General features: G+C 68.2%; 51 protein-coding genes. 22 read left to right on the top strand and 29 right to left on the bottom strand.

Translation table 11 applies throughout. The features are described from left to right. Positions 1–98: 98 nt before the first annotated feature. Positions 99–1001 carry an MBL fold metallo-hydrolase gene (locus tag QH195_RS17960; protein ID WP_280436252.1) on the top strand — a complete coding sequence of 301 codons (903 nt, stop codon included), beginning with the start codon at positions 99–101 and terminating at the stop codon, positions 999–1001. A gap of 61 nt (positions 1002–1062) precedes the next feature. Next, positions 1063–2478 (top strand): carboxylesterase/lipase family protein, encoded by a 1416-nt coding sequence (locus QH195_RS17955; RefSeq protein WP_280436251.1) that lies wholly within the window; start codon positions 1063–1065, stop codon positions 2476–2478. 65 nt (positions 2479–2543) lie between these two features. Here the strand turns inward: QH195_RS17955 and QH195_RS17950 are convergent, their stop codons facing one another. The 4 genes from QH195_RS17950 to QH195_RS17935 all read right to left on the bottom strand — a co-directional run bounded on the left by QH195_RS17950 (position 2544) and on the right by QH195_RS17935 (position 5447). Then, positions 2544–2879, bottom strand: a complete 336-nt coding sequence (locus QH195_RS17950) for an antibiotic biosynthesis monooxygenase family protein (RefSeq protein WP_280436250.1) — start codon at positions 2877–2879, stop codon at positions 2544–2546. Positions 2880–2947: 68 nt separating this feature from the next. Beyond that, complete coding sequence (locus QH195_RS17945; RefSeq protein WP_280436249.1) at positions 2948–3592, bottom strand: HD domain-containing protein; 645 nt, start codon at positions 3590–3592, stop codon at positions 2948–2950. A gap of 106 nt (positions 3593–3698) precedes the next feature. Next, positions 3699–4679, bottom strand: coding sequence for a GlxA family transcriptional regulator (locus QH195_RS17940; protein ID WP_280436248.1), 981 nt, complete (start codon positions 4677–4679; stop codon positions 3699–3701). A 120-nt stretch (positions 4680–4799) separates the two neighbouring features. Next, positions 4800–5447, bottom strand: a complete 648-nt coding sequence (locus QH195_RS17935) for a DUF4272 domain-containing protein (protein WP_280436247.1) — start codon at positions 5445–5447, stop codon at positions 4800–4802. 517 nt (positions 5448–5964) lie between these two features. Between QH195_RS17935 and QH195_RS17930 the strand changes: the two genes are divergently transcribed. Beyond that, complete coding sequence (locus QH195_RS17930; protein ID WP_280436246.1) at positions 5965–6735, top strand: dienelactone hydrolase family protein; 771 nt, start codon at positions 5965–5967, stop codon at positions 6733–6735. Between the two features lie 33 nt (positions 6736–6768). Here QH195_RS17930 and QH195_RS17925 read toward each other — a convergent pair whose 3' ends face one another. Next, positions 6769–7947, bottom strand: coding sequence for a macrolide family glycosyltransferase (locus QH195_RS17925; protein ID WP_280436245.1), 1179 nt, complete (start codon positions 7945–7947; stop codon positions 6769–6771). Positions 7948–8247: 300 nt separating this feature from the next. Here QH195_RS17925 and QH195_RS17920 point away from each other — a divergent pair, with 300 nt between their 5' ends. Continuing rightward, a complete protein-coding gene (locus QH195_RS17920; RefSeq protein ID WP_280425635.1) occupies positions 8248–8706 on the top strand; it encodes a CBS domain-containing protein in 459 nt (152 codons plus the stop codon). A gap of 98 nt (positions 8707–8804) precedes the next feature. Further along, complete coding sequence (locus tag QH195_RS17915) at positions 8805–9599, top strand: SDR family NAD(P)-dependent oxidoreductase (RefSeq protein WP_280436244.1); 795 nt, start codon at positions 8805–8807, stop codon at positions 9597–9599. A gap of 55 nt (positions 9600–9654) precedes the next feature. Here the strand turns inward: QH195_RS17915 and QH195_RS17910 are convergent, their stop codons facing one another. The 3 genes from QH195_RS17910 to QH195_RS17900 form a co-directional block, all read right to left on the bottom strand. Continuing rightward, complete coding sequence (locus QH195_RS17910; RefSeq protein WP_280436243.1) at positions 9655–11751, bottom strand: neutral/alkaline ceramidase; 2097 nt, start codon at positions 11749–11751, stop codon at positions 9655–9657. A 121-nt stretch (positions 11752–11872) separates the two neighbouring features. Then, positions 11873–13141, bottom strand: a complete 1269-nt coding sequence (gene dinB / locus QH195_RS17905; RefSeq protein ID WP_280436242.1) for a DNA polymerase IV — start codon at positions 13139–13141, stop codon at positions 11873–11875. A gap of 145 nt (positions 13142–13286) precedes the next feature. Then, positions 13287–14036: a zinc-binding dehydrogenase gene (locus tag QH195_RS17900; RefSeq protein ID WP_280436241.1), complete on the bottom strand. Its 750-nt coding sequence runs from the start codon at positions 14034–14036 to the stop codon at positions 13287–13289. Positions 14037–14516: 480 nt separating this feature from the next. On the opposite strand from QH195_RS17900, the gene QH195_RS17895 reads away from it, so the two are divergent. The 8 genes from QH195_RS17895 to QH195_RS17860 all read left to right on the top strand — a co-directional run bounded on the left by QH195_RS17895 (position 14517) and on the right by QH195_RS17860 (position 23817). Further along, positions 14517–16124, top strand: a complete 1608-nt coding sequence (locus QH195_RS17895) for an ABC transporter substrate-binding protein (protein WP_280436240.1) — start codon at positions 14517–14519, stop codon at positions 16122–16124. A 5-nt stretch (positions 16125–16129) separates the two neighbouring features. Beyond that, complete coding sequence (locus QH195_RS17890; protein ID WP_280436313.1) at positions 16130–17089, top strand: ABC transporter permease; 960 nt, start codon at positions 16130–16132, stop codon at positions 17087–17089. 370 nt (positions 17090–17459) lie between these two features. Continuing rightward, positions 17460–18341 (top strand): ABC transporter permease, encoded by an 882-nt coding sequence (locus QH195_RS17885; RefSeq protein ID WP_432278264.1) that lies wholly within the window; start codon positions 17460–17462, stop codon positions 18339–18341. Next, entirely contained in the window at positions 18338–18571 is a 234-nt protein-coding gene (locus QH195_RS17880; protein ID WP_280436238.1) for a hypothetical protein, read from the top strand. Before QH195_RS17885 ends, QH195_RS17880 begins: the two co-directional genes overlap by 4 nt. Then, entirely contained in the window at positions 18559–20232 is a 1674-nt protein-coding gene (locus QH195_RS17875; protein ID WP_280436237.1) for an ABC transporter ATP-binding protein, read from the top strand. Before QH195_RS17880 ends, QH195_RS17875 begins: the two co-directional genes overlap by 13 nt. Continuing rightward, positions 20232–21320, top strand: a complete 1089-nt coding sequence (locus QH195_RS17870) for an LLM class flavin-dependent oxidoreductase (protein WP_280436236.1) — start codon at positions 20232–20234, stop codon at positions 21318–21320. Before QH195_RS17875 ends, QH195_RS17870 begins: the two co-directional genes overlap by 1 nt. Beyond that, positions 21317–22687 (top strand): NtaA/DmoA family FMN-dependent monooxygenase, encoded by a 1371-nt coding sequence (locus tag QH195_RS17865; RefSeq protein ID WP_432278262.1) that lies wholly within the window; start codon positions 21317–21319, stop codon positions 22685–22687. The genes QH195_RS17870 and QH195_RS17865 overlap by 4 nt, the downstream gene beginning before the upstream one ends. Beyond that, on the top strand, positions 22684–23817 hold the full coding sequence (locus QH195_RS17860; protein WP_280436234.1) for an LLM class flavin-dependent oxidoreductase: 1134 nt from the start codon (positions 22684–22686) through the stop codon (positions 23815–23817). Before QH195_RS17865 ends, QH195_RS17860 begins: the two co-directional genes overlap by 4 nt. A gap of 292 nt (positions 23818–24109) precedes the next feature. Here the strand turns inward: QH195_RS17860 and QH195_RS17855 are convergent, their stop codons facing one another. The 8 genes from QH195_RS17855 to QH195_RS17820 all read right to left on the bottom strand — a co-directional run bounded on the left by QH195_RS17855 (position 24110) and on the right by QH195_RS17820 (position 30704). After that, positions 24110–24856, bottom strand: a complete 747-nt coding sequence (locus tag QH195_RS17855) for an ABC transporter ATP-binding protein (protein ID WP_280425646.1) — start codon at positions 24854–24856, stop codon at positions 24110–24112. Beyond that, complete coding sequence (locus tag QH195_RS17850; RefSeq protein ID WP_432278263.1) at positions 24832–25692, bottom strand: ABC transporter permease; 861 nt, start codon at positions 25690–25692, stop codon at positions 24832–24834. The genes QH195_RS17855 and QH195_RS17850 overlap by 25 nt, the downstream gene beginning before the upstream one ends. After that, positions 25692–26780 (bottom strand): ABC transporter substrate-binding protein, encoded by a 1089-nt coding sequence (locus tag QH195_RS17845; protein ID WP_280436233.1) that lies wholly within the window; start codon positions 26778–26780, stop codon positions 25692–25694. The genes QH195_RS17850 and QH195_RS17845 overlap by 1 nt, the downstream gene beginning before the upstream one ends. 94 nt (positions 26781–26874) lie before the next feature. Beyond that, positions 26875–27267 carry a VOC family protein gene (locus QH195_RS17840; RefSeq protein ID WP_280425648.1) on the bottom strand — a complete coding sequence of 131 codons (393 nt, stop codon included), beginning with the start codon at positions 27265–27267 and terminating at the stop codon, positions 26875–26877. A gap of 2 nt (positions 27268–27269) precedes the next feature. Continuing rightward, positions 27270–27551 (bottom strand): ArsR/SmtB family transcription factor, encoded by a 282-nt coding sequence (locus QH195_RS17835; protein WP_280425649.1) that lies wholly within the window; start codon positions 27549–27551, stop codon positions 27270–27272. 186 nt (positions 27552–27737) lie between these two features. After that, entirely contained in the window at positions 27738–29387 is a 1650-nt protein-coding gene (locus QH195_RS17830; RefSeq protein WP_280436232.1) for an alkaline phosphatase D family protein, read from the bottom strand. A gap of 212 nt (positions 29388–29599) precedes the next feature. Then, positions 29600–29761 (bottom strand): hypothetical protein, encoded by a 162-nt coding sequence (locus tag QH195_RS17825; RefSeq protein WP_280436231.1) that lies wholly within the window; start codon positions 29759–29761, stop codon positions 29600–29602. A gap of 121 nt (positions 29762–29882) precedes the next feature. Further along, the gene (locus QH195_RS17820) at positions 29883–30704 is read right to left on the bottom strand and encodes a helix-turn-helix domain-containing protein (protein ID WP_280425652.1); all 822 of its coding nucleotides are present in this window, start codon (positions 30702–30704) and stop codon (positions 29883–29885) included. A gap of 86 nt (positions 30705–30790) precedes the next feature. Here QH195_RS17820 and QH195_RS17815 point away from each other — a divergent pair, with 86 nt between their 5' ends. Next, entirely contained in the window at positions 30791–31672 is an 882-nt protein-coding gene (locus QH195_RS17815) for an NAD(P)H-binding protein (RefSeq protein WP_280436230.1), read from the top strand. A 72-nt stretch (positions 31673–31744) separates the two neighbouring features. Here the strand turns inward: QH195_RS17815 and QH195_RS17810 are convergent, their stop codons facing one another. The 5 genes from QH195_RS17810 to QH195_RS17790 form a co-directional block, all read right to left on the bottom strand. Further along, positions 31745–35005 (bottom strand): protein kinase domain-containing protein, encoded by a 3261-nt coding sequence (locus QH195_RS17810; protein ID WP_280436229.1) that lies wholly within the window; start codon positions 35003–35005, stop codon positions 31745–31747. A gap of 323 nt (positions 35006–35328) precedes the next feature. Beyond that, positions 35329–36714: a dihydropyrimidinase gene (gene hydA, locus QH195_RS17805; protein WP_280436228.1), complete on the bottom strand. Its 1386-nt coding sequence runs from the start codon at positions 36712–36714 to the stop codon at positions 35329–35331. Next, positions 36711–37097 (bottom strand): allophanate hydrolase-related protein, encoded by a 387-nt coding sequence (locus tag QH195_RS17800; RefSeq protein ID WP_280436227.1) that lies wholly within the window; start codon positions 37095–37097, stop codon positions 36711–36713. Before QH195_RS17800 ends, hydA begins: the two co-directional genes overlap by 4 nt. 13 nt (positions 37098–37110) lie before the next feature. Continuing rightward, positions 37111–38256 carry an NAD(P)/FAD-dependent oxidoreductase gene (locus tag QH195_RS17795; RefSeq protein WP_280436226.1) on the bottom strand — a complete coding sequence of 382 codons (1146 nt, stop codon included), beginning with the start codon at positions 38254–38256 and terminating at the stop codon, positions 37111–37113. Next, positions 38249–39211, bottom strand: a complete 963-nt coding sequence (locus QH195_RS17790) for a dihydrodipicolinate synthase family protein (protein WP_280436225.1) — start codon at positions 39209–39211, stop codon at positions 38249–38251. The genes QH195_RS17795 and QH195_RS17790 overlap by 8 nt, the downstream gene beginning before the upstream one ends. A gap of 174 nt (positions 39212–39385) precedes the next feature. Here QH195_RS17790 and QH195_RS17785 point away from each other — a divergent pair, with 174 nt between their 5' ends. From QH195_RS17785 to QH195_RS17770, 4 genes are all read left to right on the top strand, one after another. Beyond that, positions 39386–40402 carry a LacI family DNA-binding transcriptional regulator gene (locus QH195_RS17785; RefSeq protein WP_280436224.1) on the top strand — a complete coding sequence of 339 codons (1017 nt, stop codon included), beginning with the start codon at positions 39386–39388 and terminating at the stop codon, positions 40400–40402. Between the two features lie 196 nt (positions 40403–40598). Next, positions 40599–41459 carry an ABC transporter substrate-binding protein gene (locus tag QH195_RS17780; RefSeq protein WP_280436223.1) on the top strand — a complete coding sequence of 287 codons (861 nt, stop codon included), beginning with the start codon at positions 40599–40601 and terminating at the stop codon, positions 41457–41459. A gap of 28 nt (positions 41460–41487) precedes the next feature. Further along, positions 41488–42228, top strand: a complete 741-nt coding sequence (locus tag QH195_RS17775; protein ID WP_280425661.1) for an amino acid ABC transporter permease — start codon at positions 41488–41490, stop codon at positions 42226–42228. Positions 42229–42254: 26 nt separating this feature from the next. Further along, positions 42255–43004, top strand: a complete 750-nt coding sequence (locus QH195_RS17770) for an amino acid ABC transporter ATP-binding protein (RefSeq protein ID WP_280425682.1) — start codon at positions 42255–42257, stop codon at positions 43002–43004. A gap of 34 nt (positions 43005–43038) precedes the next feature. Here the strand turns inward: QH195_RS17770 and QH195_RS17765 are convergent, their stop codons facing one another. Beyond that, the gene (locus tag QH195_RS17765; protein ID WP_280436222.1) at positions 43039–43896 is read right to left on the bottom strand and encodes an EamA family transporter; all 858 of its coding nucleotides are present in this window, start codon (positions 43894–43896) and stop codon (positions 43039–43041) included. 74 nt (positions 43897–43970) lie between these two features. Between QH195_RS17765 and QH195_RS17760 the strand changes: the two genes are divergently transcribed. Both QH195_RS17760 and QH195_RS17755 read left to right on the top strand, forming a co-directional pair. Continuing rightward, positions 43971–44888: a LysR family transcriptional regulator gene (locus tag QH195_RS17760; protein ID WP_280425664.1), complete on the top strand. Its 918-nt coding sequence runs from the start codon at positions 43971–43973 to the stop codon at positions 44886–44888. A gap of 317 nt (positions 44889–45205) precedes the next feature. Next, the gene (locus tag QH195_RS17755) at positions 45206–46261 is read left to right on the top strand and encodes an FAD-dependent oxidoreductase (protein WP_280436221.1); all 1056 of its coding nucleotides are present in this window, start codon (positions 45206–45208) and stop codon (positions 46259–46261) included. A gap of 70 nt (positions 46262–46331) precedes the next feature. Here QH195_RS17755 and QH195_RS17750 read toward each other — a convergent pair whose 3' ends face one another. From QH195_RS17750 to QH195_RS17740, 3 genes are all read right to left on the bottom strand, one after another. Beyond that, positions 46332–46790 carry an SRPBCC family protein gene (locus QH195_RS17750; RefSeq protein ID WP_280436220.1) on the bottom strand — a complete coding sequence of 153 codons (459 nt, stop codon included), beginning with the start codon at positions 46788–46790 and terminating at the stop codon, positions 46332–46334. Positions 46791–46909: 119 nt separating this feature from the next. Then, positions 46910–47527: a hypothetical protein gene (locus tag QH195_RS17745; RefSeq protein ID WP_280436219.1), complete on the bottom strand. Its 618-nt coding sequence runs from the start codon at positions 47525–47527 to the stop codon at positions 46910–46912. A gap of 85 nt (positions 47528–47612) precedes the next feature. Next, positions 47613–49868: an MMPL family transporter gene (locus tag QH195_RS17740; RefSeq protein ID WP_280436218.1), complete on the bottom strand. Its 2256-nt coding sequence runs from the start codon at positions 49866–49868 to the stop codon at positions 47613–47615. 178 nt (positions 49869–50046) lie between these two features. On the opposite strand from QH195_RS17740, the gene QH195_RS17735 reads away from it, so the two are divergent. Then, positions 50047–50661 carry a TetR/AcrR family transcriptional regulator gene (locus tag QH195_RS17735; RefSeq protein WP_280436217.1) on the top strand — a complete coding sequence of 205 codons (615 nt, stop codon included), beginning with the start codon at positions 50047–50049 and terminating at the stop codon, positions 50659–50661. A gap of 108 nt (positions 50662–50769) precedes the next feature. Here QH195_RS17735 and QH195_RS17730 read toward each other — a convergent pair whose 3' ends face one another. Together QH195_RS17730 and QH195_RS17725 are read right to left on the bottom strand one after the other, a co-directional pair. Further along, entirely contained in the window at positions 50770–53154 is a 2385-nt protein-coding gene (locus QH195_RS17730; protein WP_280436216.1) for a beta-glucosidase family protein, read from the bottom strand. Between the two features lie 22 nt (positions 53155–53176). Next, on the bottom strand, positions 53177–54190 hold the full coding sequence (locus QH195_RS17725) for a hypothetical protein (protein ID WP_280436215.1): 1014 nt from the start codon (positions 54188–54190) through the stop codon (positions 53177–53179). A gap of 146 nt (positions 54191–54336) precedes the next feature. On the opposite strand from QH195_RS17725, the gene QH195_RS17720 reads away from it, so the two are divergent. After that, positions 54337–55623 (top strand): helix-turn-helix domain-containing protein, encoded by a 1287-nt coding sequence (locus QH195_RS17720; RefSeq protein WP_280436214.1) that lies wholly within the window; start codon positions 54337–54339, stop codon positions 55621–55623. A 9-nt stretch (positions 55624–55632) separates the two neighbouring features. Here the strand turns inward: QH195_RS17720 and QH195_RS17715 are convergent, their stop codons facing one another. Together QH195_RS17715 and QH195_RS17710 are read right to left on the bottom strand one after the other, a co-directional pair. Continuing rightward, complete coding sequence (locus QH195_RS17715; protein WP_280436213.1) at positions 55633–56250, bottom strand: DUF305 domain-containing protein; 618 nt, start codon at positions 56248–56250, stop codon at positions 55633–55635. Next, on the bottom strand, positions 56247–57671 hold a 1425-nt coding region (locus QH195_RS17710), incomplete at its 5' end, for an LVIVD repeat-containing protein (protein WP_280436212.1). The genes QH195_RS17715 and QH195_RS17710, both read right to left, overlap by 4 nt.

Below are 57671 nucleotides of genomic sequence, written 5' to 3'. Positions count from 1 at the left end.
TGCCTGTCCCTGCGGGGGATAGGCAGAAGCGGGTCTGGTGCGCCCGGCCGCGGTGATCGCACGCTGAGACAGTCAGTAGCCGGCAACGGGAGCGGAATATGCACGACATCGTATTGGGTGACGTCACGATCACCCGGGTCATGGAGTACTTCGGTTCGGTCGAGATGTCACCGGAGACCTTCTTTCCCGACAGTCCCGCGGGGGCATGGGCGGAGCATGCGCCCTGGCTCGCCCCGGATTTCCTCGATCCCGAGACCAACCATTGCGTTTCGGCAATCCAGACCTGGCTGCTGCGCAGCGAAGGCAGAACGATCCTGATCGATACCGGCGTGGGAAACCACAAGGAACGGCCGTACTCCCCGGTCTGGAGCCATCTGAACACCGATTTCCTCGGCAACCTGGCGGCCGCCGGAGTACGACCCGACGATGTGGACCTGGTGATCAACACCCATCTGCACGTCGACCACGTGGGTTGGAACACTTATCTCCAGGACCGCGATTGGGTACCGACCTTCCCCAACGCCACCTATCTCATGCCCCGCCGCGATTTCGACTTCTGGAACCCGGCCAACGGTCACCGGCCGAAACTGGGCCGGGGCAACCAGAATGTCTTCGAGGACAGCGTCGCCCCGGTACACCGGGCCGGCCGCACCCTGCTGTGGGACGACAGTTACCGAATCGACGCCAACCTGCGGCTGGACCTCGCGCCGGGGCATACTCCCGGATCCTCGGTGCTCACCCTGGAATCGGGTACCGACCGTGCGCTGTTCGTCGGCGACCTGCTGCATACCGCTCTGCAGTTCGTCGAGCCGCATACGAACAGCTGCTTTTGTGAGGACCAGGCACAGGCCAGGGCTACCCGCCGGCGACTGCTCGGCAAGGCCGCCGACACCCGGACTCTCGTATTCCCCGCCCATCTCGGTGGGCACGGCGGAGCCGAAATCGTCCGGAACGGCGACCGGTTCGACATCGCGAAGTGGGCACCGTTCCCGCGCCTCTGATCCGGAAAAGCCCATGGGGGCAGCCGTTTACGCAACCTTCTCGCTCGACAGGAGAACTCAGATGTCCGACACCGTCGTCACCACCACTGCCGGAGCGGTCCGCGGCCGCTCCGGCAGTGTCGCCCGCGTATTCCTCGGCATTCCGTATGCCGCCGCGCCGACCGGTTCCGCGCGGTTCGCCGAACCCGCGCCGCACACACCGTGGCGCGGTATCCGCGACGCGACCCAACCGGGGCCGACCGCGCCCCAAGCGCGGCGCGGCGGCTTCGGCAACCTCGATATGTCACCCTATTTCGGACCTGGATGGGTTCCCGGTGCCGACTATCTGACGGTCAGCGTATGGGCACCGCCCGCCGCCCGCCGCCGCCCCGTGATGGTGTTCGTGCACGGCGGCGGATTCGTCAGCGGCTCCACCCGCGCCCCGCTCTACGACGGCACTGCCTTTGCCCGCGACGGAGTCGTACTGGTGACCGTCAACTATCGGCTGGGTGTCACCGGTTTTCTCGATCTGCCCGGCGCTCCGGCCAACCGCGGACTGCTCGATATCGTCGCCGCACTGCGCTGGGTGCGAGAAAATATCGAAGCGTTCGGGGGCGACCCGGGCAACGTCACACTGTTCGGTCAGTCCGCGGGTGCGACGATCGTCGCGGGAGTCCTGGCGACTCCCGAGGCGGCGGGCCTGTTCCACCGGGCCATCCTGCAGAGTGGTAGTGGTCTGGGTGCGTTTTCACCCGACCAGGCCGCGAAGGTGACGCAGGCGGCGGCCGCCGCCCTCGGAACAGAGCCGACGTGCGCGTGCTTCGCCGAGGTCCCCGATGACGAACTCGTCGATCTCGTGCCGAAACTCACAGGCCTGGATCTACGTTCTGGCACGCGGTTCGATCCCCTCGTCGGACTGAGCCCCTTCAGCCTCGTACTGGAGACTCAGCCGGCGGATACGGTGGCAACCGGTGCTTCGGCGGACGTGACGCTGATCATCGGCACGAACACCGAGGAGGGCAATCTCTATATTGCGCCGGAAGGGAAATCGGCTCGGTCGTCCGAGGCAGACCTCCATCACCTCGCCGCGCAAGTGAGCGCCGACCCCGCCGCGCTGATAGCGAGCTATCGGGCGTTGCGCCCGTCGGCGAACGGCGCGGAACTGCGTTCGGCTGTCCTCGGCGACGCCCTTTTCGGTACCGGGAGCCGACGTCTCGCCGAAGCTCATACCCGCCAGGGCCGGGGATCAACCTACACCTATGAATTCGCCTGGCAATCCACCGCCTCGGACGGGCAGCTGGGGGCCGCCCACACTGTGGAGCTCCCTTTCGTATTCGATTGCCTGGACCTGCCCGCGCTACGCGGCGCACGTGGTCTGCTCGGCCCGGCCGAACCTCCCACCGCGCTCGCCGTGCAGATGCACCGGGCCTGGGTGGATTTCGCGCATACCGGCGACCCTGGCTGGCGCCCATCGGAAATGCACTACTTTGCCGAGTAGCGTGGCCGCCGGCAGTTGCCGGAGATCCACCTGAGTCGGCCGCCGTGACGACGCGGGTGATCGGCTCACAGCGGTTCTCGCCGAGCGGTGCTCGAGTCGATCTCGGCGACGACCCGATAGAGCCCGGGGTGGGCGGTGGCGGTCTTCTCGGCTTCGGCCACCGAGGCCGTGACCACAGGGTCGGCGCCGGCGGCGCGGCAGTCTTCGGCGGTATCCCAATGCGCGATATCGACCAGCTGGAAACGGGAATCCGGCAGGAGTGCGCGGTGCAGGCGGACATCGCGGAACCCGGGTGCGGACCGCATACGGGCGACACGTTCGTGCCATTGCACGAGGAAATCGTCGACTGCTTCGGCAGGCAATTCGATGACATTGATGAATGTGACACCGGAATCGGTCATGGCGGACTCCTGACTGTTCGGAACAGTTCGATGGAACGGGGGAGAGTAGGTTCGTACTCCGGGCGCGGCTAGTCCCCCCAGCCGGCGGCGGCGATGATGTCCTGCCAGGTGGGTACCAGTTCGGGGTGCGTGAGCCGGACGATCTCACCGGGCAGCGAACCCGGTTGCGCCTTTGCGGGATTCGCTACGGCCTGTACTTCGACGAGGTGCGTCAGCGCACGAATCCCGCCGAGTCGTGGATAGTCCGTATGTACCCGGTCGGCGTAACCTGCGGGGAGCATATCGGCGCTGCCGCCGATATCTATGGCGATTCCGTCGACGGCGACCCAGATGGCGGCAGGCCGGCGGCGCCGGTAGACGGGGGAGCTGCTGAGGCCGGTGGTGTGGGCCGCGATGGCGTCCCAGATGATGTCGACTCGCTCGTCGGTCACGCCCCGGGACTCCAGGAATTCGGCGGCGTAGTCGGCGCCGTCGACCTCGAATCGCTGGTCACCGTTGGCTACCTCGGCCAGACCGATATCGTGCAGGGCACAGATGAGGTACACGATTTCCTCGTCGTAGTCCGCGCCCGCCCGGAGGCCGCGGTCGGCGGCCGCGGCCCGGGCGAACAGGAACGATCGGATGCTGTGATTGCGCAGGGCCGGGGTCAGCTCGGTGTCGATCACGGTTCGGGCCGCGAGCGCCAGCGGGGAGGCCGGTAGGTCCAGGGACATGGGAACTCCTTGGGGCGAGAGGAAAGCGGAGGACAGGCGTTATCGCACGACAGCGGACGGCCGGTTGCCGGTACCGGCCGATATCGTCGGGAAAGGACGGTTCCGGTCAGACAGAGGTAGCGGATTGCGCCGTGACGGCGGTGGCCGAGGTGGAACGGAATCGGTCCCGGTAGTCCGAGGGGGAGATCCCGAGCCGGCGATGAAAGGCGCGGCGCAATGATTCGGCGGTGCCGAAACCGCAGCGCCGGGCGACGACGTCGACCGGCGTGCCGTCGACGAGTGCGGTTTGGGCCGCTTCGATCCGGACCTGTTCCACGTAGGTCGCGGGGCCGACACCGAGTTCGGCCGTGAAGCGGCGCTGGAAGTGACGAGGACTCAACCCGGACCGTGCCGCGAGTTCGTCGATACTGTGCCGGGCGCCCGGTTCGCCGTGGATGGCCGTCACCGCCGCCCGCACCGGGTCGGTGGCGGGCTGTGGTCGCCACAGTGCTGTGCTGAACTGGGTCTGCCCGCCGGGCCGGCGCAGGAACAGCACCAGGTAGCGCGCCAGTTCGAGGGCGACCCGGCGGCCGAGATCGTCCTCCACGAGGGCCAGAGCGAGATCCATTCCGGCGGTCACACCCGCGGAAGACCAGATGTTTCCGTCGTGCACGAATATCGGGTCCCGGTCGACACCGACCCGGGGATACTCGCGGGCGAGTCGGTCGGTGAACGCCCAATGCGTGGTGACTCGTTTCCCGTCCAGCACGCCCGCCGCGGCGAGCAGGAACGCCCCGGTGCATACCGAGGCCACGCGCCGGGCCCCCGCGGCGTTCCGGACCCATTGCATCAGACGGGCATCGTCACAGGCGGGCTCGACTCCAGGTCCGCCGACCACGATGAGCGTGTCCACGGTGGCCGGGTCCACCGCGTCCACCCCGCAGTCCACCCCTATCGGTAAACCGCTGTCGGATCGGGTGCAGCCGGAACGAGAGGCCACGACCTTGCAGTCGTACTCGCCGGCACCCTGGAAAACCTCGTAGGGGCCCACCAGATCGAGCGCTTGGAAATCGTCGAAGACGACGAATACGACACGGCGTTGCTGCACATCCCCACCTTCCGCCGTGCCGCGGATGGCGTCAACGACATACACCCCACAGATTGCGCCATGTGCGGCCGACCCGGCCATCGATGGAGATCGGAGCGGCGGGCGATCAGACGCCTGCTGTCATTCTTCGGCGCCATCCCATTCCGGCCGGTCGGCCGAGGCGATCCACTGCAGTGCATGGAGCCGTTCTGCCACCAGCATGGGTTCCCAGTCGCCGGCAGTTTCCGCGCAATGCTCGAATATTTCTTCTTCGAAATCATCCAGAAAGAAGTAATAGTGCAGTTCCGCGAGGATCTCTTCCCGCGGGCGCAGGGTGAACTCCCGGATGAACGGTTGCAGGGGTTCACCCAATGCCGGCAAGTGGTCCACGACCATCGAGCCGTCCATCCGCTCATCGGGTTCGAGCAGGTTCGGAATCCTTCCCGACGCCCACAGCAGGACATACAGGGACTCGGCCCGCCAGGTCAGCAGATTCGATTGCAGCGCAGCCTGCCGCCACTGCATCTCTTCGTCGGCCAACTCGGTGATCGAGAAAGCCCACTTTTCTCGTTCGGTCAACTCCTGGTAGAAATCCTCCGCCCTGATCCATTCCGATACTTCCCGGGGGTTCGGGTGGAAAATGACACCGAGCAGTGCATGCAGAGCGATCGCCCGTTCGGCCACCTCGGTGGGATGGCGAAATCCGATCGGGAAAATCTCCTCGATCGCGGCGAGGGATATCACGTCCAATCCATGCTGCTGCAACCGAGTGATCGTAGATGCGCTCATTGCACGCCTTTCCGTTGCGTTCCTATCGGCGGGCGCGCGGTCCGGCGAGGAACGGGCGAGCCCGTCTTCGTTGCCGCCGGGGTGCGCCACACACGACGAGCTTCCCCGATGCCTCTCGGAAGCTATTCTCGCCCAAGGGAATACCGCACTGTTCACCTCTCGTCCTTGCGGAGGGTCAAGTGTTGCGTGCCCTGCGTTCCGGTCGACAGCCCACGTCGCCGCGGGAATATCGCGGGTCGAGTCACAGCGACAGCCGGCGCGGTCGGGGAGGTAGTCCGTTCGGGCCGAGCCGGGCCGAGGGGTGGCGACCGGGGTCGCCGCCGCGGACGGCTAGAGTCTGTGGTGATGAATACCGGGACGGCGTTGCGCCACACACGGATGGGTTACCCGGTGCTCTGCTGAGCGCCGGGCGGGCCGGTACGGGCCCGCTGTGCTGCCGAGGATTCCGCTGTACTTCCCGGGCCCCGCCTTCGTCGTGTTGATCGCAGAACATCAATGACGACAGAAGGATTCACCGATGGTTGCAATACATGGAATGCAGGTCGACGTGCGCACACCCGATGGTGTCGCCGACGCGTATGTCGCCTACCCCGACGACGATGCTCCCCATCCGGGAGTGCTGGTGATCCAGGACGGTTTCGGCTTGCGCCCCGGTTTGCGGTCGCTGGCCGATCGTATCGCCGCCGGCGGCTACACGGTCCTGGTTCCGAACGCCTATTACCGGCACGGCCGTGCGCCGGTGATCGAACTGCCGGACTTCATCGATCCGGTCGAGCGGCCGGAGATCTTCCAGCGGGTCTTCCCGATGATCCGCGAGCTCACGCCGGACCGCCTGCGATCCGATGCCGCCGCCTATCTCGATTGGCTGGCGGCAGCGCCGCAGGTCACCGCGGGGAAGGTGGGCGTCACCGGTTACTGCATGGGTGCGCGGCTCGCGGTACTGGTTGCCGCCATGTTCCCCGACCGGGTCGCGGCGGTGGCCGGATTCCACGGTGGACCGCTCGTCACCGACACCCCGGACAGCCCGCATCTGACGGTCGGAAATATGGCCGCGGAGCTGTATTTCGCGCATGCAGGTGCGGACGACCATATGACTCCGGAACATATCGCCCGATTCGACGAGGCATTGGCCGCCGCCGGGGTCCCGTACCGCACCGAGGTGTACGAGGGAGCCAAGCACGGCTTCACCCAGGCCGATACCTCCGCCTACGATCCCGCGGCCGCCGAACGGCACTACCGCGAACTGCTGGCCTTGTTCGATCGCACTCTGCCCGCCGTGCCGGTCTGAGGGAGCGGCGGGCGGCCGGTCCGCCGCGGCGGATCACCCGAGCATGTTCTCGATCAGGTCGGCGGCCCGGCCGGTGCCGCCCTCGGCGCGGGCCTGCGCCCGCAATCGAGCCGACCGGCGACTCACCTCGGGGTCGGCGACGAGATCGCTCAGCGCTGTGCGCAGTGTCCGGGCGGTCGCTTCCGCGGTATCGATGCGCCGAGCCACTCCCAATTCCACCAGGCGGTCGGCGTTGACCGCCTGTTCGGCGCCCTGCGGCACGGCGATCATGGGCACCCCGGCCGCCAGCCCTTCCGCACAGCTGCCCATACCGGCGTGCGTGACGAAGGCGTCGGCCTGCTCCAGGATTGCCCGCTGCGGAACCCAGGAGTGCACCTCGACATTCGCGGGGATGGTGCCGAGTTCCTGCGGGTCGGTGTGCTTCCCGATCTGTAACACGACATGCCGGCCGGGCAGACCACCGAACGCCGCCAGGCATTGCCGATAGAACTCCGGCCGGCGGGTGTATGCCGAACCCAAGGAGATCAGCAGCACGTTCTCGGCCGCGGCGGGACGAGTCCAGCTACCGGAATCGTCCGGCGGAAAGCAGGGACCGGTGAATGTCACCGTAGTGCCGTCGACGCGGTCGGCGTTCGGTTGCATCGCGCGCGGAATGAGGGCCACCGTCCTGGCGGGACGGCCGGAGAAGGTGTCGACGTCCGTGGTAGTCGCTCCGCATTCGGCGAGCCATCGGGCGAAGCGCGCCTGGTACGCGCCCGCACCGGGCAGCTGCCGCAGGTGGGCGGCGACGTCTTCGTCGTATCCGTCCCAGGCCACGAAGGTCGGGGACAGGAGCATGAGCGGGCGCCCCTGCTTCTCGGCGAGCGCTCGCGCGGCGTAGGCGCCGATGTCGTAGAGGTAGAGGCCGGCCGGGTCGCGGTCGTATATGGCCTGCAATTGGGGCAGCGCCGCGATGGCGTCGTCGAGGAACAGGCTCGCCGCGGCTATCGGATCGTCGGGCCAGTTGTTGTCGGCGACCGGTAACGCGGAGGTGCACGGGACGAACTCCGCGCCGGTGGCGGTGATCCGATCGGCGACGACGGGGTCGTTGGCGTAGGTCACGCGATGGCCTCGGCGGACCAGTTCGCGGATCACCTCGAGGCTCGGTAGGACGTGGCTGACGATCGGGATGCCGATCATCGCGATATGGGCGGGGTGGCGAGTCGTGGGCATAGCTCTTTCCGGTCGGTCCGGGGTGGTGCCCGTGGTGGACGGTGGAACAACGGCCGGGGCGTCCGGCCACTACTGCGACAAATGTTGCGTTTGCATCGTGTCATGGATCCGCTCGGCTAGGCAACCGGATTCCGAGGTGCCGATATCGGCACCTCGCGTTCTGGCCACCACACCCGGTCCGGCCGGATCCCGGACGAGTCTGGACAGCGATCACACCGGCGCGGACCATGGGTTGGAAGCATTCGGAGCACGGCGAGGAGGAACCCCCGGCAGGTTGTATCCCGGCGGAAGGAGAGCACGATGACCACAGCACGCGAGCTCATGCACCCCGATGTGGTGACCATCGGTGTGCGCGACACCATGGACATCGCCGCACAGCAGATGCGACAGCGCGATATCGGAGCGCTGCCGATCTGCGACGGGGAAGGACATCCGGTCGGAATCGTCACCGACCGGGATATCGTGGTGAACTGCCTGGCATTGGGGCGCAATCCCGCGACGGCGACCGCCGGGGAGTTCGCGCAGGGCGACGAACTGCGCAGCGTCGAAGCGGATACGGAATTCGGGGAAATATTGGCGTTGATGCAGAAATACCAGATACGCCGCCTGCCCGTCACCGAACACGGCCGGCTGGTCGGGATCATCACCGAGGCGGATATTGCCCACGGTGTCTCGGAGTCGCAGACCGGTGAATTCGTGGAGGCGGTGTGCGAACAGCAGTTGCCCGCGCGGGTCGGTGACATGGTGAACAATCGCTGACCCGTCTGCCCACGGGAGAACGGACCGCGGGTAGACGCACCGGGTACGCCCGCGTGGCACGCCCGGTGGGGTATCCGCGGTGCGGCACGATGGGTCGTATGCATATCGATCTCTCCGGACGTCGCGCACTCGTCACCGGTTCCAGCCAGGGCATCGGCTCGGCCATCGCCACCGCGCTGGCCCGGGCCGGAGCCTCGGTGATCGTGAACGGACGTAGTCGGCAGCGTACGGAACAGGCTCGCGATTCGCTGCTGGCCGAGGTTCCGGGGGCAACGGTGCACGCCGTCGCCGCCGATCTGGCGTCCGCGGCGGGCGCCGAAGAACTCCGGTCCGACGTGGGCGAGCTCGATATCCTGGTCAACAATCTGGGCATCTTCGAAGCGAAACCGGTATTCGAAATCGACGACGACGAGTGGCGGCGGTATTTCGAGGTCAATGTCCTCTCGGCGGTGCGGCTCATCCGGATGTATCTCCCGGGAATGATGGAACGCGGATTCGGGCGGGTCATGAATATCGCAAGTGATTCGGCGGTCGTCACCCCACTGGAAATGGTGCACTACGGGACAACGAAGACCGCGTTGCTCGCCGTCACCCGCGGATACGCGAAAGCCGCCGCGGGGACCGGTGTCACCGTCAATTCCGTCATGGCCGGACCCACCCACACCCCGGGCGTCGAGGAATTCGTCGGCGATATGGTGGGCGAGGACCTGCCGTGGGACGAGGCCCAGCATCGGTTCATGCTGGAACACCGCCCGTATTCGTTGCTCCAGCGGCTGATCGAGCCGGCGGAGATCGGGAATATGGTGGTCTACCTGAGCTCGCAGTTCGCCGCGGCGACCACGGGTGGTGCGGTCCGTGTGGACGGGGGCTACATCGATTCGATTCTGCCCTGACGGTTCCGTGCGCCGGCCTGCCGAATTTCACGAGTGACCGACCGGCGCCCGGCGGTCAGCCGATCTCGAATTCGTTGCTGATGCCGGTGATCGGATGCAGTGTCCCGTCGGGGGCGAGACGGTCGGCCCGGTGGACGAAACGGTGCCGCCCGGCCGGGGTGCCGGCGGGGATATCCCAGGTGAAGGTCGCGACGGAGGTCGCGGGTGCCCGTTTGCTCCAGTGGAAGCGCACATTCCATTCGCCCTCGTTGGCGATCCGGGTCCAGCGGTCGCCGATGAGCCGCTGGACTTCGAGGAAAGTGTCGTTGCGGCGTGGATTGTGCTTGGGGTGGGCGGAGACGAACTCCACGGTCGCCCGCGTGCCCGGCGGGTACGAGGGTGCCGGTTGGGTGAGGGTCGCTCCGAAATCGGAACCGGGCGGTGCGGTGTCCGGGCCGGGTGCGGGAACGAAATTCGGTTGCAGATGCGAGATATCGCGCGGGGCCGGACCGCGCGCGACGGTCGTTCCGGCGGCGAGTGCCGCGGCCAGACGGGTGAACTCCTGCTGGTAGGCGGGCAGGGTATAGCGACCGAACAGTGTCGACGCGCCTTCGTACTGCTGGGCGTCGTATTCCTCGGGGGTCGTGACGTATTCGTGGTACGCGTTGGCGTAGCCCTGGAGCAGGACCTGCCCGATATCCACCCCGAGTGCCGCCGCCACAGCCCGGCGCACCCGCAGGCCCGCGACGATGGTGAATTCGCCCCCGGCCGCGGCCAGATACAGATCCCCGATCCGCACGAGCTGGATCGGCACGATATTCGGCACCCACGGCGCCGGCGGCAGCAGACTGAACGGCACTGCAATCGCCTTGGGGGCCTGAGCATCGGCGAGCCAGCCGGGCGCGGAGCGGTGCGGATCGCCCAGTGCGGCGGCGAACGGATTGCGGACCCCCTCGGGGATCGGCCCGCCGGGCAGCCCGGGGCCGTCTTCGACACTGCCCGCCAGCAGCGAGACGCCGGCGGCGGCGGGCGCCGTGCGGCGGGTCGTGCCGTCCGGGGTGTACCGGCCGTCCACGGTGATATCGGCGAGATCGATATAACAGAACACCGATCCGACCGGACCCGTCAGCGGGCGGGCCACGGCCAGTGCCGCGCGGGAGGCATGGTATTGCCGTTCGCCGATGATGCGCGTGTTGTCGAATTCGTCGTCGGTGGGCCCGGAACCCGGTCGCAGGTTCAGGTTCGGCGACATGTCACCGGCATTGGTCTGCGCGAAGGCGGCGACGAAATCGGGTGGGCCCGCGTCGAGGTAGCGGACGCCGTGCTCGGTGTGTTCGCAGGTGAACGCCGCGTAACCCTTGTTGTCCGAACTGATCAGCCGGTTCTTGTTGGTCATCGACGTGTTGTGGGTGGCGAACCAGGTGATCGCACCCGCCGGCCGGCCCGCCCGGCCGATCGACAGGGCGGTGACGGCCGGATCGATCGCTGCGGGGAAGTAGGCCTTGTCGGCGGCGGGGTTGCGATCGAAGGCGATCCGGGAACGGTTCACGCTCGCGTCGTGCAGTTCGGAGCGGCCCAGGGCCAGCGTGCCGGGCGCCAGGTCGGCATGTGCCGCGGCGATGGCCTCGACCAGGCCGCCGACCTCGGCATCATAAACCTGCTGCTGGAATCCCAGAATCGACAGGTTGTAGGCGTAGTCGTGGCTTGCGCCGCCGCAGACGGCATGTGAATGCGTCGAGGTGAGCAGCACATTGCGCTCGGTGTAGAGATCGCCGAACCGCCGCGCCAGTTCGGCGAGCACACCTCGGTGCACCGATTGGAAGATCATCGCGTTCTCCGCGACCGCGAACACCACCCGTTCGGTACCGGCGGCGATGACGAACGCGCGGGCACGCGGTCGCAAATGGATTCCGGCGGTGGTCTGGTCCTGCTGCGAGTACCCCATCATCCCGCATTCGGCGGCGGGTCCGGTGATATCGGAAATCCCCATTCCGACCAGGTATCCGCCGGACTCCGGTGCCGCTGCCGCGAGCGTGGCGGGGCCGAACGTGCCGGCCGAGCCGAGGGCGACGGTCCCTGCCGCAGCGCCGGCCAGCACGGTCCGGCGCGGAAGCGCCGCGGGCCGGTCGCCGGACCGGCTGGTGGCGGTGCGGGATTCGGGAGTCGCTGCCATCGCGGTTCCTTTCGTGTCGAATGGCAGCGAACCACACTGTTGAACGTTCGTCCAGATATGATTGGTCAATCGTTCAGTTCGAGGTGCTCCGAGAAGTGCGAGAGTGGTTGAGGAGGCCGCATCAGTCGGGCAGCAGCGGTACCGAAAGTCCTTCTCCCCGGCCGAGAAGGGCGGCGCGGGTGACTGCGCTCGACCCGAATCGGGTGCGCACCTCGTCGAGCGCCGTATCCAATTCCGGGCCGGGGACGTGATCGAACGGCAGGGTGAGCTGACGGGGGTCCGCATCGTCCAGATTGGTCAGTGCCAATCCGATCAGGGTGAGTCCGCGTTCGTCGATCATCGGCATGGCGGCGGTCAGTAGCCTGCGTGCCGTGCGCAGGAGCGTCTCGGTGTGATCGGTGGAATCGGGCAGGGTGTGCGAGCGGGTCGCGCGGGTGAAATCGTCGAAACGCAGACGCAGCACCACCGTCCGGCAGACGCGATCCGCCTTCCGGAGTCGCCGGCCGAGGCGATCGGTGAGACCGTGCAGATACGCCTCGATCTCGGCCGGGGTGCGCGACCCTCGGCCGAGCGCGCGCTGGGCGCCGATCGATCGGCGCCGCCGCCCGGTTTCCACCCGGCGTGGGTCGCGCGCCCAGGCCAGGGCGTGCAGATGCCGCGCCGCGGCCCGGCCGACGATCGGCCGGAGACCCTGTTCACCCAGTTCGGCCAGCTGCCCGATCCGTTCGATTCCGTGTACGCGCAGGGCCTCCGCTGTCACCGGACCGACGCCCCACAGGCGTTCTACCGGAAGTGGATGCAGGAAATCGAGTTCGCCGCCGTGCTCGACCAGCAGCAATCCATCCGGCTTCGATACCGCACTGGCGACCTTGGCCAGGAATTTGGTACCCGCGATGCCCACGGAAATGGGTAGACCGACCTCGCGCCGCACCCGGGTTCGCAGGTCCGCCGCGATGGCGAGCGGTTCTCCGGCCACCCGGCGCAGTCCCGCGACGTCGAGGAAGGCCTCGTCGATCGAGATGCCCTCCACGACAGGAGTGGTATCGCGGAAGATCGCGAATACATCCCTGCTGGCCTGCGCGTATTCGGACATCCGCGGCGGAACCACGATCGCCTCCGGGCACAACTGCAGCGCCCGGCCGATATTCATCGGGGTCCGCACCCCGCGCGCCTTGGCCTCGTAACTGGCGGCCAGTACGACTCCACCGCCGACCAGTACGGGTTCGCCCCGCAGATGTGGCTGGTCCCGCTGTTCGACCGAGGCGTAGAACGAATCCAGATCGGCATGCAGGATCGACGCCTGCGGCCGGGCGGTGATCCGAGGTCGCGGGCCGGATCCGGGTGAGTGGCGTGGGTGTCCACTCCGCGAGCCGTCATCGGATTCGAACATATGTTCACACTAACACCGGGTCTTCAGATAAACAGCAGGCCATAGCCGTGGAGGCGGGGGCTCGCGGGCCGACCGTGGCGGAGGGACGCTACGGGGGATACCCGGACTGAGCGCTGCCGGTATCGCGTGCCTGCCGGGCGAGTGGTCAGGAGAAGTCCAGTACCAAGCGGCCCCGCAAGCCACCTCTCGCCAGGCGGCGGTGGGCCTCGGCCGCTTCATCGGCAGGCAGCACATCGGCGACATGCAGCGTCAGGGTGCCATCCTCGGCCAGGCGGCGCAGCGTATCCAGTCCCTCGGTATCGGTGATGCCGTCGGTCACCATCACCGGGCATACGCGGATACCGCGATCGGCCGGACCGGCCCACTCCCGCAATTCCGCGAGGGTTCCGCCGTCGGCGCCGGCCGGAATCACCTCGGTGGTCTGCATCGAGCCGTCCACGAGGCCCGCGACACCGTCGGGGACGAGCGCCCGGATACGGGCGGCGATACCGGCGCCGCGCTCGACGATATGGTCGGCGCCGAACCCCCGGACCCGGGCGATATCGTGATCGGCGGCATCCGCGATCACGGTCAGCTCATCGGCCTCGGCCAGTTGGACGGCATTCCCGCCTACAGCGCCGGCGGCTCCGGTCACGGCAATGGTTTCACCGGCCGGTGCGGCCAGTGCGTCCAGGGCGAGGCGGGCGGTCATGGCGTTCATCAGCAATGTGGACGCGGCAGGGAAGTCCGCTCCTCGGGGCGCGGGCAACACCGAGGCGGCGGGCACCACAACCTGCTCGGCGTAGGCTCCACCATGTGGGCCGGTGAACAGCACCAGCGCGACCACCCGCTGCCCGACCGCGAGCCTGTGGCCCGATCCGGGACCGAGCTGGTCGATTACTCCGGCCGCGTCCATCCCCGGTACGAAGGAGACCGGCGGCCGGGCATGCGTACGGCGTGTTCGCCGGTGCGCAGCAGCGCATCGGTCGGATTCACCGCCGCCACGTGCCGATGCGTACCTCTCCCGGGCCGGCCTGCGGGTCGGGTCACTCCAGAACGCGCAGGACCTCGGTACCGCCGAAATCGTATACACCGATCGCCTTCATGATTCGCGAACCACGTGTGCGCACCGGGCATTCCCGTGCGTCGGCCGGGGGTGGTCGCACCCGGACCGCCGAGCGCCGGCAGTACGACGCACGGAGAAGTCGACGTGCAGTCGGGCCGGTCGGCGCTCGGCATACCGGGCGCTGGGCGGGAGTTGGATTCAGCCTGAGCGAGACCGGCGACCGACCGCCGCTGTGTGCCTACCGTTTCCCTACGTCCGGGATCCGTGGTGAAGGAGTCCCGGCGAGACGAGACCGGTCCGAGTGCGGAACGGCGCGATGCGGAGTGCGCGATGAAACGAACCGTTGCCCTGTTGGGGGTACTGGCCGCGACACTGGGCCTCGGGGCCTGTGCGGGTTCCGGGCCCGAGGGTGGGGTTGCGGGGCCGCCGCAACCCGGAGGAACGCTGCGGTACGGCCTGTCCCAGGCGCCGACCTGTTCGGACCCGGCGCAGAGCGGCACCAATCAGACCCTCTATGTCACCCGGCAGATCGCCGATTCGCTGACCGACCAGGACCCGGCCACCGGCGAGATCCGGCCGTGGCTGGCGCAACGCTGGGAGGTGAGCCCGGATGCCACCACGTTCACATTTCACCTGCGCGAGGGTGTGACCTTCGGCAACGGCACCCCGTTGACCGCGGAATCGGTACGGGCCACATTCGATTCGATCGTGCACACCCTCGGCGGTGCCAAGGCGCCGCTGGCGACGACCTACCTCGCGAACTACACCGGGACGGACGTGGTGGACCCACTCACCGCGCGCGTGCGGTTCGGTACACCCAATGCCCAATTCCTGCAGGCGACCTCGACACCGCAGCTCGCCGTCCTGGCGGCCGCGACGACTTCGAAGCAGGCCGAGCAGCGTTGCCTCGGGGATGTCATCGGCAGCGGACCCTTCACGTATGCCGAGTACCGCCAGGGCGATGAGGTCACGCTGACGAAGCGGGCCGGATACAACTGGGGCTCGGCGGTATTCGCTCATCAGGGTGAAACCTATCTGGACGGGATCGAGTTCACCGTCGTGCCGGAGTCGGGCGTGCGCACCGGTAGCCTGGCGTCGGGCCAGCTCGACGCGATCAGCGATGCACTGCCCCAGGACATTCCGCAGATCGAGGCCGCCGGCGGCCGGGTGGCGACCGCCTCGAATCCCGGAATCACCTTCGGGCTGCAGCCGAATGTGACCCGCGGTCCGTTGCGGGATCGGGCGGTGCGCACCGCGCTGCTGCCGGCAATCAACCGGCAGGAACTCGTCGATACCGTTCTGGGCCCGCAGTTCCGGGCCGCCACCAGCCCCCTTGCCCATACAACCCCCGGGTATGCGGACCTCGCGGCGGATACCGGATTCGATCTGCCCGCCGCGCAGCGCATCCTCGACGAGGCCGGGTGGATCGCGGGCGCCGACGGGATCCGCGTGAAGGACGGGCAGCGGCTGTCGTTCGGTGTGCTCTTCAGCCAGGTATTCGCCGGAAATCAGGCAATTCTGGAATTACTGCAGCAGCAGTTGCGGGCGGCGGGAGTCGATCTGCGGCTGGAACCGGCCTCCAACGCCGACTACACCGTGCGGCAGAACACCAAGGACTTCGACACGATCTACTACAACACCACCCGCGCCGACGGCGATATCCTGCGCACGAACTTCGGGCTCGACGGCCGCAACCTCAATGCCCGCGAGGCGATTCCCGCACTCGACACGGCACTGTCCGGGCAGTTGCGCACCCTCGATACCGGCGAACGCAACCGGTTGATCGGCGAGGCACAGCGACTGCTGCTCGCCGAAGGGCTGTGGATCCCCACGATCGAGCTTTCGCAGGCCATCGGCGTCGCGGGTACGGTGCAGGACCTGACGTTCGAGGCCTCGGCGCGGTTGCAGTTCTACGACACCTGGCTGAGCGGCCGGTGACAACGATGGCCTGCTATATGACGATCCGGGTGCTCCAGGCGGCCGGTGTGCTGTGGGCGGCGTTCACCGTCACCTTCGCGGTGCTGTTCCTGCTGCCGGCGGACCCGGTGCAACTCGCGGTGGACGCGAGTCCCGGAACGCCGGTCGACGCCGCCGCGGTCGCCGAACTACAGGCCCGGTACGGGTTGGACCGGCCGGTGTGGGAACAGTACTGGACCGCCTTGACCCACGCCGTTCAGGGCGATCTGGGATTCTCCCTGACCACCGGTCGATCCGTTACCGCCGCCCTCGGCGAGGCACTACCGTCGACCCTGGCGCTCGCCGGATCTGCACTGGCGCTTGCGGTGGTGTCCGGCACCGCGCTGGCCTCGGCAGCCGCCTACACCGAACGCCCGTGGCTGCGGGGACTGCTGACGGCGTTACCGTCGGTGGGAGCGGCGATGCCGACCTTCTGGGTGGGCCTGCTCTTGTTGCAGCTGTTCTCCTTCCAACTCCGCCTGGTTCCGGCCTTCGGCGGCACAGGTTTCGCGGGCACCGTGCTGCCGGCGCTGACGCTGGCCATCCCGGTGGGGGCGGTGATCGCACAGGTGCTGTACAGCAATCTGATCACCACCTGGCAGCAGCCGTTCGTGGCGATCGCCTTCGCCAAGGGCGCCTCTCGCGCCTGGGTGCAGTGGCGGCACGTGCTGCGGGCGGCGGTCGGTCCGGCGCTCACTGTCGCCGGCATCTGGGTGGGCACGGTGCTCGCCGGTTCGGTGATCGTGGAGACGGTTTTCGCGCGGGCGGGTATCGGCCGGCTCACCCAGACTTCGGTGCTGAACCAGGACATTCCGGTGGTACAGGGGATCGTGCTGCTCGGGGCGGCGGCGTACGTGCTGGTGAATCTGCTGGTGGATCTGGTGTATCCGCTGGTGGACGCGCGCGTGGCGGAGCGGCACCGAGGGAAGGAGCCGGCTCGTGCTTGACTTCCGCAGGAACGGCGCTGCGGCGGAGCGCGCGGACATCGTGCGATCGTCGCCCACGGACATTCGGGCCGCGCGCGATGTGGACGCTGCGGCGGAACCGGATACGGACGCTGCGGCGGAACCGAATGTGGATGCGGTCGCGGATGCCGCGGTGGAGTCGTCTGTGGCTGCGGCGGCGAATGCGGTCACGAACGCGGCGGTGGAGTCGCGGGTGGGTGCGGCGGCGAACCTCGGCACAGACGTGGGGGTGGAGTCCCGTGGGGATGTGGCGATGAAGTCCTCCGGAGACGCTGCGGCGAAAGTGAACGGGGAGCAGGTGGGGGAGTCGACCGCGGTTGCGGGAGGTGTGCGCGGAGAAGCCGCGGCGGATGTGGGCGAGGACGCGCAATCGAAGACAAACGGTGCCGCCGGGCCGGCCCCGGGCGGGAGCCGGGCGCGGTTCCGCGAGCGCACGAGATGGCCGGCTGTGAGTGTGGCGGTTTCGGTGGGCTTCGTTGTGCTCGTGCTCGGCTGGGCGCTGGTGCCGGGGCTGTTCACCGATCGCGATCCGCTGATCGGGGTGCCGAGCGAGAAATTCCAGGGTCCTGGCCTCGACCATTGGTTCGGGACCGACAACCTGGGCCGCGACCTCTACACCCGCGTGGTGCACGCGGCGGCGCTGTCGTTGACCGCGACGGTGCTCGCGGTCGCGATCGGCCTGGTGGCCGGTTCGCTTCTCGGTCTGCTCTCGGGTGCGGTGGGTGGCGTCGTCGACAGTGCGTTGATGCGCGGTGTGGATGTTCTGCTGTCCATTCCGGAACTCCTGCTGTCGCTGGCTCTGGTGACCGTTCTCGGGTTCGGTACCGGCAATGTGGCACTCGCGGTGGGTCTCGCGCTCGTCGCGCGGTTCGCCCGAGTGATGCGCGCGGAGGTGCTCCGGGTGCGCCGGGCCGCCTATGTGGAGGCCGCGTATGCCTCGGGTGTGCGCTGGTACGTCGTGCTGGTACGGCACGTGCTGCGCAATGCCTACGCACCGGTGGCGGCGCTGGCCGCCGTGGAATTCGGGCTTGCGGTGCTCGCCGTGTCCTCGCTGAGTTTCCTCGGATACGGTGCCGCGCCACCGACTCCGGAGTGGGGCTCGCTGATCTCGGAAGGACGCAACTATCTGGCCACCGCGTGGTGGCTCACCACCCTGCCCGGTCTCGTGATCGTCGCGCTGGTGCTCGCAACCCAGCGCCTGGGCCGGGCTCTCGCCCAGGAGGGACTGCGATGAACCGAGACGACAACCGCCGGACCACGAGCACGGCCGCCGAGCCGGTGGCCGGAGCGCTGCACGAAACCGGCGATCGGTACGCGCACAGCGATACAGCACCCGATCCGGCGCCGGACCCGATTATTACGGCGGTGCGCCGGACGACCGGCTTCCTCCGGGAAGGATGGTCGTTCACCACCCGGTTGGCCGAACGGATGCCGCGCGCGTACTTCGCCGGATGGTCACTGTGACAGGAGCGGCCGTGCTCGCCGGAAACGGGATCGGTGCCGTGGCCGGGGACGCGGTCCTGCGGGTGCGAGATCTGCGGGTGGACTATCGCACCGGCCGCACCGTCACCACGGCGGTCGACGGTGTGTCGCTCACGATCCACCGCGGGGAAACCGTCGCGCTCGTCGGGGAGTCGGGGTCCGGGAAATCCAGTCTGGCCCACGCGGTGATCGGTCTGCTGAGTGGCGGGGGAGCGATTACGGCGGGCACCGTCACATTCGGTGGCCGTCGGTTGGACCGGCTGACGCAGCGGGCGTGGCGGCGGGTGCGCGGTGCCGAAATCGGGCTCGTTCCCCAAGATCCGGCAGTATCGCTGAATCCGGTGCTGCGGATCGGCGATCAGGTCGGCGAGACATTGCGGATCCACGGGCGCGCGGACCGGCGCACGGCCTGGGCGGAGGCGGTCCGCATCCTGGACGAGGCCGGTATCGACCGGCCCGAACTGCGCGCCGGGCAGTTTCCGCAGGATCTTTCGGGCGGTCAGCGTCAGCGCGTGCTGATCGGGATCGCGCTGGCCTGCGGGCCGCGCCTCGTCATCGCCGATGAACCGACCAGCGCACTCGATGTCACCGTGCAGCGGCGCATCCTGGACCACCTGGCGGGCCGTACCGCCGAATCGGGGACGGCGGTACTGTTGATCACCCACGATCTCGGTGTCGCCGCCGACCGCGCCGATCGGATCGTGGTACTGCGCCACGGCCGGATCGTGGAGAGCGGCGCGGTCGCCGAGGTGCTCACCGAACCCCGCCACGAGTACACGCGCCGCTTGCTCGACGCGGCGTCGGGTGCGCGCCGCCCCGAGCGGGCCACCCGTCCGCGCGCGGCCACACCGCTGCTGTCGGCCCAGAACCTGCACAAGACTTTTCCCATCGGCCGCGGTGCCGGTCTTACGGCCGTCGACGATGTCGCCCTGACGATCGATCGCGGGGAAACGCTGGCCCTCGTCGGGGAATCCGGCTCGGGCAAATCCACGACCGCGCGGATCATCGCCCGGCTCGAGGCGCCCGATCGCGGCACCGTCGCATTCGACGGCACCGATATCGGCACGCTGCGCGGTGCGCGGCTGCGGGAATGGCGGCGACGCGTCCAGATCGTGTACCAGAACCCCTACGGCTCGTTGAATCCGAAGCTCACCGTCGAACGGATCATCGCCGAGCCGCTGCAGGCGTTCGGTATCGGCTCCCCGGCGACACGCCGGGAGCAGGTCATCGAACTACTGGACCGGGTGGCCCTCCCGAGTTCCAGTGCGCGGCGACGGCCTGCGGAATTGTCGGGTGGACAGCGGCAGCGGGTGGCCATCGCCCGCGCGCTGGCGCTCCGCCCGGACCTGGTCGTTCTCGACGAACCCGTATCCGCCCTGGATGTTTCGGTCCAGGAACAGATCCTGGCGCTGCTCGGCGAACTGCAAACCGACCTGGCGCTGAGCTATCTGTTCATCTCCCACGACCTGGCCGTGGTGCGCGACGTCAGTGACCGTGTCGCCGTGATGCGTGCCGGGCGCATCGTCGAAACGGGGTGTACCGCAGCGGTGTTCGAGGCACCGCGGCACGAGTACACCCGTGAGCTGTTGCGCGCGATTCCCGGCGCCGCGCGCCGCCACCAGCAGAACGAAAGGACCGCGTGATGCCGCCCGCCGCATCGCTGCTGCTCGCCGTCGAACTGGACGGCACCGGCGTGCACCCCGCATCCTGGCGGCGCCCGGATTCGCGGGCCGAGGACCTGTTCACCGCCGATTTCTGGGTGGATGCGGTCACCGCCGCCGAACGGGCCGGGCTCGACCTGGTATTCCTGCCGGATTCCTTCGCACTGCAATCCGGAGGCGCGCGCGGCCGGCTCGACGCGGTCGGGATCGCCGCGCGAGTCGCGCCGGCGACCACCCGCATCGGCCTGATCCCGCAGGGACCTGTCACCCATACCGAACCGTTCCATCTGTCCAAGGCTGTCGCCAGCCTGGACTACGCCTCGTCCGGCCGGGCGGGCTGGGAGGTGACCGTCTCGCCCGGCGCCGAACAGGCCCGGCTGTTCGGGCGCAAACCGGAACAGCCGGACAGCGCGCTCTGGCACGAAGCGGACGAGGCGATCGAGGTGGTCACCCGGCTGTGGGACAGCTGGGAGGACGACGCGGAGATCCGCGATACGCAGACCGGCCGGTTCATCGACCGCGACAGATTGCACTACATCGACTTCACCGGCGACAACTTCTCGGTGAAGGGCCCCTCGATCACCCCGCGACCGCCCCAGGGCCAGCCGTTGATCGCGATCCGGGCGGACGGCCCGCACGCCACCCGCGTGGCCGTGCACCGGGCTGATCTGCTCCGCATCTCCGCGCCGGATCTCGCGACGGCCGCCGAGACCAGGTCGGTGTTACGGGCGGCAACCGCCGCCGCGGGCCGGGATCCGGACCTGGTCCGGATATTGCTCGATATCGAGGTGCATCTCGCCGCGTCGGACCACGCGGCGGCACAGGAGGTAACGCAATTGGATTCCTGGACCATCGGCCCGGCCCCGGCCTCGCTGCGCCATATCGGCACCCCGGTCTCGCTGGGTGAACTCGTCGCGCAGGCCCACCGCGAATGCGCTGCCGATGGGGTGGTCCTGAAGCCGCTGGCACAGGCTGCGTTGCTGGACCGCATCCCCGCCCCGCTGCCGACTCTGCGCGGCCGTCTGGGGTTGCCGCGGCCACTGAACCGTTATGCGACCGAAGGGGCATGATCGTGTCGACAGGCGTGACCGGCAGACAAATCCATCTCGCGGCCCATTTCCCCGGCGTCAACAACACCACCGTATGGAACGATCCCGAATCCGGTAGCCAGATCGATTTCGGCTCGTTCGTCCACCTGGCCCGCACGGCCGAGCGTGGACTGTTCGATTTCTTCTTCCTCGCCGAAGGACTGCGGTTGCGCGAACATCGCGGCCGGATCCACGACTTGGACGTCGTCGGCCGGCCCGACACCTTCACAGTGCTCAACGCGCTCGCCGGGGTGACCACGCGGCTGGGCCTGGCAGGCACCATCAACACCACCTTCAACGAACCGTTCGAACTGGCGAAACAGTTCGCCACACTGGATCACCTCTCGGGCGGCCGGGCCGCCTGGAATGCCGTGACCTCGTCGGATGCATTCACCGGGGAGAACTTCCGCCGCGGCGGCTATCTCGACCATTCCCGGCGCTATACGCGTGCCGCCGAGGTCGTCGCCGCCACCCGCACGCTCTGGGAAAGCTGGCCCGGCGACGCACTGGTGGTCGATCGCGACCGCGGTGTCTTCACCCGGCCGCTTCCCGAGGTCCGCTACCGGAGCGAACAATTCGATATCCACGGCACCTTCGTCCTGCCGCGCAGCCCCCAGGGCTATCCCGTACAACTCCAGGCCGGTGACTCCGAGGAGGGCCGGGAATTCGGCGCCGCCACCGCGGACGCGATCTTCAGCCGGCACGGGGAACTCGAAGCGGGACAACAGTTCTACACCGATATGAAGAAACGGCTCGCCAAGTACGGCCGCGACCCCGGCGACCTGCTGATCCTGCCCGCCGCCACCTTCGTGATCGGCGACAGCGCCGCCGACGCCGAGGCACGGGCCCGGGAGATCCGGTCGAAGCAGGTGAGCCCGCAGACCGCGATCTCCTTCCTCGAACAGGTGTGGGGTCGCGACCTCTCCGCCTACGATCCCGACGGGCCCCTGCCGGAGCTCGAACCGCTCGACGATGTGACCATCACCCGCGGCCGGGTCCGGCACACCAGAGATCCCAAAGCTCTGGCGCGCCAGTGGCGGGCACGCGCCGATGCGGAGAAACTGAGTATCCGCGAACTCGTCATCGAGGTCACCGCCCGCCAGCAGTTCGTCGGCACACCCGCCGCCATCGCGGCGGAGATCGACCGCTACGTACAGGCAGACGCGGCCGACGGATTCATCCTCGTACCGCACCTCACTCCCGCCGGCCTGGACGAATTCGTCGACAAGGTGGTGCCGGAACTACAGGACCGCGGTAGCTTTCGCACCGAATACCAGGGAACGACGCTGCGCGAACATCTGGGCATACGCCATCCGCACGGCGCCGGAGAGCAGGTGCGCGCATCATGACCACACCCTTGTCGGTCCTGGATCTTTCTCCTATCAGCACGGGGTCGGATGCGCGGCAGGCGATTCGCAACACCATCGATCTCGCCCGGCACGCCGAAGCCTGGGGATACCGGCGGTATTGGGTCGCCGAACATCACTTCGTAGCGGTGGCTTCGTCGGCGCCGATCGAATTGATCGCGCTCATCGCCGCCGCCACCGACACCATCCGGGTCGGCTCCGCCGCTGTCCAGGCGGGTTATCGGACCGCGGCGTCGGTGGTGGAGGCCTTCGGCACAGTCGATGCGCTGTACCCGGGCCGGCTGGATCTCGGGCTGGGGCGTTCGGCGCATCGCCTTCCGCAACTGCGCGCCCCGGGAACTCCGCCGCCCCCGCTCTTGCCACGGCCGACCGTGGTGCGTGACGGGGTGGTCGTACCGCCCGCGTTCGCACCCACGCAGATCCGGGATACGAGCCGGCTCGCGGCCTCGCTCGAGGCGCTCCGGCTGCCCGGTGCCGAACCGCCGGACTACGCCGAGCAGGTCGCGGAGATCCGTGCCCTGCTCGCCGGGACGTACACGACCGCCGACGGAATCCACCTGCGGGCGGTACCGGGGGAGGGAGCCGATGTGCAGGTGTGGCTGTTCGGCAGCAGCGGTGGGGAGAGTGCGCAGCTGGCAGGCCGCCTCGGGCTGCCGTTCGTCGCCAACTACCACGTGTCACCGGGGACGATCCTGGAAACCGTGGCCGGCTATCGCGCGGCGTTCCGGCCGTCGGAGCAGTTCCCGGAGCCCTATCTGGTGGTTTCGGCCGATGTGGTCGTTGCGGAGGAGGAAGCGCGGGCCCGTCATCTCGCGTCCACCTACGGGCACTGGGTGGCCAGTATCCGCAGCGGCGCGGGAGCGACCGAATATCCGGACCCCGATACCGCGCCGCCACTGACCGATTACCAGCGCCGGCTGGTGGACGACCGGGTGAACACCCAGTTCGTCGGAACGCCGGCCGCCGTGGCCGCGCGACTGTCGGCACTACAGCGGCTGACCGCCGCCGACGAGCTGGTGATCACGAGCGTCACCCACCGGCATGAGGACCGGTTGACCTCACACCGTCTGCTCGCCCGGGAATGGGGACTCGCGGGTACCCGCGCTGCGTGACCGGGCCAGGGGTAGCGGATCGCCACATCGGCGCGCACGGCGACAGTTGCCGATCCCGCGTGAGCTTCCGGAGCCGTGGTGGCGGACACCTCCAGTGCACCCGGAGTTCGGTCCGACCTCACAGCGGAGTGCGCCGGCGCCCGCGGTGCTCGCGCAAACGGCCGCGGAATTGTCGGCGCCCGGCCGCTGAGACTGCCGCGGGCGCCCGCCCGGCGCGAACTCGATGTCCGGGTGCGGGCGAGGATCGAGCCGGGAGCTGTCACCGGGACGGGTAGGTCCGCTGCCGGCGCACTCAGGGGACCGGGATATCGACCTCGGTCGGGTCGTCGGATACGCCGAGCGCGGCCAGCAAGCGTTCGCGGTGGTGGGCGAAGGCGGGGTCGGCGTGGGTGCGCGGCCGGGGCGCGTCGACGGATACATCGACGGCGATCCGGCCTTCGTCGAGCACGAGCACCCGGTCGGCGAGCAGGACGGCCTCGTCGACATCGTGGGTGACGAGCAGGACCGCCGGCCGGTGCCGGGCGCACAGGTTCTGTAGCAGCCGGTGCATCCGGATCCGGGTGAGTGCGTCCAGGGCGCCGAACGGTTCGTCGGCCAGCAGTAGCGCCGGCTCGCGCACCAGCGAGCGCGCCAGCGCCACCCGCTGCTGCTCGCCGCCGGAAAGTTCCCGGGGCCAAGCCTTTTCGCGACCGGCGAGACCGACCTCCGCGAGGGCGTCGCGACCGCGGCGCGCGGCGCCCGGACCGGTGAGACCGAGGATGACATTGTCGAGCACCGCGAGCCACGGCAGCAGCCGCGAATCCTGGAACACCACCGAGCGTTCCCGGGGTACCGACAGTTCGCCGCCGCCCGCCACATCCTGGTCGAGTTCGCCCAGCGCGCGTAACAGGGTGCTCTTCCCGGACCCGCTGCGACCCAGCAGCGCCACGAACTCCCCGCGGGCGATATCGAGATCCACTCCGTTCAAGACGATCCGCTCGCCGAAACCGCGCGTGAGGTCGCGGACCCGGACGGTCAATCCGCCAGTGTCTGCCGCCATGCCAGCGCCTTCCTCTCCAGAGCCCGGACGGCGAGATCTCCGAACAGGCCGAGCAGTCCGTAGATCACGAGCCCGACCACGATCACGTCGATCTGGCCGTAGGTGCGTGCCTGCGTCATCAGATAGCCGATACCGCTGGTCGCGTTGACCTGTTCGACCACCACGAGGGCCAGCCAGGATATGGTCACCGCCAGCCGCAGGCCGGTGAAGAAACCCGGTAGCGAACCGGGCAGCGCGACTCGGCGAACGAATCCCCAGCGCGAAAGTCCCACGGTCTGCGCCAGTTCCACATAGCGGGCGTCGACGCCGCGGAGCTGGGCATGAGTATTGATATAGACGGGGACCAGCACACTGGCGGTGATCACGATGAGTTTCATCTCCTCGCCGATTCCGAACCAGACGATGAACAACGGGATCAACGCGAGCGTCGGAATGGAACGTTTGATCTGTACCGGGCCGTCGACCACGGCCTCACCCAGGCGGCTCAGACCCGCGATCAGCGCGAGGACCAGCCCGATCGATACCCCCAGCGCGAGACCGAGTGCCGCGCGCTGCAGTGAGGTGAGCAGGTTGGACTGCAGAGTACCCTCGGCGATCAGCTCGCCCGCCGTCCGCGCCACCTCCCACGGCGCCGGCAGAATCTCCGGGTCGAGAGCACCGGATACCGAACCGAGAACCCAGGCGATGACCAGCAGCGCCGGACCGAGCGCGAATCCGAACGGGATCGGCCGGCCCGGGCCGAGCCTGGCCCGGCCGGAGCGCCGGGCCGGACGCGAGGCGGTGGCGGCGGGCCGGTCCGCCACCCGTGCCTCCGCGGAGATATCGAGAGTGGCCACTACCGTTTCTCCTGTTCGAATCGGGCGCCGACCGCGGGGACGGTCTGGCTGATCACCTCGTCGAAACGCAGATCGAATCCGTCTGCGGCCTCGACCTTGCGGGGTAGTTCGCCGGCTGCGTCGATCACATCGATCGTGTCCTGCTGCCGTTCGATCAGCTGCTGGTCCAGATGCGGGAAGGTGAATTCCCCGAGCGAATCGACGATGCGGCCGGCGTCCTCGGCGCTGAGCTTCTGGTTTTCGATGTAATAGATCCGGGCCCATTCGTCGCGATGGGTGTTGGTCCAGTGGAATGCCCGGACGAACGCCGCGGTCAGTGCGCGCAGTGCGGCGGACTTCGCCGGATCCTGCGTGGCCTCGCGCCGGGCGTAGAGGTAGCCCAGGCCGTAGTAGATGTCGTGGGTCTCCGCGTCCGGGATCACCGTCGCACCCGGGGTTCGCAGGAAACGGGTGAGCCGGGGTTCGTTCAGCGGGGCGATATCGACCTGTCCGGTGCGCACGGCGTCGTTGAAATCGGCCAGCTGCAACCGGACGAGTTCGACATCGGAGGTGGTGAGACCGGCGCGGTTCAGTGCCCGCAGAACCGCCGCCTGCTGTGCGGTCCCTTCGGCGTAGGCGATCTTCTTCCCGCGCAGGTCGGTCAGCGTCGTGGCGGTGACCCCGGGTGCGACCGCGAGTTTGATCCCGAGCGGATCGGTCTGGTAGGCCGCGATGATCGGTACATCCTGGCCGGCGGCCAGGGCGTGGATCGGCGGCACATCGCCCACCGGCGCGACGTCGGCGGCGCCCGCACGGAATGCCTCCAGGATTTCCGGGCCGCCGATGAAATTGGCGAATTCCACCTTGAAGGGCAGTTTTTCGAGCTCCCCGGATGCCCGTAGCGCGGTCTGGAATCGCTCCTGCTGGTCGGCGACCACCAGGGTGGTGCCGGGTGGGACCTCGGTGGGCAACGGTGTGTCGGCCGGAGCACCACCGGGCTTGTCGCCGGCTGCGCATCCGGACAGGGTGAGACCGGCCGCGGCGACGGCAAGGATCATCGCGACCGATCGGTGCCGAAAACGCGCGGCCAGAGAACGAGGCTGGGGCATAGCCGAATTGAAACAACAGGCGTGTGCGGGCGGAATGATTTACACGGGAGTGATCCGAACTGTTGTGCCCTGGGCCGCGCGGGTGCGAGCCGGTCTAGGCGGACTTCTCCTCCGCGATCTGAATGAGGTTGCCGCAGGTGTCGTCGAATACGGCGGTGATCACCGTTCCGTAATCGACCGGTTCCTGGGTGAATTTCACCCCGAGTGCGCGCAACCGGTCGTATTCCGACTGCAGGTCGGTGACGGCGAACGAGGTGAAAGGTATCCCGTCCTCGACCAGGGCCTGCTTGTACACCTTGGCCGCGGGATGGCCGGTGGGTTCGAGCAGTAGTTCGACGCCGTCGGGATCCAGCGGCGACACCACGGTCAGCCAGGAGGCATCACCGAGCGGGATATCGGTTTTCTTCTGGAATCCGAGTACCTCGGTGTAGAAACGCAAAGCTTTGTTCTGATCGTCGACGTAGACGCTCGTGACGTTGATTCGCAACATTATTCCTCCAGCCAGCGGTCGGTGAGATGGCGCAGTGGGCTGCGCTCGAGATGATGGAATTTGTGCCGCCCGTCGCGATGTGTGCGGATCAGTCCCGCGGCGGCCAGCAGGTCGAGATGCTGGGAGATCGCCTGCCGCGTGGAGGACAGGCCGTGTTTCATGGTGAGCCGTCCGCACAGCTCGAACAAGGTCTGCCCGTCGTGGTCGGCCAGTTCGTCGAGAATTGCCCGCCGGGTCGGATCGGCGAGGGCTTTGAAGATCGGTCCGTGATCGGCGTGCACACCTCGACTATAGGCAAGTGTTTACTTGCATATCAAGTCCGGCGGTCGACCCGCGTGTTTCCGTGCCGACCGCCGGCGCGAGAGGGTGGCAGCAGCCGGGGCCATGCGGCGTTCGGCTCGGGCACTCCGATCAGCGCCGGCTCCGGTGGGCGCGCGGCGCTGCTGTGGTCGGTCGGGGACCTGGCCTCAGGTTCCTGGCCGGAGCCGGCCACCATGGGGGAGAACCCAGGATGCACCGAGGACGACACCGGTGCCCGGGTCGGTGACATCCGCCGTGTAGAACCACTCCATGCGCACCTGCCCTACGGCGATATCGACCACGCCGTAACCGTGCGAATCGAGTTCGGTGTAGCGGATATGCGGGTTGAGTGTCCGGACTGAGTTCTCCAGCGCGACCGTCCCGGTACGCGGCGGGCCGGGTAGCAGATCGCCGATCCCGAGCGAGGTCACCGAGGGAACCACGAACTCCGCTCCCGCGGTGGGCCCATGCGGATAGGCCGCCGCGTCCAGTGGGACATCCGCCGCCCACGAACTGTGGATATCGCCGGTGAGGTAGACGATATTCGTCGAGCCGCGGTCGGTGAGGGCCGTCAGCAGCCGTCGCCGGTCGGCCGTGTAACCGTCCCACTGGTCGGTGTTGGGTGCCAGGCCCTCCCGCGGGATTCCCAGAATCTCGGTCACCGCGGCCGTCGTCGCCGGATCCATGGGCGGGAATGCCAGCGGCGAGATCATCACCGAGTTACCCACCAACTGCCAGCGCGCCGACCCCGACGTCAGCCCCGCCGTGAGCCAATCCATCTGCGCCGCACCGGCGATACTGCGGTCCGGGTCGTCGCTGTCGCGGGAGCCGAGCCGGGGCGCGGCATCACGATAGCTACGCAGATCCAGCATGGACAGTTCGGCGAGAGTGCCGAACCGCAATCGGCGGTAGATCCGAGGTGCCGCGGCCGTGCCCTCGGCGCGTACCGGCATCCATTCCAGATACGCGCGCACCGAGGCGGCCCGGCGGGCCGGCCAATCGCCCTCGGTACCCGGATCGTGATTCTCCGCGCCACCGGACCAGGAATTATTCGCCGATTCGTGGTCGTCCCAGGTGCATATGAACGGCAGGCGGGCGTGCAATGTCATGAGGTCGGGATCGGTTTTGTACTGACCGTGCCGGACCCGGTAATCGGCGAGTGTGACGATCTCGTGCACCGGGTCGTGTCGCCGGATGGGCCCGGCACGGCCACCGTACGACTCCGCCGCGTACTCGTAGAGGTAGTCGCCGAGGTGGATCACGGCGTCGAGATCGTCGCGGCTGCTCAGGTGGCGGTAGGCGGCGAAGTAACCGGCTTCCCAGTTGGAGCACGAGACCACGCCGAAGCGCAGTCGCGTGGGATCCGCCGCGGGGGCGGGCGCGGTGCGTGTGCGGCCTACCACCGAAGTCTCGCCGAGGGCCGTGAACCGATACCAGTAGTCCCGCGCGGGCGCGAGACTTCGCACATCGACCTTCACCGTGTGGTCGCTCTCCGCGGTGGCGTTCGTGCTTCCCGAGGCCACGATCTCGGTGAACGCCTCGTCCGCGGCCACCTCCCAGCGCACGGTGGCCGGGTCACCGGCACCGGATCCGGGCGCCGCATCCGGACCGACGGTCACCCGGGTCCACAGGATCACCCCGTCGGGCAGCGGATCGCCCGAGGCGACGCCGTGACCGAAGACCGGTACAGCCGCCCGGGCCGCGGGCGCGGCCAGCACGCCCGCGGCCGCGACGGCCCCTGCTCCGGCCTGCAGCAATGCCCGGCGACCCAGCGCGCCCCGGCCGGTGGCCGTCGAAACGATCCTGTTTCCGCTCACGTGCACCGATCACAGCGGACGGCGCGCGAATCGGCAAATCGGAGCGGGTCGGGTGGCCCGGTCCAGGTCGTGGCGGATCCACGGGCCGAACCGCGGCCGGGCAGCCGATCCGCGCAGTCACGAACAGTGGCAGTCGCGAACGCAGGCGAGCAGCCGGGTGGCGTCGGGGCCGGGGTGTATCGGCGTGGATGCGGCCGGCGAAAACCACGCAATCAGCGGTGCGCGTCGCGGATTCCCCGGTCTCGCGCGTGTTTGGGCTTGCGCCGGTAGCTCTTGCCCGAGGGGATGGGTTGTGCGGCACCGGATCGGCGGAGTTGCTGGCGCCGGCGCCAGCCGGTGAGGTCGGGGCGTTCGGGTTTATCAGGGGCAGGCATTGTTGCTCCGGTCGGTGGGTGGGCGCGGTCGGTCGGTCGTCCGGTACTCGTTCACGGCACGAATGATCGCGCGTGGACAGCAATTGCGCCCGCGAATATTTCGCCCCGCAGGTCAGGGTGGTCAGAACGGTGTGAGTGGCCGGCAGGGGTCCGCCGGTGGGCGGGCACCGCTGAGGAACGAACCAGGGGAGACGCCCATCAGGGACCGGAATTCGGCGGTCATATGCGAATGGTCGTAGTAACCGGTGTGCACGGCGAGCTGCGACCACGGTGAGCTGCCGGCCCGGGTGAGCACCCGGCGGACCCGTTCAATCCGCGCATAGTGCTTGGGAGAGACGCCGATTCCGGCGATGAACAGGTTGCGGAGCTGGCGTTCGCTGACGGCGAGTGAATTCGCGAGCACGGGAACTGTTCGATCCGCGACCTGCGCCGATACGGTGTCGACTGCCCGGTGGAGCAGTCCGCGGTGTGACCGTTGCGTCGGGTTTTCGCGAACGACGTGCGGTAATCGCTGCTCCAAGTAAGGGAACAGCTCGTCGGGACGCAGTTCGGTCAGTTCGGCGGCCATCTCGGCGGCCGGGCCGGGGAGCTCGGCGAGCCGGACCACCCGGTCGGTGAGATCGACGGCCCGGACGCCGAGCAAGATGGGGGTGGCGCCGGCCGCGAGCCGCAGCCGCAGGCAGCCCAGGGGTTTGTCCGCCTCGGCATACGAGGCTTTGGTTCTGGGACCGAGGACCAGGGCGTCCCGTGGACCGTGATCCTCGGTGCGTAGCACGATCATGGTCGTGGCCTGGGGGAGATGGGCGAACGGTCCGGACAGCTCACGCACTGCCGGGATCCGTCCGAGCTCGGTGATCCATGGCCGCAAAGAGTCCGGCGCGGGTACCACCGTCGCTGACAGATCGGTGTTCACGGACGGCCAGACCGTCTCCAGGGTGTTCACCTGCTCGACTGTATGCAGCTCCCGGCGATTCAGGTGTGCCGGAATTTCCTATCGCTCGGTCGGTTCCGGCGGCACGGTATGGACTCATGATTCTGATCACCGGTGCCACGGGCACCATCGGCAGCGAAATCGTCCGAATGCTGGTCGCGCGTGGCGAGGGTGTTCGTGCTGTCACCCGGAACCCGGAAACGGCGGACTTTCACGGCGGGGTGGAAGTCGTCCGGGGTGACTACTCCGATATCCAGGCCATCGCGGACGCCATGGACGGTGTGGACGCCGTTTTCGTTCTGAGTGTGCTCGGCCCGGAAGGGGCCGACGTCGATACCGCCCTCGTGAAGGCTGCCTCGGACGCCGGAGCCCGTCGCATCGTGAAACTCTCCGCGATCGGCACCGGCGATCCCGCGCTCGGCCGCGTCGGCACCTGGCATCTACCGGGTGAGCAGGCAGTTCGCGCCGGCGGCACCGACTGGACCATCCTGCGTCCCAGCTCGTTCGCCTCGAACACCCTGAGCTGGGCCCCGGCTCTCCACGCGGGACAATCCATCTCCAACCTCACGGGATCCGGCGCGCAGGGAGTGGTCGATCCGCGTGACGTCTCGGCGGTCGCGGTCGAGGCGCTGCTTTCCCCGGTGCACGCGGGGTGCGTGTACACCCTCACCGGTCCCGAACTGCTCACCACCCGTGATCAGGCCGCCGTTGTAGCTGCCGCGCTGGGGCGCCCTGTCGAAGTCGCCGATATCGACGAGGCCGTTGCCCGCGCACATATGCTCGCCGCCGGCGCCACCCCGGATTTCGCGGACGGTGCCCTGGCCGGCCAGGCATTCGCCCGGGCCGGTGGGAACGCGGTGCTCACCGACGATATCCGGCAGGTGCTCGGCCGGCCGCCGCGTACGTATGCCGCGTGGGTCACCGACCACGTCGCGGCGTTCACCGCTGCACCTACCGCGGCCGGTTGGCGTTCGTACTGATACCGGCGCGAGCGCAAACGGTGGCGGCAGCCGGTCCCAGCGAACGGCGGATCGGCCCGTCGGTATCGCAGCTCAGCCCCGGGCGTGTTCGGTGATCCAGGCGGCGATCTGTGCGCGGGAGTTGAAACCGAGTTTGGTCAAGATATGTTCCACATGGCTCTGCGCCGTGCGCTGGGATACCACCAGTTTCGTCGCGATCTGCTTGTTGCTCAGCCCCTGCGCCACCAGCTCGGCGACCTGCCGCTCACGCTTGGTCAAGGTGCCCGTCGAGCCGGATTCGGCCGGCCCGGTGGTCCCCCGTACCCCCAGGGCATAGGCGAGGGCCGCATTCATACTCATCGCAGAGCCACGGCGGTGGGCGGTATCGAAACCGCGGTTGCCCAGTATGCGGCGGGCATCCTCTTCGCAGTCGTCATGGAATCGCCACATATTGTGGAGAACGGTCATCACCTGACTGCCCGCCGGCGACAATCCCTGGGCGGCACCCATCAGCACGGCCGCCCGCTCGGCGTCCCGGCGGGCGTCGACCGTCCAGGCGAGTGCCTCGAGGCACAGCACCGCGATCACCTTGCTGTCCAGTCCACTGTTCACCCGCAGTGCCTCCGTCAGCAACTGCTGGGCCCGTTCGCGCGCACCGTGGCGCCATTCCGCTACACCCAGCCCGCGCAGTGCCGCCGCGCGATGGAGCACCTCGCCGCACGGCCCGGTAACCGACAGCACATCCCCGTACAACTCGCCGGCGCGGGCGGTATCGCCGCCCAGCTCGTACGCGAACGCGAGTACGGCGAGCGTACTCATCCTGAGCTGGCCGTGCGGTTCGGAACCCGTCAGCTCCACCGCTTGTTCGAGATACGTACGGGCGCCTTCGGATTCGCCCTCCGCGAGGGCGAGGAGGCCTTCGGCGTAGGCGATCTGCGCGCGCGTCGACCGCCCCACCTCGGAGCCGGCCAGGGCCCGCGCCTCTTCCAGCCGTGCCGCCGCCGCCGGAAATTCGCCGTGCGACGCGGCCAGCTTGCCGGCCGCGCACAGCGCCGCGATGCGTACCGGTACCGCCTGGATTCCGGAACGGGCGAGGAAGCGGTCCAGCCAGGATCGGCCCTCGCCGTACAGGCCGCGGAAGTTCCAGAACTCGTAGAGCCCCGTGGCCGTGCGCATACCCGATTCGATCGCCGCGGGAGTGTCCTCGGACAGACAGTGCTCGAGCGCGTCGCGCAGATTGGCCTGCTCCCGTTCCAGCCGCGCGATCCAGCGCGGCTGTTCCGCGCTGATCCACCCGGCCGCGGCATCGGAGATCAGGCGCTGGTACCAATCGTGGTGCCGGCGGCGCAGGTCCCGCAGCCGGCCCGCTTCCCGCAGTTCCTGGCGGCCGTAGTCGCGTAGGGTCTCCAGCATCCGGTAGCGAACGACAGCGCCGGTTTCCTCCCGGGCCAGGATGGATTTGTCGACCAGTGACGACAGGACGTCCAACAGGCTCAGCGGTCCCGTATCGATACCACAGACACCTTCGACGGCGTCCAGTTCACAGCTGCCGGCGAATACCGCGAGCTGCGCCCACAGCTGCTGCTCGGCCGGAGTGCACAGCTCGTAGCTCCAGTCCATGGACAACCGCAGCGTCTGCTGGCGCGTCGGCGCGGTGCGGGCGGAGTTGGTCAGCAGCGAGTACCGGTCGTTGAGACGTTGCAGGATCTGCTGCGGTGACAGGGTGCGCATCCGGGCGGCCGCGAGTTCGATCGCCAATGGCAGACCTTCCAGCCGGGCGCAGATACCGGCGACCGCGCCTTTGTTGTCCTCGTCGAGCTCGAATCCCGGTACCACCGCGGCGGCCCGCTCGGCGAACAAAGTGACGGCATCGAAGCGGGGCATTCCCTTCAGGCTCGGTTCCCGTCCCTGGTCGGGGACCGTGAGCGGCGAAATCCGCAGGACTGCTTCCCCGGCGATGTTCAACGGCTCCCGGCTGGTCACGAGCAGGCTCAGCTCGGGGCAGATCCGCAGCATCTGCTCGTTCAACTCGGCAACCGCCTGTACCAATTGTTCGCAGTTGTCCAATACGAGCAGGGTGTTGCGCGGGCACAGGAAGTCCACCAGCACATCGATCAGCGGGGCGGCCGATTCGTCGCGCACGCCGACGGCGGCGGCGACGACGTCCACGAGGATGGAGGCGTCCGATACGTCGGCCAGATCGACCATCCATACGCCGTCCGGGTAGTCCCGTGCGACCTGCGTGGCTACGCGCAACGCCAGCCGCGTCTTCCCGACGCCGCCGATCCCGGTGAGCGTCACCAGCCGGTGGGTGGACAGCAGATTCTTCACCTCTGCCGATTCTGTCCGCCGGTTGACCATGCTTGTCAGCTCGAGTGGAAGGTTGCCGGTGCGATGGGGGACTGCCGGGGTGCGGGGGCTCGGCGCCTTCACGTCCCGTTTCGCGTCGAGCGGGGTATCGCGTAGCGCCATCGCACCGATCGGATAACCGTGCCGCTGTTGTACTCGGCGGGCATTCTCTCCGAAACCGGCCGCGGAGGGCCGCGCCCGGGGATCCCGGTTCATCGCCGTTTCCACCAGCGCGGTGACATCGCCGGCGATACCGTGTTCGCGCAGGTCCGGCACCGGCTGGGTGGTGATCCGTAAGAACTGCGTCACGATTTTCTCGCCGGTGCGGCGTTCGAATGCCGCATGGCCGGTGAGCGCACTGAACAGCGTGGCACCGAGCCCGTACACATCGGCGGCGGGGGTCGGTGTGCTTCCTTCCAGTACCTCCGGTGCGGTGTAGGCCGGGGATCCGGTGACAGTGCCCTCCGCGGTCCGGAAGCCGCCGGCGATCTGCGCGATCCCGAAATCGGTCAGCGTCGGTTCCCCGTAGTCGGTCAGCAGGATGTTGCCGGGTTTGACATCCCGGTGGACGATCCCCACCCGGTGCGCGCTTTCCAGGGCGCCCGCGATCTTCACCCCGAGCTGTAACGCGTCTGCCGCGGTCAGCGGCCCGAAGCGGCGGATCCGGTTGTCGAGCGAACCCGATGCGTAGTAGGGCGTGACCAGATAGAGGCGGCCGCCGTCGGTGACCCCGGTCTCCAGCACGGGCACGATATTGGGGTGCCCGGTGAGCCGGCCCATCGCCCGCTGTTCCCGCACGAATCGGGCCTGATTCTCCTCGTCGGCCTCACCCGTGAGGATCTTGACCGCCACCGTGCGATCGAGCGCCTGCTGGGTGCAGCGGTAAACGACTCCGAACCCGCCGCGCCCGATCTCCGTGGCCGCCGTGAAACCGGCCGCAGCGAGCTCCGCGGCGACCGATATCGTCGACTCACGACGCGTTCGCAGCGGATCTTCGGCGGTCATGGCCGGAACTCGATCCGTCGAGTATCTGTGTGGGCACCGGGTGGCATATGCGTACCTCTCGCCACCTCAACTGTATGCCCGGGGCGCAGCAGCGGCGAGATTCCGGGCGCGGTGCCGGGTCGGCGGTTCCGGCCGGTGCGGATACGGGTGGTCAGGAGTTGCCCGCCGGTCGGTACCTATTCGCCGACGTTCGGCCGGTCAGCGATGCGTGGCGGAGCGCTCGAACAACCTGGTGAGGGGGTGACCACCTCACCGGGTCACCCCTCACCCCTGGGGCCGACCCGCTGCCGCGCTCCTCGGACCGGGGCATACGGCGTCGACTACTACCCCCGGGCAGGGCCGAAGTCGAGTGGTGCCGCCTCGAGATGACGCCCGCGGGGAGTGAGGTCGACCAGTTCGCCGTCGTGCACGACCACCGTGCCCCGGACGAGTACGGTGACCGGTTTACCACGTAAACGGTATCCCTCGTACGGTGTGTAGTCGGTCGCCATGTGCAGGGCGTCGACCGTCACCGTCCACTCCAGGTCCGGGTCCCAGATCGCGATATCGGCGTCGGCTCCCGGCATCAGCGAACCCTTCCGCGGATACAAACCGTTGGTCCGGGCGGGGTTGGCCGAGGTGAGTTCCACGAAGCGGCTCGGGGACAGGCCCAGTCGGCCGACATAGTGCGAATAGATCACCGGAAGCCGGGTCTCGACGCCGGGCAGACCGTTCGGCATATGGCGGACATCGTGCCGGTGAACGCGTTTCTGGGCCGTGTCGTAGCAGCAGTGGTCGGAGCCGACGGTGGTGATGTGGCCGGTGAACAGATGCCGGCCGAGCTCTTCGACGATATCGGCCGAGCGCAGCGGCGGGCAGCAGACGAAGCGTTCCGGATGTTCGCCGCGGTACCGGGAATCGTCGAGGACGAGGTGGTGGGCCACCGATTCGGTGAAGGCGATCAGACCGCGCTTGCGGGCCTGCGCGACCAGCTCGACAGCTGCCGGGGTCGATTGGTGGACGAAGTACACGGGTGCCTGTTGTGATTCCGCGATCGCCAGGATCGCCGCGACGGAAGCGGTTTCGGCCAGCTCCGGCCGGGTGAGCGACATCTGCGACGCGTCGATACCGGCACTCGCCGCCGCGAGGTTCTGTGCTTCTGTGACGATGGCGTCGGATTCACAGTGGATCACGACCATCCCACCGAGGTCACGGGTGGTCTGCATGGTCTTCAGGATGGTGTGCTCGTTCGCCATCGTTTCGCCCGCGTAGGTGGTGAACATCTTCACCGTGCGGATACCGGCGGCGGCCATCGTGGCGAGCTGGCCGGCGGTGGTGTCGTTCCATTCGACGACGCAGGCGTGCAGCGCCGAATCGCACAGCCCGTCGGTCGCCTTCGCGCGTTGTTTCTCGGCGGCATCGAGTGGTTGCTGACCCGGTCGCGGGATGGCGAAGTCGACGATCGTGGTCGTACCGCCGAACACCGCGGCGGTGGTGCATTCCCGGTAGGAGTCCAGCGAGGTGAACTCACCGGAGGTGAATCCGACATGGCAGTGTGGGTCGACTCCGCCGGGCATGACGAGTTTGCCTGTCGCGTCGATGACCTCGGCGGCGGGGTCGACCTCGGTGCCGGGTGCGAGAACGGCCACGACGATGTCGTTCTCGATCAGCAGATCCGCCGGTGCCGACCAGTGGGATTCGACGACGGTACCGCCACGGACGACCTTCATCGCGATGCCTTCCGGTAGGCGACCCATCCGCCGCGGTCGCTGATATCGATGACGCCCGCCGCGTCCAAGGCGTTGCTGCGCATCCGCATCGACAGCGATCCATTGCCGTCCGCCAGCTCGATCACACCCAGTTCGAGTTCCTCGGGTTCCCGTGGGAGCAGTTCGTCGCGGAGGACGTCGTACTCGACCTCGTAGAGTTCACCCGGTACGGAGACGCCCCCGCTGGTGACCGGATGCAGGCCGGGGAATTCGTCGCGGACCGAATAGAACCGGTATCGCGGAGCAGTCTCGGCCCGGCCGAGGAATCGGGCCCTGTGCAGCGCATCGTGCAGGGAGCCGCCGGACATCGCCTGCCCGTTGACGAACATCGTGACAATTGCCATGGGAACAGTCCTTTCAGTGGGTGGGTTGCCGGACGAGGCGGGTAGGGGAGAACGCGGAGACATCGAGATCGGGTGTGTTCCCGTGCACCATCGCGGTGATCAGCTGTGCCCACAGCGGTGCGAAGGTGAACGAGTAGGTGCCACCCGCGAAGAAGAGCCCGGGTATGCCGGCCACTGCACCGATGACCGGCATCTCGTCCGGTGTCGTGACCACCGGCCCGGTCCAGGCGTCGAGCAGTGGCATCCGGTAGAGCGCCGGTAGCAGGCGCTCGACCTGGGCGAGATTGCCCGCTGTGCTGTCGGTGCGGAGGGGAGCGGCGTCGCGGTCGTGGAACGGACCGGCGGGCCAGCCGCCGCCGAGGACGAGCCGGTGCCGCCGATCCTGTTTGATCGACATGCCCTCGCCGACGTGCTGGACCAGTACCCGAAGCGCATCCGGCTCGGCGGCCAGCGCGTGCATCTGCAGCGAAGTGGGTGTCAGATCCAGGTTCACCCCGGCCAGGGCGGCGATCGCGGCCATCCACGGGCCGGCCGCATCGATCACCGCGGGGGCCCGCCAGGATCCCTCGGGCGTACTCACACACCATTCCGCACGCGCACGTTCCAGACCGGTGACCGGCGTGCCGGGGTACACGTGCGCGCCTTCGGCGACCGCCTGCCGGAGCAGCGCGGGCCCGGCCATATCCGGTTCGGCGAATCCGTCCCACGGACACCAGGTCGCGGCTTCCACGGTCGGTCCCAGCTGCGGCAGGGCGTGCCGTGCCGCGTCCCCCGTGAGTACTTCGGTGGGTATGCCCGCCGACTGTTCCCACCGATATTTGGTGTGCAGGGCGTGGACCTGTTCGTCGGTCTCGGCGACCATGAAACCGCCGCAGCGATTGAGGCCGAGCCCGGGCACGGTATCGGCGAGCATGTCCCACAGGTCGCTCGTCGCCCGCTGCAGGGGAAGCAGCTTCTCGACGTCCACGGCGGTGCCCTGACCCGGGCGCCGGGTGTGGATGGTCTGGATGTGCAGGTTTCCCGCAGTGGTGCCGGACCCGGCCGTGTTGGGTGCTGTGCGATCGAGTACGGCCACCCGGCAACCAGATCGGGTCAGTGCCAATGCCGTTGCCGCGCCGACGATTCCCGCACCGATGACCACGGCGTCCAGCTCAGCCACGGCCGGCTCCCGCCACGGCGGCGGACGCGTCGGCTATCCCGGAATCGGCGACGACGGCACGCAGGGCGTCGAGTACCGCCGGATCCGTCACCGGCAGCAGCGGTTCCCGGACCTCCCCTCCCGGCTGGCCGAGCAGCTTCATCACCGCTTTCAGCTGGGGGATGGGCGAGGCGTACACGCCGCTGTAGTCGGAATTGACGAGCCGACCCGAAAGGGCCTGGTACCTGTCCACCCATTCCCTGGCCGTTTCGGCGTCGCGGGCCGCGACCGCGCGATAGTAGGGCACCGCGAAGGGTGCGCCCACGCCCCCACCGTCGATATTCCCGTCGCCGCCGAGTTCGAGCAGTGTCGCGAGACCACGCCGGTGCAGGAAACTCCCGAACACCCGCACCCGATCCGATACCGCCTCGACGGTGTCCAGCATCGACAGCCAGTCGCCGGTGCTGTCCTTGATCGCGACGACATTGTCCAAGTCGGCCAGCCGGGAGAACAGGCCCGGAATCGTCCCCATGTCCAGCGCGACACCGCGGGGCCAGTTGTACACCATGAACGGCAGGGTCGTTGCCGTGGAGACGGCGCGGTAGTACTGCACGGTTTCGTCGGCCGAGGTGTGTACATAGGGCGGCGGTGTCGCCAGGGCCCCGTCGGCGCCGACCGATGCGGCATGAACTGCCAGTTCGGCGGATTGCCGAGCCGTATAGGCACTCACCCCGATCACCACGGGGAATCGGCCCGCAACCGCGTCGACCGCCACTTCGGCAACCATCCGGCGTTCGTCGCCGGATTGGCTGAACCACTCACCCGTACTTCCGTTGACGAGTACGCCGTGCACCCCCATGTCCGCGTACAGGTTCATCAATGCCGTCAGGGCATCGGTATCGACGGCGCCCGACCGGGTGAACGGGGTCGGGGCGGCGGGCCAGTATCCGGACCACGCGACATCATCGCGATTCATGGAGTGCCTTCCGAGCGAAATGAATTCGAGAATCGGTCGATCTACGACATTTATGGGATCGATTGCATAGACTGCCGTCGAACGGGTGGCACAGTCAAGCCCGGAAACGTAGTCGTAACGCGGGCACTGTCGAATGTGGGTGTCCGGAGAATGGATCGAGAGGATGGGGGACCGGTGGCGGTCACATTGGTCGACGTGGCGGTTGCTGCGGGTGTATCGCGCAGTACGGCATCGCGTGCGTTGAGCGGGTCGTCGTTGATCTCTCCGCAGACCCGGGCGGCCGTCGAGGAGGCCGCGCGCTCGCTCGGCTACCGCCCCAACCGGGCCGCGAGCGCCTTGCGGTCGAACCGCTCCCATCTGCTCGGCCTGGTGATGAACAACCTGATCAACGCGTCTTTCCACACCATCGCCGAAGTGGTGCACAAACGGGCCTCCGCGGCCGGATACCAAGTTCTGCTGTGCATTACCGATGCGGATCCGGCCCGGGAGAACGATGTGCTGGCCATGCTCGGTGAGCACGGGGTGGACGGAACCATCGTCATCGGCAGCGGTCGCAGTGCGCCGGCTTCCAATGCCCTGCTCACGCAGGGGCGGGCGGTGGTGAACCTCATCCGCTCCGTCCGGGGCAGCAAGGCCTCGACCGTACTCGCCGACGATATCGACGGCGCGCGGGATGCGACCGCGCATCTGCTCGCCCTCGGGCACCGGCGGATCGGCTATATCGGCGGTACCGCGGAGGCGACTTCCGGCCGCGAGCGGTACGAGGGCTACTGCTCGGCCTTGGCGGCCGCCGGGATCGAGGTGGACGAGGCGATCGTACGTAAAGGCCCGTTCACCACCGAGTTCGGCGCCGAAGCCGTGAATTCGCTGTTGGATTCCGCCGAATCGATGACGGCCCTGTATGCCGCGAACCACGAGGCGGTATTCGGGATCCTGCCCACGTTGGTGGGCCGGGGTATCTCCGTACCCGAGGAGTTGTCACTGGTCTGCCACGAGGACATGCCGTGGCTGGCGATGTGGCAACCGCCGATCACCGTGGTCGACAACGGTGCGGCCCAGCTGGCCAACCTCGCCATGGACCTGCTGTTCCAGCAGATCAACGACGCGGCGCCCCCGGACGGGCGAACGTACCGGATCGGGGCTCGGCTGGTGGAACGGGCGTCGTGTGCTGCCGTGACGAGCGGCGCATGACCACCCGGGCCCGGGTGGCCGCCACGCCCCGGTCGTTAACAGTTGACGTATCTCGTGTCGGGCTTGTTAACGGCATTGACGGTCCGCGGTCATTCTGCAACTCTCTATGCAATCGATCCCATAGATGGTCGATCGAAATCATCTGGGCATATTCCCGGTCACTGCCGCGACGCGGTCGATGTCGAAAGGTTCGTCAATGCGCAAAATCATCGGAATCGCTGCTGCCACGGTAGTGGTCGCCGGTCTCGCCGGCTGTAGTTCGGCCGCGGACGAGAGCGCGGCCCCGGCGAACTGCACCCCGGTCCTGGGTGCCGCCGACCTGGCCGAGGAGGGCACGCTCACCATCGCGACCAACGCCACCCTCCCGCCCATGCAATACGTCGACGCCGACGGCGAAGTGATCGGCATGCGGGTCGATCTCGGAAAGGAAATCGCCGAAAGGCTGTGCCTGCGCCCGAAATTCGTCAATATCGAATTCGAGGCGCAGATCCCCGGCGTACAGAGCGGCCGCTGGGACATGATCGACACCGGGATGTTCTACACCCCGGAGCGCGCCGAAACGATCGACCTGGTGCCTTACGAGGTACAGGCGGTTTCCATCTCGGTGCCGGCGGGCAACCCCGAATCGATCTCGACCGTCGACGATCTCGCCGGCAAAACGATCGGAGTCGAGGCGCCCGGCTACGAATTCGACACCCTCACGGCCCTCGCCGAGCGTTTTGCCACCGAGGGCAAACCGGCGCTCACCGTCCAGACGTTCAAAACCAATGCCGACGCGTACCAGGCGCTGTCGGCCGGGCAGATCGACGGCACCTCGATCGTCGAATCGGTGACGTCCTTCTACCAGCAGGACGGACGGTTCGAAACCGCAGTAGGCGGAATCAACGAGGCGCCGCTGGCCATGGGATTCGCCAAGGGCAGCAAATCCGCGGCCGAAGTGGCCCGCGTGCTGTCGGAAATGCGCGGCGACGGCTACCTACCCGATCTGTTCGAGCAGTACGGCGTCACGGCCTACGAGGGTGATATCGCCGTGAGCACCGGACCGCTCGACAGCTGATCGCGCGAATCACTCGAAAGGCTTCCCCATGTGGTCTTGGGACGCATTCTTTTCCATTCTCACCAGTGACCAGCTGCTGGAGGGCGCCTGGGTCACGATCTGGCTCACCGTCGTCAGCATGGTCCTCGGGCTGCTGCTCGCGATCGTGGTCGCCGCCGCCCGCTCGTCCCGGCTGTTGCCGGTGCGTGCGGTGGCCGGTTTCTACGTCTGGTTGATGCGCGGTACTCCGTTGCTGGTGCAACTGGTGATCATCTACACCGGATTGCCGCAGGTCGGTATCAAACTGGGCGTGATCCAGGCGGCACTGCTCGGGTTGGTGCTGAACGAAGCGGCGTATCTGTCCGAGATCGTGCGGTCGGGATTGCTGTCGGTTCCCGCGGGACAGACCGAAGCCGCACGGGCGTTGGGAATGTCACCGGCCAAGGTCTTCCGGGTGGTGGTACTCCCGCAAGCCCTGCGAGTGATGATCCCGCCGCTCGGGAACAGCTTCAACGGCCTGCTGAAGACGACGACACTCGTTTCGGTCATCTCGGTTCAGGAACTGCTGCGCCGGACGCAGTTCCTGGTGCAGGTCAACTTCCGGGTGCTCGAAGGGCTGTGCGCGGCCGCACTGTACTTCCTGGTGCTGACCACCCTGTGGGGGCTGATCCAGCGAATGATCGAAGCGCGGATGGGCCGGGGTTACGACCGCAACTATCGCCGCAAGGGCGGGCCGGCGACGAAGATTCTCACGGACAGCGCCATGGAAGCCGAGGCAGTGAACCGATGACCAGTACGACGGAAACGACCCCGAAGATGATCGAGGTCCGCAATATGACCAAGGCGTACAACGATCTCGTCGTCCTCGACGATATCGACTTCGCGGTGGAGAAAGGTGAGGTCGTACTGCTTCTGGGCCCCTCGGGCAGTGGGAAGAGCACCTTGTTGCGCACTTTGAACTGCCTCGAGACGATCGAGTCGGGAACGGTGCGCGTCTGCGGCGAGATGATGGGGTTCTCCGACGACGGTAAGCGCACCCCACTCTCGGAGGCGCAGATCGCGAAACAGCGCCACCACACGGGCATGGTGTTCCAGAACTTCAATCTGTTCCCGATGATGACCGCCCTCGAGAACGTCGCGTCCGGTCCCCGGTACGTACTGGGCACCGCGGCCGATACGGCACGCAGCAGAGCACAGGAACTCCTCGATATGGTGGGTCTCGCGGACAAGGGGGAGAACTACCCTTCGCAGCTGTCCGGCGGCCAGCAGCAGCGCGTCGCCATCGCCCGGGCGCTGGCGATGAAACCGGAGGTCATGCTCTTCGACGAACCGACCTCCGCGCTCGACCCCGAGATGGTCAACGAAGTTCTCGATGTCATGCTGCGCCTGCGCGACGAGGGAATGACGATGGTCGTGGTGAGCCACGAGATGGGTTTCGCGAAAGCGGCGGCCGACCGGGTGGTGTTCATGAGCGACGGCAAGATCGTGGAGGACGCACCGCCACAGCAGTTCTTCGATCACCCCGAACATCCACGCACCCGGCAATTCCTGAGCCGGATCCTCTGACACCTCCGATATTTGTGCCGCATCGGTCCGCGGATCACCGAAAGTCGTCGCTTCCGGAGACAACCGCCGGCTCACGTGCGTTGCGGACAGTGGCGGCGGCGGTCGCGGCACAGATACAGCACATGCCCGCCCACCGCTGAACGGACAGGGTCTCGCCGAGGACGATGAGACCCGCGCCCGCGGCGACCACCGGCTCCAGGCACAGCAGGACGGCGACCGTGGACGCGGGAAGCCGAGTAAGGGCGGCCATTTCCAGGGAGTACGGAATCACCGCGGACAAGAGTGCGACGGCCGCGCCGATCATCAGCACCGACGGCTGAAATATGTCGAATCCACTGCTGCCCAGGCCCGCCGGTACGCCCAGCCCGGCGGCGACGACGAGACCGCAGGCCAGCCCGGAATGGCCGAGTGCCGCCGCCAGCGCACGGGAGAGCAGCAGATACGCGGCCATCGCGACAGCCGAGAGTCCGGCGAGTACGAACCCTTGCCATGCCAGTGCGCCGGAATCCGGATCGCGCACCAGCCACAGGCCCGCGGCCACCACACCGGCGATCAGCAGGTTGGGGAGGCGACGAGAACCGGCCAGCGCTACGGACAGCGGACCCAGCAGTTGAATGGTGCCGGCGATACCGAGCGGCAGATACCACAGTGCGGGGTAGATCAGATTCATACCCGCGACGGCGACTCCCAGCCCCGCCACCAGCACACGCTCCCGTCCGGTCCGCGGCAGGCGGATCGGGCGGAAGACCACGAGCAGCACCGCCGCCGCGATCCCGAGGCGCAGGGCGAGGACTCCTACGGGTTCGATCCTGCCGAACAAGTACTTGCCCACGGCCTGGCCGGACTGGGTACACAGGGCCGCGGTGACAACCAGAAGCGGAGCGGGAACCACAGCATCCAGCCTGGCGACGCCAGCGATTCAGGTCCATCGAAAGAACAGAAAGGAAATCGTTTAGCGTACTCTTCATGATGGATCTGCGCCGGCTGCTGGTGTTGCGGGTACTCGCCGAACGCGGCACCGTCACTGCTGCGGCCGCCGACCTGCATGTGACGCCCTCCGCGGTGTCCCAGCAGCTACGGGCGCTGACCGAGGAAATCGGCGTGCCGTTGCTGTCCAGGACGGGCCGCAACGTGGAGCTGACTCCCGCGGCGTACGCACTGCTCGCCCATGCCGACGATCTCGGTGCGCGCTGGGAGGCCGCCCGCGCCGATATCGCCGCCCGCGGTAACGCGCTGACCGGGAATCTCCGCGTGTGCGGGGTGTCTTCGGCCGTCGCCGCACTGCTGCTGCCGGCCGCGGCGCGGCTGCGTGAGAGCCATCCCGGCATCACCGTCCATGTGGGTGAGCTGGAAAGTGAAGACTGTTTCCGGGAACTGCTGGCGGGCCGCGCCGATATCGCGCTGACGCTTCCGGCGGCACACACCCCGCCCGCCGGTGATCCGCGCTACGAGCAGCGCGTGCTTTTCGAGGATGTGCAGGATCTGCTCGTGCCGTACGGTCACCCGCTCACCGAACAGGCCGAAGTCGCCCTGGCCGACGCCCGGACCGAGGCGTGGATCGCCGAACCGGCGCACAACGACTCCTACGATCTGCTCGTCGCCGCCTGTGCCGCCGCCGGTTTCACGCCGCACATCACCCACCATGTGAAGGAGTGGTTCGCGGTATCTGCCGCGGTCGCGTATGGATTCGGGGTCTGCCTGCTGCCGCGGCTCGTCCCGATCCCCGCGGAGCACCCGGTGGTCCGGCTGCCGCTGCGAGGCAGCGTCCGGCCGGTTCGCACGATTATCGCCGGAACCCGCCGCGGTAGTGCGGGACATCCGCTGGTCGCCGCCGGAATGCACGCTGTCGACGCCATCGCCGCGGAGTTCGCCTCGCCTTCGTGACGAGGCGAACTACCCGGCGGAGTCATACCGTGCCCCGGCGCCGGCCGCGGCTACCCGATGCGCACGGGCCGGAAACACCGGTACGGGCCACGCCCATGTCGCGATGTGTCGAGCCGCGGTCGGTTAAGGTCGGTCTCACTGCGTATTACGAAATGCTCCTCGTGACCGCACCGGAACCCTTGGGCACAAAAGGTATTCGATACCCGGACAACTCCGGCACGGCGCCGATCGGTGCGCCGCGGCGGCGATCTGCTCGAACGGAAGCTGCCCCGGCGAGAACCGGCGCCCGGCCGCGTACAGCAACGGAAGGATTCAGGATGGTCACTGTCCTCGGCGGTGGAATCGCCGGAACCGCATTGGCCGGTGCGCTCGCGGGATCCGGGCGGCCGGTCACCGTCTACGAACAGCGCAGTGGCGAAGGCGGCGGGGCGTTCCTGATCCTCGACGGTCGCGGGCATAGCGGCCTGATCGAGCTCGGTGTGCCGGAGCAAGATCTCCATGACGCGTCGTACCCGCTCGACGAACTGCGCTACACCCCGGACGACGGTGCGACCCGGCGGCGTCCCAGCGAAGGGCACCGCTTCTGGCTGCGCCGCGATCTGATGGCGGTGCTGAACCGGTTCGCGGTGGACGCCGGCGCCGAAATCCGGTACGGCGACCCCGTCCGCGAGGTCCGGGTGGATCCCGTCGACGGCACCCTCCTCCGGTTCGGCGACAGCACGGTGCAAACCAAGGCACTCGTGATCGGCGCCGACGGTATCGATTCGGTGGCACGCGCCGGTATCGAACCGCACCGGTGCACGGAATATGCGGGGGATGTGGTGGTCTACGGGATGACGGAGCGCGCGGTGCACTGCCCGACGGACCCTTTCGTCCTACACTTCGACGCCGACTCAGGTTCCGCCACCCACCCCGCGGCCACCATCGGGCATATCTGGCGGCCCGGAGCTGTTGCGGCCCTGTGGTTCCTGCGGATCACCCGGGCACCGCTACCGGACACGGGGACCGGAATCCGGCCCGTCGGCGAGTGGGCCGAAGCCGTGGTGTCGGCGGCCCCCGCGCCGGTCCGCGAGTTGACCGCCGAACTGGTGGCCGCGACCGAGCGGGTGCACGTCTCCAACGCTCGCAATGTCCCGCTCGGCCCGGCGGCGCCGCCCGCGCAACCAGTGGTTCTGGTGGGCGACGCCGACCACGCCATCACCCCGGCGGCCGGTGTCGGCGCCCGGGAGGGTATCGAGGATGTGGTGGCCGTGTACCGGGCGATCACCGCGGACGAGTCTCCCGCCGAAGCCATGTCGGCTCGCCGCCGCGCGATAGCGGAGGAGCGGGACCGGGTGGCCCGCCGGATGCGCAGCTCGGCCGCCGCGGGCTGATATCCGGGTTGCGAGGGCCTGGGCCTCCCTTCGATCGGCGAAGTGCGGGTGCCGACGGCATCGTGAGCGATCAGCGGCCCTCGGCCAGCCGGGCGAGGTTGTCGAGGGAGGCCTGCAGCTTGTCGGCCGTGGTGGCCCGGGCCCGTTCGAGACGTTTCGGATCGCTCAACTGCGACCAGTCGTAGGTATGGGTTACGCGGCTGCTCGTCTCGCTCACGGGTTCGACCTCCCAGCGCCACAGATGTCCCGGGGGCTGCCGGTCCGGTTCCGCGGGCAGCCAGGCGATTCGGCGGCCCTCCTCGAATTCGACCACCCGATTGTCGCGCACCGCGCCGGTGGTGAGGGTCATGGTGAACACCTCGCCCGTGCGCGAGACGCGCTGTCCGGTGGGAGCCTCGGCCAGATTGTCGTTGCCGTCCCACCGCGACTGCTGCGCCGGGTCTGCGATCAACTCGAAGATTGCGTCTGCCGGGGCCGCGATCTCGCGACTTGCCGATACGACCCGCGATTTCGCACTGTTGTCTGTCATGACCCGATAGAACCACGTTCTCGCGCGAGGGTGTCGGCGGTGACCATGCGCGCTGCTCATTCACAGCTACCGTGCAGCTCGGGCCGCCGCCTGGGCTCGGTGCGGTAGCGTTCCGCCCGTCAAGGGGTCGTCGTAGGCGGCGACGGGCGCTGGGTGGGCGGCGATTCGCTCGGCGTCCACACGTCGAACGGGACGGGCAGCCGGAGGGTCCCGGCTTTTTCGAAAGTGAAGTCGAACGGGAAGGTCAGGCCGGGTGTTCCGCCGGGATCCTTCATCCGCACGGTAACGGTGACCGGTTGGTCGGGAGCTGCACTCGGATCGAGATTCCGGATGGGTTCGCCGGCGGCGATGCTGGTCTGCGGGCGCAGTTCCAGCGCAGGTCCGGACCCCTGGATCGCCACCGATTCGGCAGCCGGTGATTCGATCTCGACGAGCCGGTCGGATTCGGTCCGGCTTGTGTTCACAGCGGTGAACGCCAAACGGATATCGGTGTAACCGGCCGGCTGATCGGTGGCCTCGGCCTGCAGGTAGACATTCTCCAAGTCGATGGCGCCGATACTTCCGTCCGTGCCGTTGACCGCCGCCTCGTGTTCGGCGGTCTGGGCTTCCTGCCCGGCCCCGCACCCGGTGACCAGTGCAGCCGCCGTGAGGACCGCCATCCACCACGCGAGCTTGCGTGCGGGGCGGCGGGCCTCCCGGCGGGCTGTGCCGTCCCGTATCGAATCCACAGTGACCACGCCGATCCGCGTACCCCGCGACCGCGCCGCCCACACAATCGAGAGGTTGCGGTTCGGCTACGGCCGCGGTCCGGAAGGGTGCTGCTCAGCTGCCGGTGAGCACTCGCTCCGCGGTGGGTTCGGCAGGTGCCGTATCGAGCCGCTTCGCGAGTCCTTCGCCTTCGATATCGAAGGCGGGCACGAGTGGTGACAGCCATTTCGGCATCCACCAGATCCGCTCGCCCACGATCAGCATGACCGCGGGAACGATGAGCATACGGACCAGGAAGGCATCCGCCAGCACACCGACGGCGAGGGCGAAACCGATGGATTTCAGGATGACGTCGTCGACGAGGGCGAATCCGGCGAAGACCCCGATCATGATGATCGCCGCGGCGACCACCACGCGGGCACTGTGGGCGAACCCGTCGATCACCGCCCGGCGCGCGGGAGTTCCGTGGACGTAGGCCTCCCGCATTCGGGTGACGAGGAAGACCTCGTAGTCCATCGCCAGACCGAACAGGATTCCGGTCAGCAGGATCGGCAGGATGAACAGCACCGGGCTGGTGGTGTCCAGGCCGACGAGTTCGTTCAGCCAGCCCCACTGGAAGACCGCGACCGTGGCACCGAGCGAGACACCGACCGAGAGCAGGAAGCCCAGTGCGGCCTTGATCGGGACCCAGATCGAGCGGAACACCGCGATCAGCAGGAAGATCGCCAAGCCCACCACCACGGCGAGATAGAGCGGGAACACCTGGGTGAGCTTGTCGGCGATATCGACGCCGACCGCGGTCTGTCCGGTGACCAGGGCGCGGGCGCCGGTCTCGGCCGGCAGATCGGCGACGGTGGTGCGGATATCGGCGACCAGGTCCTTGGTGGCCTGATCCGACGGGCCGGAGGCGGGGATGACGGTGACCGTGGCGAACCGGACCGTCTCGAGCTGCTGGGCGAAGATCTGCCGGGCCTGCGGGGTATCGCTGGTGATCGCCGGCACGACGGTGGCGATATCGGAATCCGCGCGGCCGGCCATGTTCTGCAGATCCTCGGTGACCGTCTGCACGGCCGCCGCGGGGTCGGCCGCATTCGCGGTGTCGACGACCACGACGAGCGGGCCGTTGGCGCCCGCGCCGAAGTTCTCCGAGATCAGGTCGTAGGCGATGCGGGCGTCGCTGCCGGCGGGTTTGCTGGAATCGTCGGGCAGTGCGAGCTGCATGGAGGCCATCGGTATCGCGGCCACCGCGGCGACCGCGATACCGCCGGCCAGGGCGAGCCATTTGTGCCGGGCGATACCTTCCACCCAGCGGCGGCCGTGGGTGCGGAATTCCGTGTCGCCGGTCTGCTGCTTCAGGTAGCGCGGCTTCCCCTTCATGACCTTGTCGCCGGCGAAGCCGAGGATTGCCGGGAGCAGCGTGAGGGAGATGAGTACCGCGATCGCGACTGTGAAGGCGCCGGCCAGGCCCATCTGGGTGAGGAACCCGATATTGCACACCGCCAGACCGACCAGGGCGATGATGACCGTGGCACCGGCGAAGACCACAGCGGATCCGGCGGTGCCGACCGCTCGCCCGGCCGCTTCCTCGAGCGAACGTCCGGCGCGCACCTCGCTCTGGTAACGGGACATGATGAACAGGGCGTAGTCGATCCCGACCGCGAGGCCGAGCATGGTGCCCAGGGCCGGGGTCGTGGAGCCGAGTTCGACGAATCCGGTGAGGGTGGTGATGGCGAGCACGCCGATGCCGACACCCACGAGTGCGGTCAGCAGCGGCATCCCCGCGGCCACCAGCGATCCGAAGGTGACGGCGAGTACTACCAGCGCGACCGCGATACCTACCACCTCGGCCAGCGGCATCTCGAATTCACTCAGGGCGTCACCGCCGATGGCGACGTCCATGCCTGCGTCTTCCGCGTTGTGGGCGGCGGTTTCCAGCGCCGACCGGTCGGCGTCGGCCAGTTCGTTCGCGGTTTTGCTGTAGGTCACCGCGGCGTAGCCGACGCGGCCGTCTGGGGAGAGGGTGCCTCCGGCGAAGGGATCGGCCACCGATTGCACGTTCTCGGTGGCGAGTTCGCGCAACGCCGTGGCAACCGCGGAGTTGTAGGACGGCTCGGTGAGCGATCGGCCCGCGGGTGCCTCGAACACCACGCGCGCGGTCGCGCCGTCCGGGGCGGCCTGTGGGCTGCGCTGTTCGATGAGTTCGAAGGCCTGTGTTGATTCGATACCGGGCAGCTCGAACTTGTCGCTGGTCTTCCCGGACAACGTCGCCGCTCCGATCGCCAGGACGGCGAGCAGCACCACCCAGATCGCCGCCACCACCCTGCGGTGCACGAACGACCAGCGGCCGAGCCGGAACAACTGCCACGCCATGCGTTTTCCTCCGAGCGATTATGTGGACCCTTTGGTCCGGTTATGCTCTAGGGTAGGAGCGACCGGACCCGAGGGTCCACTTCGACGAGGCATATGTGGAGCAACTCACGCTGTAGCCGGAATGAGACGTGGCTCTCGATCGGATAGAGCGGATACCGATTTTCCTGGAGGCGGCACCATGACCGGCAGGACGGCAGCGCAGCCGGACGCCACGCGCGACGAGGCGCAGAACTGGGCGGGTCGCCGGGCGGATGCCCGGCTGAACCACGAGCGGGTACTGGCCGCCGCGCGGGAAGTGTTCACCGAGCACGGTATCGGCGCCACTATTCCGCAGGTCGCGGCCCGCGCCGGAGTCGGCAAGGCCACGGTCTACCGCAGCTATCCGACCAAGGCCGACCTGGTGCGGGCACTGGCGCAGCAGCATATCGAGTGGTTCCACGAACTCGGCGCCGCCGCGGTCACAGCGGGCCGCGACGACGCCTACCGCGCGCTCGAGGATCTACTTGAACAGGTGACGACCCGGCTGGCCCAGGACCGGTTGATGATCGAGGTGCTCAGCGGCCTCGAAGGACTCGACCAACGCCTGGGGGACCGGCTGGAGGAGTTGCTGACGCTGGGACGGGCGCAGGGCAGCCTGCGCGCGGACGCCACCGGAATAGATGTACAGATCCTGGTGTCCGGTGTCGCCCGCGCGCTCATCGACCTCGATATCCGCGACCCCGGGATGTGGCGCCGCTACGCCCGCCTCGCCTTGGCCGCGTTACGCCCCGACCCCGCACCGGGCGCACCGTGACGAAGTAGGTCGGGACCCGCGGGTGCGGCGGTGCGACGAACGGCGATGGCTGCCGCGCGCTCGTTCGGTGGCGGACTGATTCGGCATCGAGATGGCCGGGAAGCGTGGTCAAGAGACGGAAGCGGTGTGCGGGAGATCTGCGACCGAGGTGCCCAGCTGCACGGTGAATTCACCCGGCTCGGTCTCCCACCCGCCGGGCCCCCAATGCTGGAAGGCGCGGTCGGGCAGGGAGAGGGAAACTGTGCGGGATTCCCCGGGTGCGAGGGTGACCGCGGTGAAGCCGGCCAGCCAGCGAGCGGGACGGGCGACGGTGCTGTCCGGGCGCGAGAGATATGCCTGCACGACGTGTTTGCCGCGGCGATCCCCGGTGTTGGTAACTGTTAGTGAGACCGTGCGGTCCGCGGCGACGAGGTCGTCGGTCGACCAGGTCGTGTAGCCGAGGCCGTGGCCGAAAGGGTAAGCGGGTTCGGTGCCCGCTCGTAGCCACGCGCGGTAGCCGACGTGGATGCCCTCGGAGTAATCGAGCACACCGTGGACGGGTGTGGTGTTCAGAACGGGGACGTCGGCCATGGTCCCGGGCCAGGTGGTCGGCAGCCGGCCGCCTGGTTCGGTGGCGCCGGTGAGCACGTCGGCCAGTGCTGCGCCGAACTCCTGGCCGGGAAACCAGGCCACTAGCACTGCGGCGACGTCGTCACGCCACGGCATCTCCACCGGCGCCCCGGAGTTCACCACGACGACGGTTCGGGGGTTCACGGCGGCGACCGCGGCGACGAGATCGTCCTGTCGGCCGGGCAGTCGCAAGGAGATCCGGTCGACTCCCTCACTCTCGATCTGCTCGGTGGTGCCGACCACGACCACGGCCGTATCGGCCGCACGTGCCAGTTCGACGGCCGCCGCGAATTCCTCGTCGGCGTCGCGCTGGGGCCGCCGGATGCCGAGGGTGGCGCCGAGAAGGATGCCGAGGCCGGGCATCGCCGCCTCGATGCTGGTGACGAGGCGCACTTCGATCTCGTCGCCGGCGGCGAGCATACGTGTCACATGACGTTGCGGCGGGTTGAGCAGCGCCGCCGCCGGATCACTGGAAGCCGGCGCGATATTCTCGGCCAGTACGGTCTCGCCGTCGATATCGAGCCGGATGTGGCCGACCCCGCCGAAGCCGATCTGCCAGTCACCGCCGATATCGGCACGCAGGCGGGTGCGCATCTCGACGGTGTCCGATTGCGCGGCCAGCGGTTCGCCGAGCAGCACGAGGCGGCTGGTGCCGCGATGCTGGATGCCGAGCACGGTGTTGTCTTTCAGGTACCGCGCCGACAGCCCCGGTTCGCCGGTCTCGGGATCGGTCATGATCGCAAGCGGTGCGGGAACCAGGTCCTCGGACAGGTGAACACCCGCGGTGTGGGTCAGGGGCAGGCGGCCGGTCAGGCCTTCCACCGGGGTGGTGGTGTGGCCGGGGATCACGGTTGCGCTGCCGCCGCCCAGGAAGCGCGGTTCGCCCGCCGACGGGCCGAGCAGGGCGACGGTAGTGTCCGAATTCAGTGGCAGGACACCGTTGTTGCGCACCAGCACCATGGCCTGCGCGGCGACCCGGCGGACCAGATCCTGCGCCTGCTCGTCGCTGAAGACCGGTGTGGCCTGCGGGGTTCCGTCCAGTGCGCCGACTCGCTGTGCGAAACGCAGGATACGGCGCACCTTGTCGTCTATGGCCGATTCGGCGATCTCGCCGGCGCGCACGGCGGCGGCCAGCGGCTCGCCCCACAGGTACGGAGGGCCGGGCATGCACAGGTCGGTGCCGCGAGCCGCACTCTCCGTGGTGCGGACGGCGGTCCAATCCGAGACCACAACGCCGTCGAACCCCCACGAGCCCTTGAGTGGTTCGTCGAGCAGCGAGTTCTCGGTCATGGTGGTTCCGTCGACGGCGTTGTAGGCATCCATGATCATCCACGCACCCGCCTCGACGGTGCGTTCGAACGGATAGAGGTAGAGCTCACGCAGGGCCCGTTCGTCGACACGGACGTCGACGGTGAAGCGGTCGGTCTCGGAATCGTTGGCCACGTAGTGCTTCGGGCACGCGCTCACCCCGTGCGCCTGCACGGCTCGTACGTAGGCGTCGGCCATCTCGGCGGTGAGCAGTGGATCTTCGGAGAAACATTCGAAATGCCTGCCGCCCAGCGGGGAACGGTGCAGGTTGATCGTCGGTCCGAGCACGGCGTAGACGCCTTTGCGACGAGCCTCGGCGGCGATGAGGGCGCCGATTTCGGTGAGCAGCGCCGGATCCCAGGTCGCGGCGATCGCGGTGCCGGAGGGCAGGCTCACCGACGGATCGCGTTCGTCCCAGTTCTCGCCGCGCACACCGGAGGGTCCGTCGGAGATCGGCATCTCGGTGATTCCGAGCGTGGGATCGCCGGCCATCCGGAACAGGCCCGCACCGGAGATCAGCCGGAGTTTGCCGTCCAGATCCAGCTCGGCGAGTAGTTCCTCGATGTGGTCTTCCATGAGGGATGCAGCCTTTCCTCGGTCAGCGGGTGATGGTGCTGGCTTGATCGGACCAATGGGGGTTGTGCAGCAGCTCACCGGTGCCGGTGAGGAACGCGTCGCGAGCGGTGGGATCGCCGCGCAGCCGGTCCATGAACCAGGCGGTCAGGTAGCCGAGGTAGCGGTGCACGCCCGCACTGCAGCTGAAGTTGGTGCAGTCCGGTTGGCCCTGGACGTCGTTGTGCTGGGCACCCACCACTGCGGCGCGGGCCTTCGGCAGGTCGGCGGGCAGCGCGTCGTAGTACGCCTGCATCGACTGCAGCCCGATCAGCTCCGGCGGGAGGTGCTGCGTCGCGGGCGAGATGCCATCGGCCGAACCGTTGACCAGCAGCACCGAACCCGAGGTCACCGTGGCGGGATCGATACAGGCGCTCTGGCCGTCGACGGACGGCAGGGACGCGCAGACCGCCGACAGCGGCATCTCGAGGGTTACCGCGGTACCGACGGCGCCGTTCCCGCGTGCCAGCGCGTTGATCGCGCCGAGGCCGCCCTGCGAATGCCCCGCCGCCCCGGCCGCGACGGTGTCGATCTTCCCGTGGAAGACGCTGTTCGGATCGCTGTTCTGCTGGACCAGGTATCGGACCGCGTCGAGCATCTGAACCCCGGTGCCGGTGTCGGTCCGGTCGGCGGCGATCACCACGAACCCCCACGACGCGAGGTGCGCGAGCAGATACGCGTATTCGCGCGGGTGGGCCATGGTGCCGTTGCCCCAGGTGATGACCGGGTGCACGACACCGCCTGCGCCGAGGTCGGCCGGGTACCAGATGGCGTAGCTGTCGCCGGTCGACGTGCAGCAGTCGGCACCGGTCCGCTCGGCCACCGCCCAGGGGCCCGGCGCGTAATACGTGGCCTCGACCAGGGCCGCGGGCTGGTAGGACGGCGTCGCCGCTGCCGGTGTCACCCCGGTCGCCGCAGCGACGAGCAGCGCGAGGGAGGCCAGCGCGGCCCGGGCGCCGTCACGCGCGAGCCGGCCGGACAGGACAGTTCTGTTGCTCACGATGTCGGACGATAGAGAGATCGATGACCGAATGGGGCGCGCTGTGGGGTCTTGCAGACTGCTTGCAGACACCTCAGCGCGGGTTGATACCGGCGACGTATTGTCGAGTCGATGAACGAGTCGGCCCGCATTGCCGCGGACCTCGTATGAGCGAGGTCGGCTCGGCACTGCGTGCCGCTCGAACGGCTGCGGGGATCAGTCTGCAGGGTATGGCCGCGCGGACGCACTACTCCAAGCCGTACCTCGGCCAGCTCGAGACCGGGGCCCGGGCCGTGCACGCCGAGCACGTGGCCGCCTACGAGTCGGCGCTGGATACCCGGCTGGATCACCTGCGCGACCGGCTGGCCGTCGAATCGGTCACCGAGCTCGACGACCTGCCCACGCAGCTGTCGTCGCTGCTGTTGCCGCCCGGCGCGCGCACGCGCGGTGCGCACCCCGCCTTCACCACAACCGAACTGGCGGCTGCCGAGCAGCTCGTGACCTGGGCGCGGGACCGGCAGTGGGGCGACGGGCAGGCGCCGCGCCATGCGGTCACGGCGTGGCTGGCCGCGAATCTGCCCCGGCTACAGCAGCTTTCCGATACGTACCGGGTCCCGGTGATCGCCACCGATACGATATCGACGCGCACACCGCATGGTTGCGCCCTGCGGGTAGGTGCGGAACTGGCCGCTATCGCCGCCGCCACGAGCTGGGACGTCGAAGACATCACCGCCGCGCGCCGGTATTCGGTCGTCGCCGCGCGGCTCGCCCACACCACGGGCGATACGGTGCTGACCGCCGCGATTCTCACCGAGTCGACCTGGCAGCTTCTCGACAGTGGCAGTCCGGCGGAAGGCCTGGAGGTGGCCCAGCTCGCCCAATATCTGGCGCGCCGCACGGCGACACCCCTGCTGCGCCTCGCCCTGGCCGGGCTGGAAGCCTACGCGCACGGCATTCTCGGTGATCAGGCCGCGTTCCAGCGTGCGATCGTTGTCGCCGCGGAATGCCGTGGCGAAGCCGCCGGGACCGTGGCCGATGATTGCCCCGCCGACCGCAGCCTGACCGCGGCGACCATCGCCATGCTGCTCGGACCGCGCCGGAACTGGCCGGGGCCGGGGCAGCAGTCACGGCCACTCGGCCACAGCTACCGCCGGCTCGTCGCCACCCGCCCCGACCTGGCCCACATCGCCATCGGCGATGTCCACCCACCGCTGCCGGAGGAATTCCTGACACCGGCCATCGCGGCAATCTCCGCGGCCCGTCTGCAATTGATGCTCGGCGAGCCCGAACACGCGGTGGAGCAGATCGGTCCGGCGCTGTCGCCGGCCGGTCGCCCGACCGGCCGCACGGCCGCCCGGCTGTCGGACTTCCTGCACGAGTCGGCCGAATTCGCCGAGCTTCCGGCAGTCGGCGAGGTTCGCGCGACGATCCGCCAGTTGGTCGCGCAACGCTGAATCCGGATGTCAGCCGGTGCTGCCGGCTCCGCGGCGGGCGAGCAGCAGGCCGATGAGCCCGGACTCCTGGCTCTGCGTGCTGATCATGTCCCGGGCTGCCTGTTCGACCGGGCCGCCGGTCGACAGCTCGTCGAACGCCTGGGCCATGGCGACGCCGCCTTGATGGTGGCGATACATCAAGCGCAGAAACATCGCTTCGGCTTCGGCGCCGCGCGCCAGGGCGAGGGCGTCGAGGTCGGGGCGGGCGGCCATGCCGGGCATGGTCGTCGAGGCCGCATGGTGGTGAGCGACGGGCATCCACGACATCGGTTGCGGGTTGGTCGGGGTCGCCGCGGCCAGCCGGAGCCAGCCGAGCATCATGCCGATCTCCAGGCGCTGGCCGTCGGCGATCTGGTCGGCCAGTTGCCGCACGGTGGGGTCGACGTCGGCGGCGAGACGATCGACCATCATCAGCGCCTGCTGATGGTGGCCGGCCATATCCTGGACGAAACCGATCTCGATCGGTGTCAATACCGGAGCGGCCGTGGCGGTCTCGGATACCACAAGCGGTCGCAAGGCCGCGCCGAGCACCAGCAGGAGCAGGATCGACGCGACCGCCGCGGCGCCCGGCAGAACCCGTCGACTCATGAGCCGACCGTCGAGTGCTGGTCGGCGGGCGGCGTGTACACCTCAGGGGACAACTCCAGGGTGAGCAGCCCGTTGTCGGCGCAGGCGGCCCACAGCTGATTGCCGCGCCATTCGGGAGCGGAGAAGCACCAGTCGGTGGAGAGGTCGCCGAAGGCCACGTCGCCGGTGCGGGAGCTGCGTGCCTGCTCGGGATCGAATACGCCGGACTCGACGGCCTGCATGACCGAGGGCGCGCTGAGCAGCGGAACTCCGATGATCGAGGCGAGCGCGTGCGGGGAGTTCCACAGCTCGCTGTTCTGGCCGGTGCGCGCGGGTGGGTTGTAGTAGGCGATCTCTCGTACTCGGAGGGGGTCGCGGATATCGAACACCCGGATACCGGAGGAGATCCAGCCACACGCAAGCGCGGTGGGGTTCACCGGCCGGTCTGCGGAGCAGTAGTGGGCGTCGTAGGCGAACAGGGAGCCGCCCATGCCGGACGCCATCGCGCTGTCGCGGTGCTGCGGCAGATTGATCTCCAGCTTGATCGTGTTCGCCACGCGTGGATGAGTGTCGTCGGAGATGTCGATGAGTTTGACACCACCGGAGCCTGCTTCGTCGGCGCTGAACAGGTAGGGCACGCCGTCATATGTCACGGGGACGTTCTGCTGGGTCGCCCAGCCGTCGGTCCAGGTCAGCTGGGCGATGATCGGTACCTGCGGGTCGGGGTCGCGTCGTTGCACCGCGGAGGTGTCGAGGATGGTCAACCCGCCCATGTTGTCGGCCAGATACAGGCGGTTGCCGTCGGCGCGCAGGCCCATGCCGTGCATGGACCGGCCCGGTATGCCCTGCCAGACCACCCGAGGGGCGGCCGGATCGGTCAGATCGACGGCACTGACGATGCCCGGGACGACGCCCGAGGCCCAGTAGGTGCGGCCGTCGGGGGAGAAGCCGCCTTCGTGTGCGGTGATCGGAACCGGAAGGTTCAGGTCCGTGCCGGGCCCCGGGTTGAGCAAACGCGGGTGCGCGCAGTCGGAGATGTCGTAGACCGAGATCAGCCCGGCACCGGTGAACGCGGGAACGCCGGTGCCGACCAGTAGCTTTCGCGCCGCGTTTACCTTGAGACTCTCCCAGGTCCCGGCCAGCATGGCCGGTTCGGTGAGCGTCGCGGTGAGTACCGGGTTCGCCGGATCGGCGACGTCGATGACTTGGACACCTTGCGCGGGACCGAGCAGATTACCGGGGAAGAAGCTGCCCAGGTAGACGCAGTGGTCGAATTGCGTCGAGTTGATCCCGGCGCCGCGGCCCGGGTAGCCACCGATGCGGCTGATATTGCACCGGTAGCCCTGAGTGCTGCGGCCGCTGTCGCGGTCGGCGAGGATCTTGGCGGTGGCGACCGCGATCGAGGCGGCCGCCACCCGATCCGGCGCGCCGACTGCCGCGTC

Origin of the sequence: Nocardia carnea (assembly GCF_029868855.1) — a bacterium.
Taxonomy (GTDB): Bacteria; Actinomycetota; Actinomycetes; order Mycobacteriales; family Mycobacteriaceae; genus Nocardia; species Nocardia carnea_A.
This window is presented reverse-complemented; position numbering and strand designations above follow the sequence as displayed.

What these genes read in the sequence shown, in the direction of transcription:
- QH195_RS17910 (WP_280436243.1), bottom strand. Translation starts at nt 11,751, where the DNA reads ATGGCAGCGACTCCCGAATCCCGCACCGCCACCAGCCGGTCCGGCGAC.
- QH195_RS17790 (WP_280436225.1), bottom strand. Translation starts at nt 39,211, where the DNA reads ATGAATCGCGATGATGTCGCGTGGTCCGGATACTGGCCCGCCGCCCCG.
- QH195_RS17930 (WP_280436246.1), top strand. Translation starts at nt 5,965, where the DNA reads ATGGTTGCAATACATGGAATGCAGGTCGACGTGCGCACACCCGATGGT.
- QH195_RS17760 (WP_280425664.1), top strand. Translation starts at nt 43,971, where the DNA reads ATGATGGATCTGCGCCGGCTGCTGGTGTTGCGGGTACTCGCCGAACGC.
- QH195_RS17880 (WP_280436238.1), top strand. Translation starts at nt 18,338, where the DNA reads ATGAACCGAGACGACAACCGCCGGACCACGAGCACGGCCGCCGAGCCG.
- QH195_RS17960 (WP_280436252.1), top strand. Translation starts at nt 99, where the DNA reads ATGCACGACATCGTATTGGGTGACGTCACGATCACCCGGGTCATGGAG.
- QH195_RS17775 (WP_280425661.1), top strand. Translation starts at nt 41,488, where the DNA reads ATGTGGTCTTGGGACGCATTCTTTTCCATTCTCACCAGTGACCAGCTG.
- QH195_RS17780 (WP_280436223.1), top strand. Translation starts at nt 40,599, where the DNA reads ATGCGCAAAATCATCGGAATCGCTGCTGCCACGGTAGTGGTCGCCGGT.
- QH195_RS17740 (WP_280436218.1), bottom strand. Translation starts at nt 49,868, where the DNA reads ATGGCGTGGCAGTTGTTCCGGCTCGGCCGCTGGTCGTTCGTGCACCGC.
- QH195_RS17755 (WP_280436221.1), top strand. Translation starts at nt 45,206, where the DNA reads ATGGTCACTGTCCTCGGCGGTGGAATCGCCGGAACCGCATTGGCCGGT.
- QH195_RS17750 (WP_280436220.1), bottom strand. Translation starts at nt 46,790, where the DNA reads ATGACAGACAACAGTGCGAAATCGCGGGTCGTATCGGCAAGTCGCGAG.
- QH195_RS17800 (WP_280436227.1), bottom strand. Translation starts at nt 37,097, where the DNA reads ATGGCAATTGTCACGATGTTCGTCAACGGGCAGGCGATGTCCGGCGGC.
- QH195_RS17825 (WP_280436231.1), bottom strand. Translation starts at nt 29,761, where the DNA reads ATGCCTGCCCCTGATAAACCCGAACGCCCCGACCTCACCGGCTGGCGC.
- QH195_RS17900 (WP_280436241.1), bottom strand. Translation starts at nt 14,036, where the DNA reads ATGGACGCGGCCGGAGTAATCGACCAGCTCGGTCCCGGATCGGGCCAC.
- QH195_RS17735 (WP_280436217.1), top strand. Translation starts at nt 50,047, where the DNA reads ATGACCGGCAGGACGGCAGCGCAGCCGGACGCCACGCGCGACGAGGCG.
- QH195_RS17870 (WP_280436236.1), top strand. Translation starts at nt 20,232, where the DNA reads ATGCCGCCCGCCGCATCGCTGCTGCTCGCCGTCGAACTGGACGGCACC.
- QH195_RS17810 (WP_280436229.1), bottom strand. Translation starts at nt 35,005, where the DNA reads ATGACCGCCGAAGATCCGCTGCGAACGCGTCGTGAGTCGACGATATCG.
- QH195_RS17950 (WP_280436250.1), bottom strand. Translation starts at nt 2,879, where the DNA reads ATGACCGATTCCGGTGTCACATTCATCAATGTCATCGAATTGCCTGCC.
- QH195_RS17720 (WP_280436214.1), top strand. Translation starts at nt 54,337, where the DNA reads ATGAGCGAGGTCGGCTCGGCACTGCGTGCCGCTCGAACGGCTGCGGGG.
- QH195_RS17715 (WP_280436213.1), bottom strand. Translation starts at nt 56,250, where the DNA reads ATGAGTCGACGGGTTCTGCCGGGCGCCGCGGCGGTCGCGTCGATCCTG.
- QH195_RS17945 (WP_280436249.1), bottom strand. Translation starts at nt 3,592, where the DNA reads ATGTCCCTGGACCTACCGGCCTCCCCGCTGGCGCTCGCGGCCCGAACC.
- QH195_RS17845 (WP_280436233.1), bottom strand. Translation starts at nt 26,780, where the DNA reads ATGCCCCAGCCTCGTTCTCTGGCCGCGCGTTTTCGGCACCGATCGGTC.
- QH195_RS17890 (WP_280436313.1), top strand. Translation starts at nt 16,130, where the DNA reads ATGGCCTGCTATATGACGATCCGGGTGCTCCAGGCGGCCGGTGTGCTG.
- QH195_RS17730 (WP_280436216.1), bottom strand. Translation starts at nt 53,154, where the DNA reads ATGGAAGACCACATCGAGGAACTACTCGCCGAGCTGGATCTGGACGGC.
- QH195_RS17955 (WP_280436251.1), top strand. Translation starts at nt 1,063, where the DNA reads ATGTCCGACACCGTCGTCACCACCACTGCCGGAGCGGTCCGCGGCCGC.
- hydA (WP_280436228.1), bottom strand. Translation starts at nt 36,714, where the DNA reads ATGAAGGTCGTCCGTGGCGGTACCGTCGTCGAATCCCACTGGTCGGCA.
- dinB (WP_280436242.1), bottom strand. Translation starts at nt 13,141, where the DNA reads ATGTTCGAATCCGATGACGGCTCGCGGAGTGGACACCCACGCCACTCA.
- QH195_RS17935 (WP_280436247.1), bottom strand. Translation starts at nt 5,447, where the DNA reads ATGAGCGCATCTACGATCACTCGGTTGCAGCAGCATGGATTGGACGTG.
- QH195_RS17920 (WP_280425635.1), top strand. Translation starts at nt 8,248, where the DNA reads ATGACCACAGCACGCGAGCTCATGCACCCCGATGTGGTGACCATCGGT.
- QH195_RS17770 (WP_280425682.1), top strand. Translation starts at nt 42,255, where the DNA reads ATGATCGAGGTCCGCAATATGACCAAGGCGTACAACGATCTCGTCGTC.
- QH195_RS17865 (WP_432278262.1), top strand. Translation starts at nt 21,317, where the DNA reads ATGATCGTGTCGACAGGCGTGACCGGCAGACAAATCCATCTCGCGGCC.
- QH195_RS17875 (WP_280436237.1), top strand. Translation starts at nt 18,559, where the DNA reads ATGGTCACTGTGACAGGAGCGGCCGTGCTCGCCGGAAACGGGATCGGT.
- QH195_RS17915 (WP_280436244.1), top strand. Translation starts at nt 8,805, where the DNA reads ATGCATATCGATCTCTCCGGACGTCGCGCACTCGTCACCGGTTCCAGC.
- QH195_RS17895 (WP_280436240.1), top strand. Translation starts at nt 14,517, where the DNA reads ATGAAACGAACCGTTGCCCTGTTGGGGGTACTGGCCGCGACACTGGGC.
- QH195_RS17925 (WP_280436245.1), bottom strand. Translation starts at nt 7,947, where the DNA reads ATGCCCACGACTCGCCACCCCGCCCATATCGCGATGATCGGCATCCCG.
- QH195_RS17855 (WP_280425646.1), bottom strand. Translation starts at nt 24,856, where the DNA reads ATGGCGGCAGACACTGGCGGATTGACCGTCCGGGTCCGCGACCTCACG.
- QH195_RS17860 (WP_280436234.1), top strand. Translation starts at nt 22,684, where the DNA reads ATGACCACACCCTTGTCGGTCCTGGATCTTTCTCCTATCAGCACGGGG.
- QH195_RS17815 (WP_280436230.1), top strand. Translation starts at nt 30,791, where the DNA reads ATGATTCTGATCACCGGTGCCACGGGCACCATCGGCAGCGAAATCGTC.